The following is a 50,149-nucleotide window of genomic DNA, read 5'->3' as shown; positions in this document are numbered from 1 at the left end:
AAGCATAGTGTGGTGGCGATAGCCTGAAGGATACACCTGTTCCCATGCCGAACACAGAAGTTAAGCTTCAGCACGCCAAAAGTAGTTGGGGGATCGCCCCCTGCGAGGATAGGACGTTGCCACGCAACCCAAAAAGAAAGAGACGCTCACCTGAATGGTGGACGTCTTTTTTTGTGAATATTTTTTTTATCAAGTTATTTGCTCCTTTCCTATTTTTTTAATCTTAGCATAATTATTTGAGAGGTTTTTAAAAGTTAGTAGATATGTTAAAATATGCTTGCCGCTTTAGCTCAATAGGTAGAGCACTTCCATGGTAAGGAAAAGATTCCGGGTTCAAATCCCAGAAGCGGCTTAAAATTACGAATTATGCTTTTTTATATCTTTCATATAAAATAATTTTTCGTATTTAGACATAATAAATAAAACCCCTTAAGTTTGACTATGAATCATAACTTAAGGGGTTTTATATTAATAGTATTTTATTTATTTAAATATTTTGAATCGTTTGTTATCTTCCATGTAATCTTTTTCTCCCGCAGGAGCTTCAATAGACCCAAAAGGAATTTCTGCTCTTAATATCCAATCGTCCGGGATATTAAATTCTTTTGCAACTTCTTCATCAATTAATGGATTGTAATGTTGATTAGAGGCACCAATACCCATTTCCGCTAAAGCCACCCAAATTGAGTAATCTGCGATACCAATTGCTTGTTCTGACCAATCATAAAAATTAGCAGCATAGCTTGGAAATTTATTCTCTAAGTTTTTAACTACTTTTTCATCTGTATATAGTAATACCGTACCAATTCCAGATTTGAAAGAGTTGTTTACTTTGTTAGCAGTTTTCTCAAAAGCATCTTCACTTTTAGAAACTTCATGAAGCTTATCTAACGTAATATTCCAAAGTTTTTTATTAGAATCGCCAAATAAGACAACTGCCCTTACGGATTGTGAATTGAAAGAAGTAGGTGATTCTCTAACAGATTTTTTGATAACATCATAGATTTCTTCATCTGTTTTTGTGATATTTTTTCCTAATGCGTAAATAGAACGGCGTTTCTTTTGTAAATTATAAAAATTAATTATAAATCTCCTTAAATATATTTGGTTACTTTAAGTAAGTATATCAATAAATTATTAAATGTCATAAGATTATGTATTATAATTAGAAAATTCTGATTATCTTTAACTAGGTAATGATTTTTGTATGTATATTATAAATTTAGTAATAATTTGAGGTAAATTTACTGAGAACTGATTGGTATTAATTTAGATAAAAAAGACTTTAAGTCAATGATTTATTCATTGATTTAAAGTCTTTGGTTACGTTAATTTATACATCACGTCTTACAATACAAGTTCCTTCTGGGACTTCAAAATCTTTTTGAATCATAGTTAACTTACCAGTTTCTGAATTACGTTCAAAAAGAGTAGCATTATCACTATTTTGATTACATGCTATTAATAATGATTCGTCTGAACTAAATTCAAAGTCACGAGGAAATTCGCCTTCAGTTGATATGATTTGGATTCGTTCTAGGGTACCATTTGCTAAAATTTTAAAAACAGCAATGGAATCATTTCCACGATTAGATACATAAATAAAGCGGTTGTCACGTGAAATCTTAATTGCAGCTGCACCGTTGTGTTCTGTCCAGTCATCGGGTATTGTTGAAATTTCCTGTTCTAAAGTAAGGGAACCAGTTTTTTGATCATAATCTAAAACGGAAACTTCACTACTAAGTTCACCAACGAGATAACCTTTATTACTATTGCCAGCAAAACTAATATTTCTAGGTCCATATCCTGGTGCGGGTTCGTATTCGCTAACTAATGATAATTTTCCTTCATCTGAAACATCATAAACAGAAACTTTGTCAATTCCCAAATCACAAACGATTAAGCGATTATCAGGAGTTAAGTTAGCATAATGTGGGTGAGCTCCATCAGCTTGTTCAGGTTTAGGTCCAACTTCACCTTTTGCAAAAGCACGATCGGTAAGTTCAAGAGTTCCATCTGGATTAATTGAATAAACAGATACATGTCCCATATGATAATTAGCTGTGAAAACTAATTGTTTTTCTTCATCAATTGCTACGAATGCATCTGAAGTTCCAGTTTCAATATTTTCTTGTAGCATTAGTGAAGGAATCTTTTTTCCATCAAACACAGCTACTCCGCCTCGTAATTCAGGTTGTTCCATATTACGATCAACTGCATATATTTTTTTGGCTTTTGATTCAGCAAGGTAAGTCGGACTACCGATTTTAGCTACTAATAACGTGTTTTGTAGTTGCTTCTTTTCAGTGTCCAATTCAATTTGGTAAATTCCTTCACTATCATTAATTGTATAAGTTCCAATCAAAAATTTTTCATTCATCGTAAGATCCTCCTAGATAATGTGAATGCGCTTACAATAGTATTCTAATCAATTATACATTTATTTTTCAAATTATGAAATAAATTGCTATGGATTAATAAAATTGGTAGTCACTAAGGTTTATTTTTGATATCATTGGTTACGCACAATTTATATAAGAAAAAATATAATATCTTTTTTCATGAAAGGAAGATTGAAAATGTGGAAAGAATTTAAAGAATTTATTTCTCGTGGTAATGTTGTTGATATGGCGGTTGGTGTTATTGTTGGAGCTGCATTCACTTCTATTGTTAGTTCGCTGGTTAAAAATCTAATTAATCCATTAGTAGGAATGTTTATTGGAAATATTGATTTATCTAATTTGATGATAAAAGTCGGCTCTGCTACGTTTAAGTATGGAGTTTTTTTGAATTCAGTAATTAATTTTTTGATTATTGCATTCGTAGTTTTCTTATTAGTAAAAGTACTTAACAAGGTTAAGGTAACTACTAATAAGAAAAAGGAAAAAACTCCTAGTAAAACTGATCAATATTTGCAAGAAATTGTAACTTTATTAAAAAATGATGAAACAAACAATTCAGCAACAAAGAAATCAGAAAATAATTGACTCTATGTCCTAAATAAAAAGAAACCATAATTGTATGGTTTCTTTTTATTTAACTTCAACTAGTTTATTATTAAATGCACTTTTAGGAATCAGTGGAGTCACAGGACCATTGCTTAATAATGATAAATTATGCATTGCTCGTGTCATAATAGTATAAAGCACTCCTAACGAATGCTGATCTGGATAGTTTTGTTTTGAAATATCCCACCCGATTACCGAATCAAATTCTAGTCCTTTAGCTAAGTACACAGGAAGCACAACGACTTTTTGGTTAATAGAACGAGCACTATCAGTTACCAATAATGTTTCAAAATCACTGCGGATAGTACGATAAACAGTTTTAGCTTCAGCTTGATTTTTGGTGATAATGGCAACTGTTTGGTGGTCTTTTAATTCTTGTTTGATTAGATCCTTTAGTTGTTGTTTCATCTGCATTTCACTATTCGCTTGATATAAAATAGGCTTATTTCCAGCACGGTTAAAGGCTTCGATATTTATCCCGTCTGGAAGAATTGAACTAGCAAACGTTGTGATTGGATAAGTAGAACGATAAGAACGATTTAGATAGATTAATCGCGGATGTCTGACCGAAATAGCATTATTTAATTTGTTTAACAGTGTTGGCGCTGATTCGACATCCTTAAAAATAGCTTGCTCGCTATCTCCAATTAAGTTAAATTTTGCGTTTCTAAAAATTAATTTTAAATACATAATTTCAGCAATCGAATAATCTTGGACTTCATCAATAAATAGATATTTAATTGCGTTATTTTTATTTTCACCAGTAAATTTATCTCGTAAGTATAAGATTGGGGCGGCATCATCTAAACGAATTTGATGATATTCAAGCTTATCTTGAAATTGTTTAACATCGGCTTTCCATTCAGACTGTGCAATGTCTGCCGACAAACTTACTTTTTCTAAAAATTTTTGATACTGTGTATACACATCCCAAAAACTATCATTATAGATAGCATCATAGACAATTTTTAAATTCTGTTTGACTAATTGAGTTGCAATATAATCATGTTCAGCATCAAAATCCGTAAAATCATCAATATCTTGATCACCTAGCAAAGCATGATATTGTTCATCAGACAATGAATCTAAACGATCAGCTACCCACTTAGAATTAATTTCAGCTTTAATTCGCTGTTTAAGTTGTTTGATTAAGGTATTTTTGGTTTTTAGAAGCTTATCAGCCAATGGTAGGTTTTGATTTAGACCACCATAGATTTTTTGAATTTCATCTTTTGAAAAATAAGTTTCCCCTTGAAAATGAATATCGGTAAAAATAATATCTTGTGGTTTTAAATTTTGTAAATAGTCATCAATATTATTAATAAATTTTTGACTACCTTTAAATTCATGAATACCAGTATTTAATTCCTGATTTTCAAAACGATTAAATAAAGTTTGAACTTGCATTCCTTCCATGCGTTGTGAGAAAAATTTAGCAAGGGTTACTTGACGCATATTATGCTCGCCTAGACTAGGAAGAACTTCTTTAATATAGTTTGAAAATAAAAGATTGGGGGAAAAAAGCAAAATTTGTTCAGCATTCAGATCATTACGGCTATGGTATAACAAAAAAGCAATTCGTTGTAAGAGCGCCGAAGTTTTTCCAGAACCAGCAACCCCTTGTACCACTAGCAAATCACTTTTGGTATCACGGATGATATCATTTTGTTCGCGCTGGATGGTTGCTACAATGTTTTTCATTGCTTCTGGACTTTTAGAACTCAATTCTTTTTGCAAAAGTTCATCGCCAACTGTTTCATTTGTATCGAACAAATTAATGATTTTTCCATCTTTGATTTGAAATTGACGTTTTTTTAATAATTTCGTATTTTGTTGACCATTAGGCGTTTGGTAACTAACTTTTCCTAATGTTCCATTATAGTAAACACTGGAAATAGGAGCACGCCAATCATGAATAAGGAATTCTCCGTCTTGATCAATTAAAGAAGCAGTACCAATGTACAATTTATCTGTATCAGAGAAACCTTCATCTTGAATATCTATGCGTCCAAAATATGGAGAATGATGCAATTCTTGATAAGTATCAAGCTGGCGTTTCATAATGTTTTCATCCTCGACAACTTTGTTAACCAAACTTCGCTGTTGTTGCAATTCGGCTTTGGTTTCAATCCGATCATCTGCTTCTAAATAGTTAACCGAGGTGTTTGTTTCATAATTTTTTTGTACTTGTTGAGTTTCGGCTTTTGCGTTTTCAACTTCTTGTTTTGTTTTCTTGATTTTATTTGCCAGTAGTTGTGAAACAAAAGTTACGCGTTCCTGTTCCTGCTGCTCTTCGTGTTTATTCATCATTCAGCTCCTTGTTCCTAAGTCGGTCATCATTCTAGTTGGAAATCACACAACTGTCAATCTTATTGTACTTTGACAATTATGGCGAAAACCCCTAAAATAGTAGGAAAGTTTAGTTAGTAGTGGAGTCATTTTTACAGAGAGATCATGGTAGCTGAGATTGGTCGGACGAAGCGAATTGGAAAAAGGGTAATTACCTTATAATTTTAGTGGCACTTTATAGTGCAAATTAGGTGGTACCACGCACATGCGTCCTATTGATTTTTAATCAATGGACGCTTTTTTAATATCAAAGGAGAAATTATGATGGATAAAAAACCAATTATTTTAACCGGGGACCGTCCTACTGGGAAATTACACATTGGACATTTTGTAGGGTCTTTAGAAAATCGAGTTAAATTACAAAATACTGGGAAATACAATCCCTTTATTATGATTGCTGATATGCAGGCATTGACTGATAATGCACGTGATCCGGAAAAAATCAGAAACAGTTTATTTCAAGTTGCATTAGATTATTTAGCAGTTGGAATTGATCCCAACAAATCAACCATTTTTGTGCAATCACAAATTCCAGCTTTAAATGAATTAACCATGATTTATCTAAATTTAGTAACTGTTGCTCGATTAGAACGAAATCCAACGGTCAAACATGAAATTCAACAAAAGAAATTCAACGAAAGTGTTCCAGCTGGTTTTTTAACTTATCCAGTTAGTCAGGCAGCTGATATTACAGCTTTCAAAGCGACTGTAGTGCCAGTTGGTGATGATCAGGAACCGATGATTGAGCAGACCCGAGAAATTGTCCGAAGTTTTAATAATGCTTATCACAAAGATGTGTTGGTTGAACCAAAGGGATATTTTCCACCAAAGGGTGAAGGACGAATTCCTGGTTTGGATGGTAATGCTAAAATGAGCAAATCCCTAAATAATGCGATTTATATTTCAGATGATGCGGACACGATTAAGAAGAAAGTTATGTCGATGTATACTGATCCTAATCATATTCATGTAGAAGATCCTGGAAAAGTAGAAGGAAATACGGTTTTTACTTATTTGGATATTTTTGCAGAAGATCATGATAAAGTTCAAGAATTGAAGGATCAATATACCCGTGGCGGTCTAGGCGATGTTAAAATTAAATTATATTTAAATGATGTTTTACAAAATATTTTAGATCCAATTCGCACACGTCGGGAACGATTTGAAAATGATCCAGACCAGGTTTATCAAATTTTAAAGGATGGTAGTCAAAAAGCTAATCAAGTAGCCGAACAGACTCTACAAGAAGTTCGGAACGCAATGGGAATTAATTATTTTAACTAGATTAAAAGCTAATGGAGGCGAGTTACATGGTGAATTTTGTCATTATCGATATGGGCTTAAATTCTGTTCGCATGGCTATTTATCAAATTGATGCAGCTGGTCATTATCGTGAAATCAAACGAATGAAAAATGATACCAGACTTTCTGAAGGAATGGGTTCAAAAAATATTCTTCAATTTTCAGCAATGAAGCGTACTATTGCTGCATTAAAACGATTTAAAGCCGAATACAATAAACTACCAAATGTAACGGTCCAAGCCATTGCTACTGCTGCTGTACGTCAAGCACAAAATCAACAAGATTTTTTAAATAATATTAAAACTGAAATTGGAATTAACGTTCGAGTTTTGACTGGTAAGGAAGAAGCCTATTTTGATTATGAAGGAGTTGTAAATCGTTTAAAGATCCGTGATTATGTCTTAATGGATATTGGCGGAGCAAGCGTTGAAATTATTCATGTTAGAAATAAAAAGGCGATTAATTTAGTTAGTCTTCCTACTGGTGCAGTTAAAATGACTGAGCGATTTCATTTGGAAAACAAAATCACAGCGGTTGATTTCTTTTCAGCTCAGCAGTATATGATTGAAACTTATAGTAAAATTAGTTGGCTTAGGCATCCAGTTCATTATCCTATCGTTTTAATTGGTGGGGCAGCCCGGACATTAGCTCGTATTAATCGACGTCAGCAACATTTTAAGCAGATTGATCAGATTCAGGATTATCAACTAACTAGAAAACAAATTAATGCCACGATGCGCATTTTTTTGAGTGATGATTTGGCTCAGCGACAGTCAATTAATGGATTAGACAGCGATCGTGCTGACGTAATTGTTGGCGGTCTAATCAATTTAACCTCTGTGATGGATTTTATTGACTCCAAACGGGTAATATTTTCAGATGGAGGAGTTCGTGAAGGGATTATCAATGAATTTGTGCAAAGATACTTATAGATTGTAGAAAGGAAGTTAGGATATGAAAAATTTTAGTGGTTTTTTTCGAAAATCGTATCAGGATCGCTTAGCGTTAGTAGCAGATTTTGCCAAATTAGATGAACAAAATCTGGCAACAATTAAATATAATTTTCAGGCAGTGAGTGATGAACTGATTGAAAACTATTTGACTGATTACGGCTTGCCAGAGGGAATTGCAACTAACCTTCTGATTAACAATAAAGAGTATCTGGTGCCGATGGTAGTTGAAGAACCTTCCGTAATTGCAGCTGCTAGCAATGGAGCTAAAATGTTAGCAGATGGCGGTGGAATTCATGCTGAAGCAGAGGGACGCGTCCTAACTGGTGAAATCATCATTAAAACTGATAATGTATTATTAATTGAAGACTGGTTTACAGAAAATAAACAGCTACTTATTCAGTGCGCTTTAGATGCCCATCCTAGTATTATTAATCACGGCGGAGTTCGTGATATTAAATATAATATGATTGATGAGGAACATATTTCGTTAGAATTATTTGTCGATGTTGGGGATGCAATGGGCGCCAACACAATGAATTCAATGTTAGAAGCCGTTGCTAAACTTATTGAAACTGATTTGGGAGAAGAAGTCTTAATGAGCATTCTTTCAAATTATGGAGATCATAATTTAGTGGTAGCCACTGGCATTGTTCCATTTGCTTCATTACAGCGGGGCAATATTTCTGGCAAAGAAGTAGCGCAACGAATTGCTGAAGCAGCTCATGTAGCTAACATCTATTCCAAACGAGCTGCTACGCATAATAAAGGTATTATGAACGGCATTGATGCAGTAGTAGTAGCCACAGGAAATGATTGGCGTGCCGTTGAAAGTGCTGCCCATTCTTATGCTGCTCGTAAAGGTAATTACAAAGGATTAACGAAATGGCGAGTTACTGAAGCTGGATTAGAAGGACGTATCAAACTCCCCATTCCGACAGGTACAGTAGGAGGAGCGACTCATTTGCTTCCTATGAGTAAGATTAATTACCAGATTCTACAGCTTGATTCAGCGTTGGAAATGATGAATTTGTTAGCTGGAGTTGGGTTAGCACAAAATTTAGCTGCTTTAAAAGCACTAGTCACAGATGGGATTCAGCGTGGCCATATGAAACTGCAGCTGAAATCATTAGCAATGACTGCAGGAGCTACCTCGAATCAAATTAAAGAAGTGGTTATTAAACTAGCACAATTGCCGCTTCAGGAGCAAAATTTAGAAAAAGCTCAACAGATTGTGAAAGAAATTAAGCAGGAAAGCGAGAATCATCATGAATAATACCCCAAAATTAAGTGGTAAGACCCACGATTTAATAAACGAAGTAGCTCATTATTTTCCTGGCGATGTACAAGTTCAGTTTATCGGAAACGTAGTAGCGGGATATGTTCGTCATGACCAAGCTCAAGTGGTTCAAGATGGTGATAATTTATTGATTCAGATTAATGATAATACTGAACCGGATTTTACTGCTAGTCATGAGTTGTTACATTTATTAATGACATTACGTGGATTTCCTCAGATCTACTTTCCTTTAACAACTGGTGATCAGGCACTTGATGAACAAATTCAATATGTTGGAACCGAATTATTCGATGCAGTCGCTCATTTTGTGGTATACAACGAACAGCGCAAACATGGTTTGGTAACTGAATCAGTTGAAGCAGAATTTATTAAAGGAGTTCAACATACCATTACTCCTGAATCGGATCGAATTGATAGTGAAATGTTATTAAGACTGATAGTTGTATTAGATGCTATGGTTTTCTTTGGTCCTGATTTTGCTAAGCACAAGGCTGTTTTTGAACAAAACTTTCCACTTGCAACTGATGCAGCTGCAAAGTTATATCAGCTTATTTCAGCAAAACCTACTAAATCGCCGTTTTCCATGCGCCGTAACGTAGTAAAGTTATTTCGTGCTTTTGATGCGCAAATGAAGGTATGGGATATCCCACAATTATATCTAAATGACTTTGCAATGATAACTTCGGTATTTTCTAAGCGACAGTTAGGTTTGCAAGTTAACCAAGTATTTAAACTTTATTATTCAGAATTAAAGGCCAAAAATACGCAAAAACGTGCTTATGTTGGGTTCACTTTGACTGATCAACAAAATTCATTTGTTATAGAAGGACCAGCTGGAGAAAAACGCAGTAAAGAATTCTTTGCAAAAGTATATGAAAAAACAGTGAAGGAATTGTTTGATGAATTGAAGATTCCTTATTTGATTAGATAATCGAGGGCTAAAAATGGAATTTAATGAATTACAACAGTTGTTTGATGATGCTAAGCAGATTACGTTTTTAACAGGAGCTGGAGTTTCAACTCCGTCCGGAATTCCTGATTATCGTTCTAAAGGTGGTTTATATACCACTGATAAAACTGACAAACCAGCTGAATATTACCTAAGTCATGATTGTTTGGTAAACGAACCAGAGGTTTTTTATCAGTATGTAATGAATAACATGTACTATCCTAATGCACAGCCAAATGTTATTCAAAAAAAGCAGTCAATTTTAACTCGGCAAAACCGGGCTAGCATTGTGACGCAAAATGTCGATAATTTATATGAAAAAGCGGATGCTCGGCATTTAAATGAATTTCACGGTAATTTATATGATATTTATTGCCAGAAGTGTGGTAAACATGTTGATTATCAAACATATGCGCAAAGTATGTATCATCAAAATTGTGGTGGGATTTTGCGTCCCAATATTGTGTTATATGGTGAAGGTATTAACCAAGAAACAGTTATTAAGAGTGTACAGGCAGTCCAAAATGCCGATTTATTAGTAGTGGTTGGTTCTTCAATGCGAGTTTATCCATTTGCTGGATTATTAGATTATCGCAATCCAGAGGCAAAAATACTTGTAATTAACCAAGAAAAGCTAGCTTTGCCTGGAGATTTTATCATGCAACAAATGGATGCAGTTGACTTTTTTGATAAACTGAAAGTATAGGTGATATCGTGATTAAGATTGGACTAGCAACGTGGACAGATCATCCGGCTTTGGCTAATGGCAAAAAGAAATTAACTTTACCTGAATATGCAACTCACTTTCCAATTGTTGAGGTTGATAGTTCTTTTTATAGTGTCCCCAAAGCCGCTTGGATTGAAAAATGGATTAATGAAGTTCCAGAAAAATTTCAATTTATTGTCAAAGCTAACTATGCCATGACAAAAACACCAATGACTAGATTTGGAAAGATGACTGATGAAATTAGAAGTCAGCGATTTAGTGATTTTATTAAAGTGATTCAACCAATGGCAGCTGCTGGTAAATTAGCTTCGATTTTGTTTCAGTTTCCACCATCATTTAAGTGTAATAACGATAGTATTCAATATATTCGTCAGGTTAGACAAGTAATGGAAGACTTGCCAATCTCAGTTGAATTCCGCAATGATAGCTGGTTTGCAGGAGAAGAGGTCACAAAGGATACGTCTGCTTTTTTGCGAAGTTTAAAAATGACGCAAGTCGTTGTCGATGAACCACATGCTGCCAGCAATGGAGTTCCATTAGTTCCGGTAGTTACAACTCCAGAGTTTGCATTTATTCGATTACATGGTCGTAACGAAGCTGCTTGGGCTAAGGGAACGATGGGACGTTATCGTTATGATTATAATCAAACTGAATTAGAAGAAATTGCCAAGGTTGCAACTGATTTAGCTAAAGATGCTAAGGAAGTGGCAGTGATTTTCAATAATAATGCAGGACACAATGCCGCACCAAATGCGCTCACTTTGAAACAAATTTTAAATCAAAATGATGCTGATTTGGCATCCATGCAATTAGATTTATTTTAAAACAGCGAAACCGTTGCATGCTGCCACTCAGTTAATGAGTGTAGTATAATAACAACATTGGTAAAACGAAAAGGAGAAGTGACATGTCAGATACAAAGTCAACATTTTATATTACGACACCAATTTATTATCCATCTGGTAGATTGCACATTGGAAACTCCTATACGACTGTAGCTGCCGATGCATTGGCACGTTATCACCGCGAGTTAGGTGATGATGTTTATTATTTAACGGGAACCGATGAACACGGTCTAAAAATTGAACAAAAGGCTGAAAAATTAGGGATTAAACCACAAGCTTATGTTGATAAAATGGCACAAAGTATCAAAGACTTATGGATGAATCTAGACGTTTCAAATGATGATTTTATCCGAACAACTGACCATCGTCATGTTCAAGCTGTTCAAAAGATTTTTCAACAATTGTTGGATCAAGGAGATATTTATTTAGGTAAATACACAGGTTGGTATTCAGTTTCTGATGAAGAATACTTCACTGAATCACAACTAGAAGAAGTTTATAAAGATGACCAGGGTAATATAACTGGGGGGAAAGCTCCGACTGGAAACGAAGTTCAGTTGGTAAATGAAGAATGCTATTTCTTTAAAATGAGTAAATATGCTGATTGGTTAATGAATTATTACAAAGAACATCCTGATTTTATTCAACCTACTTCTCGGATGCATGAAATGATTAATAACTTCTTAAAACCAGGATTGGAAGATTTGGCAGTTTCACGAACGACTTTTAACTGGGGGATTCCAGTTAAATCTAATCCCAAGCACGTTGTCTACGTTTGGATTGATGCCTTGACCAACTATATTACTGATCTAGGCTACGATAGTGATAACGATAAACTATTTAAGAAATTTTGGCCTGCTAATCTCCAGATGATTGGAAAAGAAATTGTGAGATTCCATTGTATTTATTGGCCTATTATTTTACATGCCCTTGGATTACCCTTACCTAAAGAAATTTATGCCCACGGTTGGATTACTATGAAAGATGGTAAGATGTCTAAATCTAAAGGAAATGCAGTTTACCCCGAAGACTTAGTTGATCGTTATGGTTTAGATGCAACTCGTTATTACCTACTAAAGGCAGTTCCATTTTCAGGTGACGGAGTGTTTACTCCAGAAGACTTTGTAGATCGGATTAATTATGATTTAGCCAATGACCTTGGAAACCTGTTAAATCGTACCATTGCCATGATTAATAAGTATGAAAATGGGATTTCCCCAGATTATACTGCTACAGATGACGAACCTAGTCGCGAGTTACAAGAAATGGCAGTTAGTGTGACTAAAGAATATAAAGAATTAATGGACACAGTACATTTGTCAGATGCATTGTCATCTGTTTGGAAATTAATTGGCCAAACGAATAAGTATATTGATCAAACCGAACCTTGGAAATTAGCTAAAACTCAAGCTGAAAATCCTGAAGATGCTAAGGCATTGGCAAATGTGATGGCACATTTAGCTGCTAGTTTGCGGTTGATTGCTATTTTAGTTAGTCCAGCTATCCCTAATGCGGCTTTTAGAATTTATAATCAATTAGGATTAAATGATGGTAACGAGTTTGACATCAAAAATGCTAGTTTAGATGGATTTAAAGGTGGTCGTAAGGTTGTTGTAAATGGTGAACCAATTTTCCCACGCGTTGACTGGAATGAAGAAGTTGACTACATCAAGAGTAAAATGACAGCTCCTGAAAAAACTAAAGGCCGAGCAGCTATGAAGCGTGCTGAAACTAAAAAAGAAACTAAGCATGTTGGGGTAACTACACTTAAGAATCTTAAAAATGAAGTCGATTTTGCTGATTTTGAAAAAGTTGAATTAAAAGTAGCTGAAATTAAATCAGTGGTTAAAGTTGCCAAAGCCGATAAACTTTTGAAATTTGAATTGGATGCTGGGGACGATGGACAACGTCAAATTGTTTCCGGAATCGCTAAGTGGTATCCTGATTTTGAAAAACTGGTCGGTAAAAAAGTAATCATTGTTGCTAATTTAAAACCAATCAAATTACGCGGGGAAGTCAGTCAGGGAATGATTTTGTCAGTTGAAAAACAAAATGGAGACATTCAAGTTGTGACTGTTGATCCAACACTTGAAAATGGTAGTACATTAGCATAATCAATCTAGTTTCACTAATCTATGATTGGTGGAACTTTTTTAGTTAATAGGAGCTGAAAATGAAAATTTTTGATTCACATACTCATTTAAATGATAAAACTTTTGGTAATGAGGTTTCAGATTATGTAGAACATGCTAAAAGACTTGGGGTAGTAAGAATGGCAAATGTTGGCTCTAATACCCAATTAAATGAACGAGCTATCAAATTAGCACATGAGTATCCCGAAATGTCTGCGATTGTTGGCTGGCATCCAGAAGATGCTAACCATTATGACAAAGCAGCAGAAGAACTTTTGCAAAAACAGCTTGATGATTCACAAGTTGTGGCGTTAGGTGAAATTGGAATGGATTTGCATCAGCAAAATACTTCTAAGCAAACTCAGGAGCACGTTTTTAGGCGCCAAATTCAAATTGCTAAAAACATGCATCTTCCAATCTCAGTTCATAATCGGGACGCTTTTGAAGATACTTATCGAATTTTGAAAGATGAACATATTGAGGATGTCGGAGGAATTATTCATAGTTTCAATGGTGATGTGGAATGGATGAAGAAGTTTTTAGACTTAGGGATGGATTTATCATATAGCGGTGTTGTTAGTTTTAAAAAAACGAAGGAAGTTCATGAAGCTGCTCGACAAACTCCAATGGATCGAATTTTGGTTGAAACAGATGCACCTTATTTAGCTCCGGAACCATTAAGAGGGCATCAAAACGAGCCTGCTTATACGCTATACACATTAGAAGCTGTGGCTCGTTTTAAGGATGTAAATCCAGATGAAATTGCTCAGGCGACTTATACAAATACAAATCGAATTTTTGGATTGGATGAATAAATGAAAAGAATTAAAGAAGTATTGGTAGTTGAAGGGAAATCTGATACAGAAAGAATTCAACGAGCCGTGGATGCTGATACGATTGAAACTCGCGGATCTGCTATTTCTGACGAGACACTCGCATTGATTGACCAGTTAGCTCAAACTCGCGGAGTAATTGTATTTACGGATCCTGATTTTTCCGGAGAAAAAATCAGACGGATTATTGCAGACGAAATTCCAGAAGCAAAACATGCTTTTTTAAATAAGCACGATACTGTTCCTGATACTCCTCGAGGATCTTTGGGCGTTGAACATGCTTCCCCGCAAGCAATCAGGGAGGCTTTAAAAGAAGTTTACACAGAAAGCGATACTAATCCTGAGATAATTACCAAACAAGAACTAATTGATGCAAACTTAGTTGGTAGTCATGATGCTAAAGAACGGCGCTTAAAACTAGGTGAATTGTTACATTTAGGTTATGTGAATGCTAAACAGTTACAACGACGATTACGGATGTTTGGAATTACAAAAGCTGAATTCAATGATGCATTAAGTAAAATTGATGAGGAGAGATAAGATGAATGAAACTCCAGAAATAGGAAGTAAAACTAGAACAATGGCGATTTTAAATCGTTATCGTTTGAGTGCTAAAAAAAGTTTGGGACAAAACTTTTTAGATGATTTATCTGTTTTACATGGGATTGTAGCAGCAGCTGATATTACCGAAGCTGACGATGTGATTGAAATTGGACCAGGAATTGGGGCGTTAACTGAACAAATTGCTAAAAGTGCTCATCAAGTGTTAGCATTTGAAATTGATTCAAATCTGCTTCCGATTTTAGCTGAAACACTTGAGCAATATCACAACGTTAAAGTGGTTAACCAAGACTTTTTGCAGGCTAATTTACCAGAATTAATCGCAGAAAATTTTGATGGAAAACATCATTTGAAAATAGTTGCTAATTTACCTTATTACATTACCAAACCCATTTTGATGAGCATTCTAAAGGGAAATGTTGAATATGAAGCAGTGGTTTTGATGATGCAACAAGAAGTGGCTCAGCGAATTTGTGCTAAACCAGATTCACATGATTATGGTGCTCTAAGTGTAATTACTCAATATTTAGATGATGCTGAAATTGCACTTGAAGTATCACATAAGTCGTTTATTCCAGCACCAAAAGTTGATTCTGCAGTAGTCAAATTGACTCCGAGAAAAGCTAAAAAGCAAGTTGCTTATAATGAACAAGTCTTTTTTGGATTTGTGCACGGATGTTTTATGCATCGTAGAAAAACCTTATGGAATAATTTGCAGGGAATCTTTGGCAAAAAGCCTGAAATAAAAGAAAAAATCATTGTAGTTTTAACTGAATTAAAAATCAAACCAACGGTTCGTCCACAAGGTTTAACGGTTGACCAGTTTGTTGAAATGACTAATGCCTTTCACAAGGCAGGCCTATTAGGATAGTACGTTTACAAGTCGCTTTACATTCCAGGTGTTTCGTGGTATAATGATTGTATGCGAGGTGATTTGCAATGCAAATGAATTTGCCAGATATTAAGAGCTGGATTAAAGAGAACCTGGGCAGTGACATTAAGGTCATTGAACAAGCCGGTCGAAAAAGAACTAATGAATATGGTGGAGTACTTTCAGAAGCATTTCCAGCTGTATTTATTATTGATCTAGATTCAAGCGAACAACCTGCACATGCTTCTTTTACGTATACTAAGATTTTAACTGAAGATATTCAGGTAACATTTATTTAAACATAAAATTTAAAGGACCGTGAAGTCTTTTTTTTATTTTAAATTAGACAGCTAAAGGAGTATTTAATGAGTGATTTAATTTTAGAAACTCATGATTTATGGGAAGAATTTTCTGAAAAAAAGATTTTAAATAATCTTAGTTTTAAATTAAAACGAGGAAGTTTTTTGAGTGTCGTTGGGGAAAATGGAGTTGGGAAAACGACTTTAGTTCGAATTATCTTAGGTCAATTAAAACCAACTCATGGAACAATTAAATTTTTTCCGAACCGTAAGTCGATTCGGATTGGTTATGTTCCTCAATTTCGCAACATTGATGATGAATATCCGTTGTCAGTGAAAAATTTTGTGGCATTAAGCTTTAGTGGTTATAAATTACCCTGGCTGAGTCGTCAGGAACGCCAACAATTAAAACTGGTTTTACAAGAAACAGATTTAGAAAAAATCGCTAATGAGCCCTTAGGTCGTGCATCTGGAGGGGAAAAGCAGCGTGCTTATTTAGCACAAGCATTGGCAGTTCGTCCTGATTTACTGATTTTAGATGAATCAACTGCTAGCTTAGATCCAATATCAAAGGAAAATTTATTACGGTTAGTAAAAAAATTGAATGTTGATACGGGAGTAACCGTGTTATTTGTTACTCATGATATTCCCTTAGCTAAGCAATTTTCTGATGAATATTTATTATTGCAACCAAATGGGTACGAGGTTGGTCCGATTGATCAGTTACAAGTTGCTGATTATGAAGGAGGACAACATGTTTAGTTTTGAATTTATGCGCAATGCTTACGTTGCTAGTACAATTATTGCAATTGTTTGTGGATTTGTTGGAGTATTTGTAGTTTCTCGAAATATGCCCTTTTTAACGCATACTTTATCGGAAATTGGTTTTGCGGGTGCGTCATTTGGGATGTTTATTGGGATTACGCCGTTAAACGGGATGCTTATTTTTACTGTTATTAGTTCAATATTAGTTGGTAAAATGGGAACGAAGTCTTCAAGACGAGAAAATTCAATTAGTGCAATTTCTGGATTATTTATTGGTTTAGGGGTCTTGTTTTTAGCTTTATCAAATAAAAGTGCCAGTTATGCTACTAATATTTTATTTGGAAGTGTTGTAGGGATTAGTCAGAGTGATGTTAATCAGATGGTAATATTATCTGTGATTGTTTTATTAGTTCTTTTGGTAATTTACCGAAATTTGAAATTTGATTCGTTTGATCCAGTTGGGGCAAAAGCTCAACATGTAAATAGTGGATTGATTTCAATTATCTTCTTGGTGTTGCTGGCTTTGAGTGTTTCGGTAGCAGCTCAGATTGTAGGAGCATTATTGATTTTTATTTTATTAACACTGCCAGCAGCCAGTGCAAAATATTTTTCCCATTCCGTTAGTAAAATGATTGCTTTAGCAGTCGTCTTTGGACTGATTGGAGTTTGGCTTGGACTATATTTAGGTTATATTACTAATTGGCCAGTCAGTTTTTTCATTGCTACGATTGAATGTAGTATTTATTTTGCTGCCTTAGGTTTTAATCGGATTATGCAAAATTAAGCAGACAAAAAAATTAATCTGAAACAGTAGGAGAGATAAGTGAAAATTTATCTCTCCTTTTTTGTTAATTTTGCGTTAATTTGACGTAAAATCCGAACATTTATGCTAAAATTTTAGTTGAGTGCAAATAAATTACGAGGTGAAAGTATGAAAATCAAACGAAGTGAACGATTAGTTGATATGACAGATTATTTATTGAATCGTCCACATACCTTAATTCCATTGACTTTTTTTGCAAAACGTTATGATTCTGCTAAATCTTCAATTAGCGAGGATTTAACGATTGTAAAGAAAACATTTCAAGAACGTGGAATCGGGTTAGTTGAAACAGTTCCAGGTGCTTCTGGAGGTGCAAAATATATTCCCTATATTTTAAAAGAAGCTGCAGATGAGTTCATGTCTGAGGTAATTGAAATCTTGAATAATAGTCAGAGACTCCTCCCCGGTGGCTATGTTTATATGTCTGATATTTTGGGTGACCCGGAAAAATTACGCTTCTTAGGTAGAATCATCGTAACTCAATATTTAAACCAAAGAGTAGATGCTGTTTTGACTGTGGCTACCCGAGGAATTCCGATTGCGCAGGCTGCTTCTTCATACTTAAATGTTCCGTTAGTAATTGCCCGCCATGATTCTAATATCACTGAAGGATCAACGGTGAGTGTAAACTATGTTTCTGGATCAAGTAAAAAAATCAAACGCATGACGATTTCTAAAAGAAGTCTTGCTGAAAATTCAAATGTTTTAATTGTTGATGATTTCATTCATGGTGGTGGAACGATTAACGGTTTAACATCCTTGATTGAAGAATTTAATTGTAATTTAGTTGGTAGTACGTTCTTTGCTGAAGGAGCATACAGTAATAGTCAAGAATTTGGTAATTATACTTCATTAGTTAAAATGGAAAATGAACCAGATGGCGACATGAGAATTACTAAGGGTAATTATGACGAAAAAATCTTTGGAAGTGCAAAATAGGAGATTGGAATGGGTGAAAAAAATACAATCATTTTAGCTGCCGGTAAAGGAAGCAGAATGAAATCAAAATTATACAAGGTATTACATCAAATTTGTGGTAAATCAATGGTTAGTCATGTTTTAAGTCAAGTTACTAAGTTAAATATGACCCAAATTGTAACGGTAGTTGGTTTTGGAGCCGCTGATGTTGAAGCTGAACTTGGTAATCAAACTGAATATGTAGTTCAAGACCAACAATTAGGGACAGGTGATGCAGTTTTACGGGCAGAAGATTTATTAAAAGATTCTGATGGAACTACATTAGTAATTAGTGGTGATACACCGTTATTTACTGCAGAAACTTTAAAAAAACTTTTTGCTTATCACGAAGATAAAAAAGCAACGGCAACAATTTTAACTTCTCAAGCACCTAATCCAACTGGTTATGGCCGCATTGTCAGAAATGATCTGGGTATTGTGGAAAAAATTGTAGAACAAAAAGATGCTAATAGTGAAGAAAAAGCAATTCACGAGATTAATACGGGAGTTTATGTTTTTGACAATCAGCAGTTGTTTAAAGCCTTACATCAAATAAATAATCAAAATGCTCAGGGGGAGTATTATTTAACTGATGCAATTGAAGTATTGAAACAACAAGGCGGAACAATTGCAGCTTATAAAATGGACGATTTTGATGAGTCAATGGGAGTTAATACTCGGGTTGCACAAGCTGCGGCTACTAAAGTAATGCAGCGTCGAATTAATGAATATCACATGAATAATGGAGTTACCATTATTAACCCAGATGCAACTTACATTGACGATGGAATTGAGATTGGAAAAGATACAATTATTGAAACAGGAGTCCAATTACAAAACGGAACCAAGATTGGTAACGACTGTGTAATTGGAGCTAATTCAAAGGTTTCAGGGAGTATTATTCATGATGGAGTAACTGTGACTTCATCTAATATTGAAAATTCAGAGATGATGGAAAATTCCAATATTGGACCTAATAGTCATTTGCGTCCGGGATCTAAAATTGGGAAAAATGTTCATATTGGTAACTTTTGTGAAGTGAAACAAGCTGAGATTGGTAAAGGAACAAAGATGGGGCATTTAACCTACGTTGGGAATGCCAAATTAGGTAAGAATATTAATATCGGCTGCGGGGTGATCTTTGCTAATTATGATGGTAAACATAAACACGAAACCATTGTTGGAGACGATACCTTTATTGGAAGCAATGCAAATCTAATTGCGCCAGTAAAAATTGCCGATCATTCCTTTATTGCAGCAGGTTCAACCATTACCGATGATGTCCAGCAATACGACATGGCAATTGCCCGAACTCGTCAAACTAATAAAACGGATTATTATCAAAAACTTCCGTTTAATGGTGCTGAATAATTCGATTTGCTGAAATAGCAAAGGCATAATATAATTAAATTCAGATAGGACAAATAACCAACGGGGGATATTATGGCTACAAAAACTCAAGATTCAAAAATGAAAATTTTTTCATTAGATTCTAATCGTCCACTTGCTGAAAAAGTTGCTAAACATGTTGGCATTCCGCTAGGAAAAGCTTCAGTCGATCATTTTAGCGATGGTGAAATCAAGATTAATATTGATGAAAGTGTGCGTGGAGATAATGTTTATATTATCCAATCAACTTCGGCACCTGTTAATGATAATTTGATGGAATTATTGATTATGGTAGATGCCTTGCGACGGGCAAGTGCTGCTACCATTAACGTTGTAATCCCTTATTATGGTTATGCACGTCAGGATCGTAAAGCACGATCACGTGAGCCAATTACGGCTAAGTTAGTAGCAGATATGTTACAAACAGATGGAATCACTCGAGTGGTGGCACTTGATTTACATGCTGCTCAAATTCAAGGATTCTTTGACGTTCCAGTTGACCATTTGATGGGAGCTCCACTATTAGCCGATTATTTCATACAAAATGGCTTAGCAAAGGATGCAGTGGTAGTATCACCTGATCATGGTGGAGTTTCTAGGGCTAGAGCAATGGCAGAATTTTTAGGCGATCCGATTGCTATTATTGACAAACGACGTCCTAAGGCCAATGTGGCTAAAATTATGAACATTATTGGTGATGTAAAGGGGAAACGGGCAATCATGATTGATGATATGATTGATACTGCCGGAACCATTACTCAAGGAGCTCAAGCTTTGATTGATGCTGGTGCCACAGAAGTCTATGTATGTTGTACCCATCCTGTTCTTTCCGGACCAGCAACGGAACGTTTGGAAAAGTCTCCAATCAAACAAGTAGTTGTTACTGATTCAATCCAATTACCAGAAGATAAAAAAATTGCTAAAATCAAGCAAATTTCAGTAGCACCATTAATCGGTGATGCAATTTTAAGAATTGATCAAAATCGTCCGGTTAGTCCATTATTTAATTCACGTTTCAACTATGGAACTGATAAAATGAAGACTGATAAAGATAAAAATTAAAAAACGACTCTGGCTGCATTTAAACAGCTAGAGTCGTTTTATTTTTGCTTATTTTAATTAATCCGCATCATTTACGAACTTATTAATTGCATATGCAACACCATTTTCAGCATTGTCTTTTGTAACGAATTGAGCTGCTTCTTTTACATCATCAATTCCATTTCCCATACCAACACCTAAGCCTGCATATTTTAACATGCTGAGATCATTTTCTTGATCTCCAATTGCCATGACATTTTTAGTAGTATATCCAAGTTTTTCTGTTAGATTTTTCAAAGCATTTCCTTTTCCAGCTTTTTTATTCATAAATTCTAGAAAAACAGGGGTGCTTTGGACAACGTTTAATCGTTCTTTAATTGATTTTGGTAAATCATGATTGGCTGCAACAATCTTATCGTTATCATCAACGTACATTAATTTGGCAATATCGAATTCACGAGTGATTTCTTCTGGAGTTCGATAATTAATTGGTAATCTGACAAGCTGACTTTCAAATACACTGTAAGGACTAATGTTTCGATTAGTTACGTAAATGCCGTCAGTCGTTTCGATTTGGAAATGAATGCCGATTTCTCGAGACATCATTTCAACTTCTAAAAAGTCTTCGTAACTGACATCCATTTTAGCAATTATTTTACCAGAAACAGTTTCAACGACAGCCCCATTAAATGCAATTACATATTCATCATCCCCAGAAATTCCTAGTGGTTTTAAATAAGGTCGAATACCAGTGAGTGGTCGACCGGAACAGATGACAATTTTTATGCCTTTATCACGTGCCTTTTTAATTGCATCAATGGTGGGTTGTGCTAGTTCATTCTTTTCATTTAATAAAGTTCCATCTACATCAATTGCGATGATTTTAATATCCATTTTTAGTTCTCCTCTGGGTTAATTAAACTGTCATTTTTAATATATCTTTGAAAATTATCGTATATTTGTTGAAACAATTCAACGTTATTTTCTGGTTGCAGCATTTCTTTTGGAAAGAAGAAGCGACTATCCCCAACGTCTTTTCCAGTAATAGTTCTGACTAACAAACTAGCTTTTGATAATTCAATTAAACTACCGTCTTTTTCCATAAGTTCGATCTGAGCATTTTGATGACCACTGGCAGGATTATAAACATCATAAGGCTGATTGTAACTATTATCGGTAGCAGTATAATATTCAGGATTAAATCCGGCTGCTTCAATTAAACTTTGTAGTTTAGGAATTAAATCCTCAGTTTGATTATTAAACTTAGCTGACTTAAATGGCTTTCGATCAATAAAGCGATGAGATAAATCAGATAAAATTGAATCAGGATAATCTTTCCAAGCGGAAAAGTAAGTATTTAAAACACCATCATCTAACTTTAGGTAAGCTTGTAAGTCGGTCTCAGGGTTAAAAGTACCATTTAAAAATGGCATTAACAAGGTAGGGTTAAAATTTTGATTTAATTTAAAGTCATCGGCAAGTTCTTTTGAACGTAATAATAAATGAGCCAAAATAACTTCCATGGAACGAGAAATGGGATGAAAATAGACTTGTAGATACATTTGAAAACGAGAAACAATATAATACTCAATGGCATGCAGGCCACTCATTTTAAAGCAAATCCCATCTGCATAAGGCCGCATAACCTGTAAGATGCGATCAAGATCAAAATTTCCGTATTGAGCTCCTGTAAAGTAAGAATCTCGTAGTAAATAATCCATCCGATCGGCATCGCATTGACTGGAAATCATTTGGACAACTTGTTGGTTGTCATAAGTTTTATTGATGACACTAGCTACCCGATTAGGAAAATCGGGACCCATTTTACTTAATACCTGATTTACTTCAGTATCTGGTGAGGTAATAATCGCTTGAGTAATTTGTTCATGGTTGGTTCTGAAAATATGTTCAAAAGTATGAGAGTAAGGACCATGGCCAATGTCGTGCAGTAGTCCAGCACATTCAGCTACAATTCGTTCAGAGTCATCCCATAAACCATCACCTAATTCTTTGGAAGGATAATTACGCTGAAAATGATCACAAATTCGTCTTACAATTTCGTAAACCCCAAGTGAATGAGTGAAACGAGTATGCTCGGCTCCAGGAAAAGTTTGGGAAGTTGTGCCTAATTGATGAATCCGACGCAGTCGCTGAAATTCAGTGGTATTAATGAGATCCATGATAATCTGGTCTTGAATATAGATATGACTATGAACTGGATCACGAATCACTTTTTCTTGTTTCAATGGTTTAGAATAATATCCCATTGCTCGTTCCTCCAACTAGTTGATACCTACTATTATAGCTGAATTTTTTATATTCGTCAGATTTAACCATTTTTAGTGCATTTAAACCCCTTTGGCGTTAAAATTAAATCATAAAATAACGGGATTAAGGCGGCAGGAAATGGATAAAAAAAAGCGTGGACAAAAAATTTCGGTGGTAATTGATACCCAAATAACTCAAGAGCAACAAAGTGAAAAACATCATTTTGCTGAAACCGGTCAACTGATTAATATCAAAGAAAATTGGTATATTAGATTTGTCGAACATAGTGAGACTGGTGAGGTTCCAGTAACCTTTCGTGTTGATGATTCTCATGAAGTACGTTTAACTCGGAAGGCTGAAAGCCAGTTGAATTTGCTGTTTAAACAAGACGAAAAGACTGATAATTATTATGTTACTCCATATGGAACGATGAACATTACAGTGTTTGCTAGTAAGGTTGATGCCATGATCGACGTCAAAAATACTTCTGGACAAATTGAAGTGTCATATCAAATAATTACAGATGGAGAAACGGTAGGAAACTATCAGATTAAATTGCATTTTAACGCATAAATTAGTATCATTAAGTATAATGGTAAACTAGAAAGGCGTGTTTGATTTGGAACTTGAAAAATTAGATAAAGAAGAAAAAAGCGAATTATCAATGATTGAAGTAGCACATGCGATTCTTGCAGATAAGGGTCAAACAATGCAATTTCCAGACCTGGTTAATGCAATTCAAAAATATACTGAATTTAGTGACGATGAAATTAAAAGCAAATTAAATCAGTTTTATGCAGATTTAAATGTTGATGGTAGTTTCATTTCATTAGGTAATAATGTTTGGGGGCTTCGGACCTGGTATCCTTTTGACTCGGTTGATGAAGTAACCGCTAGCGAAGGAGAAGATCAGCCCAAAACCAAGAAACGTCATAAAATTAATGCTTTCTTAGCAGATGCATCGGATGAAGATGACGTAATTGATTACAACAACGATGATCCAGAAGATGATGACGATGTGATTGATTATGATAATGATGATCCAGAAGATGATGATTTTCATGACGATTTAGACGATGTTGATATTGCAGATGATGATGAAAAACATCCTGAAGAAGATTAAGCTTGACTAATAAGCTTTTTTTTACTAATATTCTACTTGGGCACTCTGCATAGTTGTAGGGTTATTCGAATAAAAAAGCTCCCCATTCATTGAACGGGGAGCTTTTTTAGTTTTATTGTTAAAAATTGTGAATAGATGAGAGGGGTACTAAAATGACCAAATATATTTTTGTTACTGGTGGAGTTGTTTCATCACTTGGAAAAGGGATTGTATCTGCTTCATTAGGTCGTTTATTAAAAAATCGCGGTTTAAGCGTTACTATTCAAAAATTTGATCCGTATATTAATGTGGATCCAGGAACGATGAATCCTTACCAACATGGAGAAGTTTTTGTAACGAATGACGGAACGGAGACCGATCTTGATTTGGGTCATTATGAAAGATTTATTGACAATGATTTAAATAAGTATTCCAATGTCACAACGGGGAAAATTTATAAAGAAGTATTAGAACGGGAACGTCATGGTGATTATTTAGGTGCAACCGTTCAAGTTATTCCACATATTACCGGGATGATTAAAGAAAAAATCATGCGCGCTGCTAAAACAAGCAATGCTGATATTGTAATCACTGAAATTGGTGGAACCGTTGGTGACATTGAGTCTTTGCCATTCTTAGAAGCAATTCGTGAAATGAGAAAAGATGAAGGTTTTGATAGTACTTACTACATCCATACAACCTTGGTTCCATATTTAAAAGCAGCTGGAGAAATGAAAACAAAGCCAACCCAACACAGTGTAAAAGAATTACGTAGTGTTGGTATTCAGCCAGATATGCTTGTACTTCGTTCTGAAAAACCAGTGACAGAACCAATGAAGAAAAAAATTGCGATGTTTTGTGATGTAGATGAAAAAAGTATTATTGAATCAACTGATGCCCCTAATCTTTATCAATTACCACTTAGTTTTCAGAAACAAGACATGGATGACCAGATTTTAGACCATTTTAATATTCAGGCACCCAAAGCTGATATGAAAAATTGGAAAAAAATGGAGCATCACATTTGTAATCTAAAAGGTCAAGTTAATATTGCTTTGGTTGGTAAATATACCAAGCTAAAAGATGCTTATATTTCAGTTGACGAAGCTTTACGTCATGCTGGATATGCTGCTGATGACAATGTCAACGTTACAAATATTGATGCTGAAGATATTAATGACGAAAATGTTGCTAAAAAATTAAAAAACTTTGATGGTGTGATTGTTCCAGGAGGATTTGGAAATCGAGGAATCGAAGGAATGATTACTGCAATTCGTTATGCTCGTGAAAAGGATATTCCATTCTTCGGAATTTGTTTAGGAATGCAGGTTGCCACAATTGAATATGCACGTGATGTGTTAGGTTATCAAGATGCTAATTCAACTGAATTTGATCATGATACTAAACATAACGTGATTGATTTAATGGCAGATCAAAATGATGTTAATGGAATGGGCGGAACACAACGTTTAGGTGCATATCCAGCCAAAATAAAACCTAAGACTCAAACAGCTGCCGCTTATGATAATCAAAAAGAAATTTCAGAACGTCATCGTCATCGTTATGAATTTAACAATAAGTTTAGAAAAGAATTAGAAGATGCTGGATTAGTAATTTCAGGGACATCTCCAGATGATCATTTAGTAGAAGTTGTTGAAGTACCCAACAAACGTTTCTTTGTAGCTGCTCAATATCATCCAGAATTTTTATCACGTCCTAATCGTCCTGAAGGATTGTTTAAAGCATTTATTGCTGCTGCTGATAAATATCATAAGAAAGCTGCAAAATAGTATTTTCTTAATTTTTACTTATTCATTCTTTAAATGTTGCTAATCCTATTGTAATGTGAGCTGTTTTTACTTATGATTGAGTACGTGACATAAAGTAGAAATAGTGAGGATTGTTAAATATGAGTACGATGAAAATTCAGGGAGGTCATCGGCTTTATGGTGACGTAACCATCGGTGGAGCAAAAAATAATATTGTTGCTTTAATACCAGCTTCAATTCTATCCGATACGCCAGTAAAGTTTGAAATGGTTCCCGATATTTTAGATGTTCATAATTTAATGCTGATTCTCCAGTCAATGAATGTTTCATCAGAATTTTCTGATGGGAAATTAACTGTTAATCCAACTAATATAAAAGAAAGTCGCCTTCCTAGTAAGGCAATTAAAAGTTTACGTGCTTCCTATTATTTTATGGGAGCTTTGTTAGGGAAATTTCATCGCGCTGTCGTTAGTTTTCCAGGTGGTGATAATATTGGTCCGCGACCAATCGACCAGCATATTCGTGCTTTTGAGGCACTAGGCGCCCAGGTTACTGAAAAAAATGGAACTGTTTATATTGATGCAACTAGTAACGGTTTAAAGGGTGGCTCGATTTTTTTTGATATGGTTTCGGTAGGAGCAACAATTAATGCCATTTTGGCGGCTACAAAAGCTGATGGAGTAACGACTATCCATAATGTAGCTAAAGAGCCTGAAATAGTAGATATTGTTTCCTTTTTAAATGATATGGGTGCTAATATTAGTGGAGCAGGAACTGATGTGATTCGAATTGAAGGAGTTTCACGACTCGCAGCAAATCACATTCATACTGTAATTCCTGATCGAATTGAAGCTGGAACATATCTTTCATTGGCTGTAGCAGTTGGCGACGGCATCTTAATAAAAAATGTTATTCCAGATCATTTACAAGCATTTACAAATAAACTATCCGAGATGGGTGTTCAGTTAGAGATTAATGAAAATAGTATCTATGTTCCCAAAAGCCAAAAATTGCATGGGGTCAAGATTACTACTGCACCATTTCCGGGATTTGCTACTGATTGGCAGCAGCCGATTACCCCAGTGCTTTTAGGAGCAGATAGTGAGAGTATTATTAAAGATACGATCTATCCAAAACGTAAAATGCATGTTGGGCAACTAAGTGAAATGGGTGCGAAAATCAGAGTAACAGATGATAATTTAATTGTAATTGATCCTAGTGACCAATTGCGAGGAACCACTGTTTCAGCTGGTGAGATTCGCGCCGGGGCTTCTTTAGTGATTGCTGGTTTAACCGCTAAAGGAGAAACGATTGTAACTAATACGGATAATATTTTGCGTGGCTATGATAATATTGTGAAAAAATTAACGGGATTACATGCAGAAGTTGAGTTGATTAAGTAATATAACTGGATTATTAGGGGGGTTGTTGCATACAATCTTTATTAGTGGTAAACTACAAAAGTTGAGTTATTGATAAATCAATCTCTGGATTTTATAAATTCAGGGCAAAAGGAGCGATATTATGAAAAAAGGAATTCATCCAGATTTTCATCAAGTAGTATTTCAAGATTCAAGTACTGGATTTAAGTTCATTACTGGATCAACTGTTACTTCAGAAGATACGATTAAAATGGAAGATGGTAACACTTATCCATTAATTCGTGTTGAAATTTCTTCAGATTCACATCCATTTTACACTGGGAAGCAAAAGACTGCTCAAGCAGATGGTGCTGTTGATCGTTTCAACAAGAAGTACGGTTTACAAAATTAAATTTTTTTACATATTCAAACTATCTGTTAGTCAGTTGAATTGTTAGCATTTTTAATTTTGGTTTTTGGTAAATCTAAGTCACCGCCATCTGTATCAATATTACTTTGGTTAACTTTAGCATTTTTAAGTAGGACATCTCCGCTGTCACTATTGATTGTAACTTTGTCATAATTAATGGTTTTTTGATTAGAAATGTTAACATCTCCAGATTCACTATTAAAGTTAAATACTGATGCAAATAAATCATGGGCCTTAATATTGCCACTTTCAGAGTCGGCTGTCATGTTTTTGAAATGAGAATTATTTAGATTAATATCACCTGATTCACTAAATAATTGACTGTCATTTTGAACTTTAATTTGATTTAAGTTAATGTCGCCACTTTCTGATTTAACTGTTAATTTTTGTGGATTCGTTTTGGTTAAGTGTACGTCACCACTATGACTAGCAATGGTTAAGTTTTCGATAGATGAATCAAGTTGAACATCAGCAGCTTTAGAATTAATTTTTAAGTTTGTAAGGTTCATATTTTTTGGCACGGTAACATTTACCACTGATTTAGGCTGTTTAAAATCAATTTTTATGCCCCAAAGATGATTTTTTTTCTGAGGATGACTGATTTTAATTTGGTCATCTTTATTTATAACAGTCGTCTTTTGCTTATCTGGAAACTTAGATTGGACTTTAAATTCAGATCCAGTTTTCACAATTACTTTGGAAGGAACATCAATTGTAAGTTTATGTATCTGATCGGTATTTTTGACAGTTTGGCTGGTTGTATCTGCATTTGCATGAGCAGCTAGCCCCCCGATTGTTAGTGTACAAGTTGCCACGCAAATCCCTAACATTAAAAGTAAAGCTTTTTTAGACATTAAATCAATCCTTTCTTTTTTAGTATTAATGATAATTTATCATTATTTGTTAAGTACTACAACATAAAAAATAAAAAGTCGTTATCAGCAAGTACTACTGATAACGACTATTAACAAATTTTTTATGCTTTAATTTTATTAATATTTTTGGTTTCACGAAGGACTAACACCAAGTTGATGAAAACTAAGATTGAAGTTGAAATGAAAACACCAGAATAACCAAACATTGATGAAATAACGGAACCAATCATTGGTCCACTAAAATTACCAATGGCCTGGAAACTCTGATTCCAACTAAATATTCTTCCAGTAACTTTGGCAGGAGTGTTTTTAGCAATAATTGCTTGAACTGCGGGTAACATACAAGCATTTGAAATTCCTAGTAAAAATCTTAGTCCCATTAGTTCCCAGACATTTGTCACAAAAGCCATGGGGATATAAAGAACAATTGCTAAAATAAAGCCGAAGGTCATAATTTTTTCAGTTCCGATTTTATCACCTAGGGCACCAAAACGAGGTGCAGCAATCAGAGTGGAAATTCCAGGAACAGCAGCTACAATTCCACTGAAAAATGTTACTGATGGACTATTGTTCATGATTTGCCGCACATAAAGGGACAGGATTGGTGAGATGGAGTAGTTGGAAGCTTGAATAATCATGGTTGTAATAAACATTCCAAAGATTAATTTAGGTCGTTTTAGGACTTTAATCACTTGCTTAGTGTGTAAATTTTTTTCTTTGGTAACTGGGGTGAATTTTTCTTTGACGAAAAAAATTGTGATTAAGAAAACCAAAAACATCAAGGTTCCGGTGATGAAAAAAGTAACTCGATAACTAAAGATTGAAGCTAAAATCCCACCAGCAAATGGACCGAGTAAAGATCCTGAAACTCCACCAGTTGATAGTATCCCTAATGCTTTACCACTTTCTTTTTTAGGAACTTGAATTGCTAAAAGGGCATTTGAGTTTGGAAAGTATCCAGAGAAAATTCCTTGGATAAATCGCAATGAGATTAACTGCCAAACGTTGGTAGCAAATCCCATTAAAAGAACAACGATTGCCATGATAAAGGATGCCCGTAGTAACATAATGCGACGTCCATAACGATCAGCTAAGCTTCCCCAAATTGGTGAAACTACCGCAGCAGCCATGAAAGAGGCAGAAAAGGCTAATCCACTATATAAATTAAGTTGACTTTGGGTATATTTTCCTAGAGTATCGATGTAAAGAGATAAAAACGGCATCATTCCGCTAAATCCCATTGAAGTTAGAAATAAACCAAACCAGAGAGCAATTAAATTTCGGTGCCAAATACTACGTGGTACGACTTCTCCTTCATTGACATCAGTATCACTAGCCGTCAATTACCGCACCTCCTGATTATGCTGCTGCATCTGATCAAGCCAAAGTGGCAAAGATTCATGCAGCATTTGATAAGTATCTTCAAAACGATGGGTATACCAAGGATCTACGATACTTTTTCCAGCTTGTCCAGGGACAATATCCATACATAAATGTAATTTATTTTGTTCTTTCACTGGAATTATTTGTTTTAAATCTGCCAGATTGGATTTATCCATGGTAATAATATAGTCTGCAGTTTCAATGTCTTTTTTGGTAATTAAATGCGAACGATGTCCTTGATAATTTAACTGATGTTTATCCATAATTTTTCTAGCCCCAGGATGAGGCTGATTTCCTGATTCTTCACTGCTAGTAGCAGCAGATGTAATATTGTAATTGTTTGCAATTCCGCGTTCTTGGACTAATTTTTTAAACATCGCTTCGGCCATTGGGGAGCGACAAATATTTCCAAGACAGACAAACAAAACGTTGTTTTTTTGCAATCTGATACACTCCATTCTAAATTAAAGTTAGTATCCTTATAATAGCAGTTTTCTAGTATAATAATCACGTATTTAAAACTGCACTTGGTTTAGATAATTGATTGGCTAAATAATGTTTTTAATGTGACCTAAAGCTTCTTTCAGAGTATACTTGAGTGCAAATATAAACGAAAAAAGTGGTGAAATTATGTTATCCAATTTGATATATTTACAAATTAGTTCAACTGATGATTTTTGTATTACTTGGGGGATTTCAGCTGGGGATTTTGTAAATGGCATTAGTCAGATTCCACAAAACGTTATCTTATTAGACGGTCACATTGAACGAGCTAACAGTTACAATGCACACTCTAAATTTTCAACCATTACAGGAAGAAGTCAGGTAAAAGAATATATTATTGGAGAACATAAAAACTTTAATGATAAATGGATGGATTATCAAACTAAGGAAGGACTAGACTCGCTTAGTGATGGAGAAATTGCTGATTTGCTTTATTTTGTCCATATGGGGATGCCACGTTATCAACGAAATCCTTTTTCGGTAAAATTAGGCAATGAAATTGTATATTTAGGTGGAAATAACGGTTTTAAGCGCATTTATTTTAAAAATTTAGCCGAATTAGACCATATTGTAAAATTAAGTATTAAACGTCATTTGCGAAGTCAGCGAAACAGTAAACGGATTTTTCCGCGTCCCTTATTAATTAAAGATCTTGATAACGAGATTTTGTATGACTTGTTTCATTTAAGTAGTCGTGGGTTGATTATTCCATTTGAATTAGCACGTGAACAACATCGTCGTTTTGACATTCCGCTTTTAATTGTAAAAAAGTCTCAAGGTCAGGGAAAAGTTATCTGGGGGAATGAAACCCAGTTGCGATCCGCTACTGATCAAGTTGGAACATTAACTTATAATACTTTAAGTAACAAATGGTCGATCGAATTTAATGAACAACAAGATGAAAGAGATTTAAATGATCTAAGATAATTACGGGCGGATTAGGATAAGATACTAACCCGCTATTTTTATGGAATTTAATTTAATGATATAATTAAAATAAAAATTTTGTAAAATGATCGTATAGAAAGTAGGAGTCATATTTATGAGAATGAAACTTGATGAAATTGCTAAGGCAGTCGATGGAACTCTTAGTACTGAAAATGTTCCCGATGAATATGTGACAAGCGTAGCATTCGATAGCCGAAAGTTAGAACCAGGTTCATTGTTTGTACCCTTAGTAGGTGATAATGATGGTCATGATTATATTCAAAGTGCCATTGATAATGGAGCAGTGGGATCATTTTGGGCTAACGATCACAAAGACAAAGCTCCTACTGATTTTCCAGTTATTTTGGTTAATGATCCGTTACAGGCTTTACAGGATTTGGCCAAGTATTATTTAGCTAAAATCAATCCTAAAGTGGTAGCTGTTACTGGGAGCAACGGAAAAACAACTACTAAGGATTTGATTGCTTCGATTGTAGGAATGAAATTTAATGTAATTAAAACCCAAGGTAATTTTAATAATCAGATTGGTGTTCCAATTACAATTTTATCAATGAGTTCTAATACGGAAGTTTTAGTGGTAGAAATGGGCATGGATCATTCAGGTCAGTTAAAAACTTTGAGTAATTTAGTTAATCCTGATATTGCTGTAATTACGATGATTGGTGAAGCTCATATTGAATTTTTTGGGACTCGCGATCGAATTGCGGATGCTAAATTAGAAATCACCGATGGTTTACGTGAAGACGGATATTTTGTTTATAATGGCGATGAACCACTACTAAATGAAAGAGCTGAAAAGGTGAATGCTTTTCGAAAGACATTTGGACGTGAAGGAACTAATGACATCTATCCTACTGAAATTGAAGCAGGAGATGAAAATACAAAATTTGAAACTAATCTTTGGAATGATTATGAATTTATGATTCATTTGATTGGTGACTATAATGTCAACAACGCTTTGGCCGCTTTAGAAGTGGGGGATTTGTTAAAAATTAGTCCAAGTGATATGCGGAAAGGGTTGGAACATGCCAATCTTACTAAAAATCGAACTGAGTGGATTAAAGGTAATCAAGGGGAAATGATTTTAAGCGACGTCTATAATTCAAATCCTACAGCAGTCAAAGCTGTTTTGGCGGCCTTTGAATCAACTCATGTAGCTGGCAAACGGTTGCTCGTATTAGGTGACATGTTAGAACTAGGTGACGATTCGCAAGCTATGCATGCATCATTGGCCGATAGTATTGATCCAGATCAAATTTCTGATGTTTTTCTCATTGGAAATGATATGAAAGCTCTTTATGAGGCATTAGAAAATAAATATCAACCACAAAAAAATCTTCATTACTATCCAATTGAAAAATTACCTGAATTAGTTACGGATTTAAAGGCTGCTATTGAACCAAATGATGAAGTCCTGTTAAAGGGTAGTCATGGGATGCATTTAGAAAATGTTTTAGATGAATTAACCGGTCCTAATGACTAATTTTGTTGTTTGATTAATTTTGACTTTTGATGTAAAATAATATAGTCGTGTTAAATGAAAAAGATAAATAAATAAAGTGTAAATCAGATTTCACGCGCAATCTGGGAAACGGATTTTTTCCAAGCGGGGAATTGAATTTATTGTTATGTTTCAATAGGAGGAACACATTTGAATTTTCAAGATTTAGGACTATCAGATAGTCTATTAAAAGCCGTTGCTGATAACGGTTATACTGAACCAACTTCTATTCAGTCAGAAACCATTCCACTAACTCTTAAAGGAGAAGACGTGATTGGTCAAGCTCAGACTGGTACTGGAAAAACTGCTGCATTTGCATTGCCTATTTTACAAGGGATTGATGTAAATGATCCAAACGTACAGGCTTTGATTATTTCGCCTACTCGTGAATTAGCTATTCAAACTCAAAAAGAAATCCAAAAATTAGGTCGTGGTGAAGGAGCTCGTGCACAAGTTGTGTATGGTGGATCCGATATTCGCAAACAAATTTATGACTTAAAGAAAAAACCACAAATTATCGTTGGAACTCCTGGAAGATTGTTAGACCATATCAATCGTCATACTTTAAAACTTAATCATGTGAAGTTTTTAGTGCTTGATGAAGCTGATGAAATGCTAAATATGGGATTCTTAGAAGACATTGAGAGTATCATTAAAAATACTCCTGATGATCGGCAAACAATGTTATTTTCTGCTACGATGCCAGCTCCCATTAAACGAGTTGGGGTACAGTTTATGACAGATCCTAAACAAATTACGGTTAAGTCTAAAGAATTAACAACTGATTTAGTTGATCAATATTACGTTAAAGTTAAAGACAATGAAAAATTTGAAACTATGACACGTTTGTTTGATGTTGAACAACCTAAAGTTACAATTATTTTCTGTCGAACAAAGCGTCGGGTTGATGAAGTTTCCAAAGGGTTAATTACTCGTGGCTATAAGGCTGCTGGCCTTCACGGTGATTTGACGCAAAATCGTCGAACTCAGATTATGAATGAGTTTAAGCGAGATCAAATTAATTATCTAGTTGCAACCGACGTTGCTGCTCGTGGAATTGATGTATCTGGTGTTACTCATGTTTATAACTTTGATATTCCTCAAGATCCAGAGAGCTATGTTCACCGAATTGGACGTACTGGTCGTGCCGGACATCATGGTACTTCAGTAACTTTCGTTACTCCAAATGAGATGAGCTATCTTCGTGGAATCGAAAAATTAACTAAGGTACGCATGTTACCATTGAAGCCACCTACTGAAGATGAAGCTTTAGCTGGCCAAATGAAGTATGCTAAAGAAGATGTTGCTAAATTAGTTAAACGGACTAAAACGGAGAAATTTAGTGACGTAGCTAAAGACTTGTTAGAAAATTACGAAAGTCTTGATTTGGTTGCAGCATTATTGAATGAAATGTCTCGTGATCAAGTTAAAGTTCGTATTACTCCCGAACGTCCCCTTAAGAGTCATGGAAGTCGCGGCGGTGGTAAAGGTCGCGGAAAAGGAAGCTATCGTGGTAATCGCCGAAATAGTGGTGGATATCGCGGGAACCATGATCGCAATGGAAGTCGTGGCGGAGATAAATCACGTCGTAATAATAAATTTGTGATTAAAAACAAACATTAAATATGGAGACCTGAAAAGGTCTTTTTTGTTTCTAAACATTTTTTAATTAATGCTATAATTAAGGCATCAAAGATTAAACGAGGTAAAAAAATTATGGTAGTTGGAAGAAATCGGGATGCACAATTGATAATCGATGAGGATGCTATTTATGCTAATATTCATTCAGAAAAACAACGGTTAGCTGATGATTCTGAGATGTTTATGGTAGTAAAAGCCAATGCTTATGGACATGGAGCAGTTCAAGTTGCTCAAATTGCGAAGGAAGCGGGAGCTACCGGTTTTTGTGTTGCAATTTTGGATGAAGCTATTCAATTACGCGAAGCAGGATTTGTATCCGAACCGATTTTGGTTTTAGGGTTAACTGATCTTTCTGACTTACCATTAATTTATAAATATGATGTTTCTGTCACAGTTAGTTCAGCAGACTGGATTAAACAAGCAGCTGAACTGGGCCGACAAATGCATTTTACCCATAAAATAAAAACTTTTTTAGCATTAGATACAGGGATGGGACGAATTGGACTTCAGACGCCAGCAGAAGTGACAGATTACTTGCAGTCGCTTCATGTCGTTAAGAATCAAATTGAGTTTCAGGGCGTTTATACTCATTTTGCAACTGCGGATGAAGTTGATGATAAATATTTTGATTTCCAATTACAGAATTTTAAAGATTTAATGGCTGCAATTCCTAATAAACCTCGGTACGTTTCTGTTGCAAACTCTGCGACGAGTTTGTGGCACCATGTTACAGGTGCGAATATGATTCGCTATGGAGTTGCAGGTTATGGACTTAATCCTTCAGGAACTGCGATTGAAGCGCCATTTACATTACAACCTGCTTTGAGTTTCACTTCCGAATTGATTTATGTAAAAAAGGTGGCATCTGGACGTTCAATTGGTTATGGGGCAACTTATAATGTTGATAAACCACAATGGGTTGGAACCATTCCAGTCGGTTATGCGGATGGTGTTTGCCGCAGAATGAAAGGCTTCAAAGTTTTAATTGATGGAAATTATTGTCCAATCATCGGACGAGTTTGTATGGATCAGGTAATGGTTCGTTTACCATATGAAATGAAACTAGGAACCAAGGTAACTTTTGTAGGAACGCAAGCTGGTAAAACAATTACGCTGCAAGATGTGGCTGAATATTGTGGTACTATTAATTACGAGATTGCTTGTGGATTTTCTGATCGGTTACCGCGAGTTTATTATTCAAAAAAGAACTAGTGATTTTTCTTTGGAGGCAACACTATGACGTGTCAATACGATCATGAATTATTATCAAATTTAGAGCAAAAACAGTTGCAACATCTTTCTATTAGTTTTGAAAATAAAGTTGTCATGATTGACTGTCAGCTTTTTAATACTAATCCGATAATTAATGAAATGGTTTATGGTTATAGCTGGATGGCTAATCTTAACCAACAAATTGTTGATGAGTATTCTGCTTGTCAATATGATACGATTGAAAAATTAATTCAAGATTTTGAAGACGGAAAATTAAATGATGAAGATATGAAAGGCTGGACCCTATGAGCGAAGCGCAAATTAAACGTGGGGCAATCTTTTACGCTGATTTATCTCCAGTGGTTGGATCTGAACAAGGTGGCTTACGACCAGTATTGATCGTTCAAAATAACATTGGTAATCGATATAGTCCAACTGTGATTGTAGCTGCAATCACGGCTAAAATTTCTAAACCGCGACTTCCAACGCATGTTGCAATTTCTGCTGCCGAATCCGGGATTGAAAAAGATTCAGTGATTTTGTTAGAACAGATTCGAACAATTGATAAACAACGGCTCAAAGATCATGTAACCCATTTAAAAGATAAAATAATGTATAAAGTAGATAAAGGTTTGGCACTTAATCTGGCCCTTAATGAAAGTGTTAAGTAGTTTCTTACATAAATTAACTGAAGGGAATGAGGAGAATATCTCATTCCTTTTTTATTTACTTATCTCTGCTAACAGGTGATATACGTGTGTTACAATCAAAATGATGTTTTAAGCTGAATAAGGAGAATTTTAAAATGAAAATGATTGTTGGTTTAGGAAATATTGGAAGTAAATATGCTGGTACTAGACATAATACTGGATTTATGGCTGTTGAAGCATTCTGTGAAAAAAACGGCATTAAACTTAGTCAACAAAAAATGGATGCAATTTATGGAACTGGGATAGTTGATGGTGAAAAAGTGATGGTAGTTGAACCAACAACTTTTATGAATGAATCCGGTCGAGCAGTTGGACCATTGATGAAATTTTATAAGTTAAATTTAGATGATTTAGTAGTTGTTTATGATGATATGGATTTACATGTTGGACGTATCAGACTTAGAAATCATGGTTCTGCTGGCGGTCATAATGGAATTAAGAGTTTGATTGCTCATTTAGGCACAGATAAATTTAATCGAATTAAAATTGGAACCGATCATCCTAAACATGATAGTGTTGTTAATTATGTTTTGAGTAAATTTAGTTTAGAACAACAAGGTCCTTTAGCTGAAGCGTTGGATAAAACTGTAAATGCCTTAGATGAATGGGTGGCAGGAACTGATTCTCAAAAATTAGAAAATGAATATAATTAAGCTGAAGTTTGCAGTAGGGAAGGTATATTGTGAAACTAAATGAAACATTAAAGGAACTACCTCAGTATGAAACAATTACTGATAATTTACAGCCAGGCGTTAAACAATTAATAACCGGTACTAGTGGTTCGGCACAAAAACTACTTTTAAAGGAATTAATTAATGATCAACAGAAATCCATGATATTTGTTACCGATACGATGGATCATGCCGATCAGGCAACCAAAGCGTTTAATTCTGTGATGGATAGCAGTCAGGTTTTTGAATTCCCAGCCGAAGAATTAATTGCAGCTGAAGTAGCGACTAGTTCACCAACTTATCGATCAGCCCGAGTAAAAGCTATGAATGCCTTACAATCAAATCAGCCAGTGGTAGTGATAGTTTCTACTTCTGGATTAAAACGCTATTTACCGGAAACACATGACTTTAATGCGGCTAAATTGTCAATTGCTCTTGGTAATGATCTTGACTTAGAAAAATTGCAAAAGCAGTTAAGTAGTATGGGCTATGTTCGTGATAGTATGGTAGCCGCACCTGGGGAATTTGCAGTTCGTGGTTCGATTGTTGATATTTATCCTTTAAACTCTGAATATCCAGTGCGAATCGATTTTTTTGATACAGAAGTTGATTCAATGCGCTCTTTTGACCCGGCAACACAGCGAAGTATTAAAAATATTGAAGCAGTTAGGGTTTTACCTGCAACTGATTTTTTGCCCACATTAAAAGATCGAGAACATGGGGTTAAACGTTTATCAGAAAAGCTAAAAAAAATTGATGATGAGGAATTAACTCAAAATATTCAACAAATTATTAGTGATTTAAAGGATAAAGTAACTGATCCTAAATGGAGCGAATATGCGGAATTCATTTTTCACAAGGAAACTTCAATTTTAGATTATTTACCATCTAATGGGATGGTGGTTTTTGATGATTATTTGCGAATAAAGGATGCAGACAAACAGTTAGAAACTGATGAAGACAATTGGCGTCAATCCGTAATGCCCAATCATGAAATTTTTCTAAATCAGCGATTTAGTCTTAACCTTAAAACAATTTTAGAAGAGGACCACCATTCACGACTCTTATTGTCACTTTTTCAAAGAGGACTGGGTCGTTTAAAATTAAACGATGTTGTGGATATTAAAGTTCGTCCTATGCAGCGCTTCTTTGGGCAAATGCCGGTTTTGAAAACAGAAATAGAACGATACCAACAAGAAAAGGCAACCGTTGTCATCATGGTGTCTGACCAGGATCGGCTAGCAAAAGTATCTCAAACTTTACATGATTTTGATATTGATGTTTTACAAACTAATGTAAATGAAATAGTTCCAGAACGAGCTCAAGTTGTAATTGGAGACTTGGATGATGGTTTTGAATTACCAGCTGCCAATTTAGCAGTTATTACTGAAAATGAACTTTTTAAACGGGTTAATGAACGGAAAAAGCCACGTCGTCAAATCCGTCACCAAACTTTTACCAATGCAGAACGAATCAAAAGCTATACTGATTTAAAGCCAGGGAACTATGTGGTTCATGTTAATCATGGGATTGGTCGTTATGATGGAATGAAAACCATGGAAGTAGACGGGAAACATCAGGATTATTTAACTATTACTTTTAAAAATGATGCGCATATTTTTATTCCAGTAACTCAATTGAATTTAATTCAAAAATATGTAGCTTCAGAAGACAAACATCCCCGTTTAAATAAACTTGGCGGAAACGAATGGGCTAAGACTAAGAGTAAAGTTTCAAAAAAAGTTGATGATATGGCCGATGAGTTAGTCGATCTCTATGCCCAACGAGAAAAAGAATCAGGATTTGCATTTCCAGAGGATGATGATTATCAAACAGAGTTTGAAAATGCTTTTCCTTACACGCCCACTCCCGATCAAGTTCGTAGTTCCGATGAAATTAAACATGATATGGAACAGCCCCATCCAATGGATCGTTTATTAGTAGGAGATGTCGGATATGGTAAAACAGAAGTAGCGATGCGAGCGGCTTTTAAAGCTGTTGAAGCTGGTAAACAAGTAGCTTTTTTGGTTCCCACTACTGTGTTAGCGCAACAACACTACGAAACTTTGCTGAAGCGATTTGAAAACTTTCCAGTTAAAATTGGAGTTTTATACCGATTTAACAGTGCTAAGCAGACGAAGCAAACGTTAGCTGATTTAAAAGATGGAACTATTGATATTATTGTTGGAACTCATCGCCTTTTGTCTAAAGACGTAAAGTACAAGGATTTAGGGCTTCTGATTGTGGATGAAGAACAACGATTTGGAGTTAAACATAAAGAAAGAATCAAAGAATTAAAGAAAGATGTCGATGTTTTAACTCTCACAGCAACCCCAATCCCAAGAACCTTGAACATGTCAATGATGGGTGTTAGGGATTTGTCAGTTATTGAAACCCCCCCAGCCAATCGTTACCCAGTACAAACTTATGTCATGGAACAAAATGACGCGGCAGTAGTTGATGGGATTCGAAGAGAAATGCAACGCGGCGGCCAAGTGTTTTATTTACACAATCGGGTTAAAGATATTGAACAAACTGTTGATAAGCTACAAAAGTTATTGCCAGATGCTCGGATTGGTTATATTCACGGACAAATGACTGAAAAGCAAATGGAACAAATTTTATATGACTTCATGAATGGTGATTATGATGTTTTGGTAACGACAACAATCATTGAAATTGGGGTTGATATGCCAAACGTTAATACCTTGTTTGTTGAAAATGCTGATCATATGGGGTTATCGCAACTTTATCAAATCAGGGGTCGAATTGGACGAAGTAATCGAGTTGGACAAGCATATTTCATGTATCAGCCTAATAAAGTTTTGACTGAAGCTGGTGAAAGTCGTTTGGAGGCCATCAAGGATTTTGCAGAATTAGGATCCGGATTTAAAGTTGCTATGCGAGATCTTTCTATTCGAGGGGCCGGGAATGTTTTAGGCCGACAGCAGCACGGTTTCATTGATTCAGTTGGATATGATATGTACACCAAAATGCTTTCGGATGCAGTTAGTCAAAAGCAAGGCAAGCAGCGTAAAGTTGAAAAAACTGATGCAACAGTGGAACTTGGAATTGAAGCATATTTACCTTCTGAATATATTGAAGATCAGCAACAAAAAATAGAATTATATAAACGAATTCGTCAAATGGACAGTGAAGAGCAGTTTACTAATTTACAAAGTGATTTGATTGATCGATTCGGAGAATACCCAGTCGCAGTTGCTAATTTATTAGATGTTGATTTAATTAAGATGTTGTCTGATTATGATCTAATTGAAAAGATTCGTAAGAATAAACAGGATATTACAGTTACTATGAGTGCGATGGGTACTAAACGATATTCTAGCAAGGATATTTTACAGGCAATTTCAGTCACTAGTTTTCGTTCTTCAGTTAAAGTAGTAGATGGACGTTATCAAATTAAACTGATTGTTCAACCAACCATGAAAGATTCGGAATGGTTGTCCGAATTGAAAAAATTTGTGCAGGAACTTGCCAAAATAAGAACTAATCAAGATATTAAAAATGAAAGTTAGTTAGGAGAAAATAGATGCGAATTGATAAATTTCTTAAAATTTCACGCATTATTAAACGGCGACCAGTTGCAAAGAAAATTTCTGATCAAGGACGAGTTTTTATAAATGGTAAAGAAGCTAAATCATCCAGTAAAGTTGGGGTAGGGGATGAAATTTTAATTAAGTTTGGGAATAAAGAACTAACAGTGCAAGTTCGAGAGTTATTACAAACTACTAAAAAGTCTGATTCAGATCAAATGTATGAAGTTTTAGCCGAGAAATACGAACGAGATTATCAAAAAGAAAATGAAGAGTTATTGTAAAGTACAATTGGTTGTTGTATCATGTCTTTAGTATGATTTTTTAATTTTGTTGGGAGAGTTGTGCATTGGAAAGAAGAAGCAATGTAGCCCAGTTACATTCCGCCATGGGATCAAAAGGGCCGCAAAAACCGCGCAAAAATAGATTGATTTCAAAACGGAGACAAAAACGAGCTTTATGGATTTGTTTGGTTTTTGCAATTATTTTGTTATTTTTAGGTTTTCAACTTTTCAGTGCCAAGTCGCAACTTCATCGTGTAAATGCTGATATTAGTGAAAAAAAGGTAGAAGTAAAAAAACAGAATCAGCAGCAAAAAAAATTAAAACAGAGACAACAACTGCTCAATAATGATGATTATGTAAAAGATTTAGCCCATTCCAAATATGGATACGTAAAAAAAGGTGAAACTACTTATCATTTTGTTAATAAATAAACCTTATTTTAATTCTTAAAGAAGTTCGTTTTTGAACTTCTTTTTTGTTATTTAGTATATGTGATATAATGGCAACAATATTATTTAGGAGGAACGATTTTTGGCGCTTGAAGTTGGAGAAATTGTTACAGGAAAAGTTTCTGGAATTACTGGATTTGGGGCTTTTGTGGATCTTGGTAATCATCAAACCGGTCTAGTACATATTAGTGAAGTTTCTGATGGTTTTGTAAAAGATGTTCATGATATTTTAACCGTGGGTGATGAAGTTAAAGTTAAAGTCACTAAAGTAGGTGATGATGGTAAAATTGGTTTATCCATCAGAAAAGCAACTGATAATCATGAAGCTAGTAAACCAAAGCAGGATCATCATACAGCTCGTGATAATCATTCGGATCATCCCAGTCGCCATTCACAAAAAAATTTTGGAAGTCATAATAATCATCGCGAAAATAAAGAAGAAAAATTCGATGATTTACTTTCTAACTTCCTTAAAGAAAGTGAAAGTCGGATGTCAGTGATAAAAAAGAACACCGAAGGCAAACGCGGCGGACGTGGCGGACGTCGGAGCTAATTAGATAAAAACTAAGCTTTATAGCTTGGTTTTTTATTATGGAGGCAACCAGGTGGATTTAGATTTTCGTTTTAATACATTGGTGGAACAACAAAAAAGTTGGGGAAAAGATGAACCAATCGTGGTGGCAGTTTCAACCGGAGTTGACTCTATGGTGTTGCTTCACTTATTACAAAATTTAAAAAAGCGTTATCCTCGGATTATTGTTGCACACGTAAATCATCAACTTCGCGCACAAAGCACCGCTGAAGAACTGTTTATTCGTAATTATTGTAAAAAACATCATCTTCAATTAGAAGTAGCACATTGGCATCATCAAAAGATTAGTAGCGGGATGGAAAATAAGGCACGCGTCTTGCGATATAATTTTTTCAAAATTGTGATGCAGCAATATCATGCTAAAATTTTATTGACCGCTCATCAGCAAAATGATCAGGCAGAAACCGTGCTAATGAAATTGATTCGTTCTGGCAATTTAAATGAAGTACAGGGAATTCAAGCAGTAAGACCATTTTATAATGGTATATTATTTCGACCTTTATTGAATTTTACTCGTACTGAAATTAAAACATATGCGCAGCAACATCAGCTTGACTGGTTTGAAGATTCTACTAATCAGCAAAATATTACGATGCGTAATCGCATTCGTAATCAAATCATGCCTGGTTTAATCAAGGAAAATAAAAATGCAGTTCAACACTTAGCGGATTTTGCATATCAATTACAACGGCAAACTGTTGATAATTTAGCAATGGCTAATGATTTGTTAGAAAATGACGAGTTACAAACTGGCAAAGATTTTGTTCAATATCGACTTTTAAAAAAGCAAGCTGGTGTTAAAGAAATATTACAAGTATTGCTTTCGAAATTAACGACTAAAATTCATTTGACTGAAAAACAATTATCTGAAGTTGAAAAATTAATTAATAATTCTCAAAAACCGCAAGGTAGAATTAACCTCGAATCAGGTTTTTTGTTTCAAAAAAATTATCAGTTAATTAAATTTTATAAAAATAATAATCATCAGGACAAAATTTCACATGATTTTCCTTCCTTTATGGTAATATTAAATCACTGGTATAGTTTGCCGAATGGAAAAAGCTTTGGTGTATTTACAACCTCAAGTCTTCCAGCGCAAACTTTTTTACGTAAAAGTATCTTTTTTTTAACTTCTAATCAATTTCCTTTACAAGTTAGAAAAAGCGATTTTCATGATAGAATCAAACTAAAAAATGGTGGAAATAAAAGTGTCCGCCGCTTGTTCATTGATAAAAAATTAACTAATGAACAACGAGAAAATGCGATGTCATTAGTAGCGGCGGATGGTAAAGTTTTAGCTGTTATTGGATTCCAGGAGAGTTCATCAAAGTTATCAGCAGATTCTGAAAAATATATTTTAGTAGTAAATGAAAGGGATTAATAATGAACGACGATATCCAAAAAGTTCTGTACAGTGAACAAAAAATTCAAGATACCTGTGCCGAGTTAGGGAAAACCTTAACAACAGATTATCAAGATAAACAGCCACTGGTAATTTGTGTCTTAAAAGGTGCAGTCCCATTTACGGCAGACCTCATTAAGAGAATGAATATTTATATGGATGTTGATTTTATTGATGTTTCCAGTTATAAAGGCGGGATTTCCTCAACTGGTGAAGTTGAATTAGTAAAAGATATCGATACTGATGTTAGTGGTAGAGATGTATTATTTATTGATGATATTATTGATACTGGTAATACTTTGGAATATTTAAAAGACCTTCTAAAAAATCGTGGAGCAAAGTCAATTAAAATATGTACTTTAATGGATAAGCCAGAAGCACGAAAAGTTGACGCTATTAAAGCAGATTATGTTGGCTTTGATGTTCCTAATGAATTTTTGGTAGGCTATGGGTTGGATTATCAGGGAAAATATCGGAATTTACCTTACGTTGGTATTTTAAAACCAGAAGTTTATCAAAGGTAATAATTCGTTTCACATTAACAAAAGTGATAACATTTGTATGTTAATTAAGAAAAAGATGGAGGGCACAAATGAAAAATAATAAAAATAGACTTTTTAAAAGTAGTCTGTTTTATATCATCGTTTTTGTGTTAGCAATGGGAGTCATCCTTTTTGCAACTGGTGGAGCTGGCGGAAATTCACAGAGTCAAAAGATTCAGTCTAGTCAGTTCACTAAAGACTTAAAGAGTAACAAAATCAAGAATTTTGGGATTCAGTCTTCTGATGGTGTATATAAAGTTACAGGAGAATACCGTACTCCTCAAACGGTAAAACAATCTAGCGATGGAATGTCTTTTAAAGTTGGTCCAAAGGGCATTTCTAAAGCAGGATCATCTACCACTAAGACAAAACAATTTACTACAAACGTCTTGAAAAGTGATTCTTCTGTAAAATCAATTAGTGATTTAGCTAAGAAAAATAACGTTTCAATGAACGCTAAACCTACTCAGTCAAATGGATTTTGGTTGAACTTAATTATTTCAGTTCTTCCCTTATTAATCTTTATCTATTTATTTTATATGATGATGAAGCAAGCTGGTGGCGGAGCTGGTGGACCTGGCGGAGTTATGAAAGTTGGTAAGAGTCAGGCTAAACCGGTTAAAAGTAAGGTACGTTTTAAAGACGTTGCTGGTGAAGATGAAGAAAAACAAGAGTTAGTTGAAGTCGTAGAATTTTTAAAAGATCCAAAGAAATTTACTAGTTTAGGTGCAGTTATTCCTAAAGGTGTTTTACTTGAGGGACCTCCTGGTACTGGTAAAACATTGTTAGCAAAAGCAGTTGCTGGTGAAGCAAATGTCCCATTTTACTCACTTTCTGGTTCTGATTTCGTAGAAATGTTTGTTGGAGTTGGAGCTAGTCGTGTGCGAGATCTTTTCGCTAATGCCAAGAAAAATGCTCCTGCCATTATTTTTATTGATGAAATTGATGCGGTAGGAAGACGTCGTGGTGCTGGAATGGGTGGCGGACACGATGAACGAGAACAAACTTTAAACCAGTTGTTAGTTGAAATGGATGGTTTTTCAGGAAATGAAGGAGTTATTGTCATTGCTGCTACCAACCGTGCCGATGTATTAGATCCAGCTTTAACACGTCCTGGTCGTTTTGACCGTAAGATTTTAGTTGGTCAGCCAGATGTTCGCGGTAGAGAAGCTATTTTAAAAGTTCATTCTAAAGACAAACCAATGGGACCAGATGTTGATTTGAAAGAAATTGCTAAACAAACGCCCGGTTTCGTTGGAGCTGACTTAGCTAATTTGTTAAACGAAGGAGCTTTATTAGCTGCTCGCAGAAATAGTAAGGTTATTACTGCTGCAGATATGGATGAAGCTGAAGACCGTGTCATTGCTGGTCCTGCCAAACGTAATCGAGTTATTAGTCAACATGAACGTGAAGTTGTTGCTAATCATGAAGCTGGGCATACAATTGTTGGTTTAGTCTTAAATGATGCTCGGGTTGTTCATAAAGTTACAATTGTTCCTCGTGGTCGTGCTGGTGGATACGCAATCATGTTACCTAAAGAAGATCAGCAGTTAATGTCTAAGAAAGATGCAATGGAACAAATTGCTGGAATGATGGGTGGACGTAGTGCGGAAGAAATCGTTTTCCATTCTGAATCATCGGGTGCTTCTAATGATTTCCAACAAGCAACCCAAATTGCCCGCGCAATGGTTACTCAATATGGAATGACTGATAAATTAGGTACGGTTACTTTAGAAGATCCTAATGCAGATCCATACGCTGCACCTAAGTATTCTCAAGATACTGCAGCTAAAATTGATGAAGAAGTTAAACGATTTACTAATGAAGGTCATCGTGAAGCTCGCGAGATTATTGAATCCCACCGTGAGCAGCATAAAGCAATTGCGGATGCATTGTTAAAATATGAAACTTTGGATGAAAAAGAAATCTTGAGTCTCTATAAAACCGGTAAAATGCCAGCTAAAACTGATGAATCACCAGTAAATGAACAGGAAACATTTTCTGAAGCTAAAAAAATAATTGATGCTAAAGAAAATGAACATGAGAAAAAATTAGAAAATGAAATCAAACATCATGATTATGAAGATTAAAAATAGTAAAAGAACGCGAGCATTTATGCTGGCGCTCTTTTCGAATTTAATGAAAAAATAATTTAAGGAGATACTAGTATGAGTGAAAATGATATGTTAGTAAAAGCTTTAACTAAAGATCAGAACTTTCGAGTTTTTGCTTTAAATGCTACTGAAACAATAAAACAATCCCAAAAAAATCATCAAATGACCAGTACAACAACCGCTGCACTTGGAAGAACTTTGATTGCCAGCTTGCTGTTAGCTAATTCTGCTTTAAAAGGGAAAGAAAGTATGACGGTTAGATTAAATGGACAAGGCCCAGTAGGTGGAATGATTGTAGATGCTGATGCCCATGGTCATGTTAAAGGATATGTTCAACATGCAAATGTTAGTTTGCCTAAAACTGTTGATGATAAAATTGATGTAGCTGGTGCCGTTGGAAAAGATGGATTTTTAGAAGTCTTGAAGAATCAAGGGGGAGCCCAACCATATACGAGTAATGTACCATTAGTAAATGGAAAAATTGGTGATGATTTTGCTTATTATTTGGCAAAATCAGAACAAATTCCATCAGCTATTGGAGTTGGAGTTGACTTTAACAAAGATAACCAAGTTAAGGTTGCTGGTGGTTACTTAATTCAAACAATGCCTGGTGCAGCTGATGATGCAATTGAAAAATTAGAAATTAAGTTAAAAAAATTGCCTAGTATTTCTACGATGTTAGGAGAAAATCCTAATCCAGAATACATTTTGGATGTTTTATTTGGCAAAGATAAATTAGACATTGTAGAACATTTGCCAGTTTCATTTGAATGTAATTGTTCTAAGGAAAAATTTGCCAAAAGTATCGCCTCAATTGGGGAAAAAGATTTACAACAAATTATTGATGAAGATCATGGTGCTGAAGTAGTTTGCAATTTTTGTGGCAAACAGTATAATTTTTCAGAAGATGATTTAGTAAAAATTATGGATGAAAAGGAAAAATAAATGAATAAAGATAGAAGTTGGAAAATTGGAAATGTAAAAATTGACAATCCATTGGTTGTAGCGCCGATGGCAGGAGTAACTAATTCTGCATTTCGGTTAATTTGTAAAAAATTTGGTGCAGGGTTAGTTGTCTGTGAAATGATTTCTGATCGAGGAATTATGTATAATAATAAAAAAACGCTTGATATGGTAAATGTAGAGGCAGCTGAACATCCTATGAGTATTCAAATTTTTGGTGGAAATAAGGATACTTTGGTAGAGGCAGCTAAGTTTATTGATCAAAAGACAGCAGCAGACGTAATTGACATCAATATGGGGTGTCCTGTAAACAAAGTCGTTAAAACTGATGCTGGTGCTCGATGGCTTCTTGATCCAAATAAAGTTTATGAAATGGTATCTTATGTTACTGATGCTGTTAGTAAACCAGTGACTGTTAAAATGAGAACAGGTTGGGATGATGATCATCTTTATGCAGTTCAAAATGCCCTTGCTGCTGAAAAAGCAGGTGCAGCGGCAGTTGCAATGCATGGTCGCACGAGAGAACAGATGTACATGGGACATGCTAATTGGGAAATTTTGAAAGAAGTTGCGGATGCTTTAACCATACCTTTCATGGGAAATGGTGATGTTACAACTCCGCAAATGGCCAAACAAATGTTAGATGAAGTAGGAGTTTCTGCTGTAATGATGGGACGTGCTGTCGAAGGAAATCCATGGATTTTAAAGCAAACCAATCATTATTTAGAAACTGGTGAATTATTAGAAAAACCAAGTGTTGCTGATCAAATTCAAACTGCTAAAGATCATTTACATGGATTAGTTGAATTAAAGGGAGATTATGTTGGATCTCATCAATTTAGAGGACAAGCAGCATACTATTTAAAAGGGATTCCTCACTCTGCAAGAACGAAAGTTGCTCTCACGAGTGCTGATTCTGAAGCTGAAATGAACCAGATTATGGATGATTTTGTAGCTAAAACAGAAGCTAGAATTAAAAAAAGTAAAGCATTTGCGCATGGTTAATGAGGACTATGGTAAAATTAAATTAGTTATTTAGTTTGGAGGAATTAGTGTGGGACAAGATCCTAAGCAAAAAAGAAAACAAGAAAGACAAATGAATGATCAAATGCGGGTTCGTCGTGAAAAAATGAATGAACTTCGTGAAGAAGGAATTGATCCTTTTGGTCATGAATTTAAGCCAACTGCATTGGCAAAAGAATTAACTGAAAAATATGATAAATTTACCAAAGAAGAATTAGAAGAAAAAGATGTTACAGTTACAATTGCTGGTCGAATGGTAGCTAAACGTGGCAGCGGAAAAGTTGGCTTTGCAGATATTCTTGATCGTTCTGGAAAAATTCAAGTTTATGTTCGCAAAGATGTAGTAGGCGATGAAAACTACCATATTTTTAAACGTGCGGATATTGGTGATTTTCTAGGATTTACTGGTGAAGTGATTAAAACTGATTTGGGTCAGTTAACTATTAAACCAACTCATGTTACTTTTTTATCAAAGTCATTACGTCCCTTACCAGATAAATATCATGGGTTACAAAATAAAGAACAAAAATATCGTCAGCGTTATTTAGATTTAATTTCTAATCGTGAAAGTTTTGATCGTTTCCAAAAACGAGCTAAAATTATTAAAGCCGTGAGAAATTATCTTGATAATACTCTGGACTTTACAGAGGTAGAAACCCCTGTATTGCATCCATCTGCTGGTGGTGCTTCTGCACGTCCATTTGTTACTCATCATAATGCTCTTGATATTCAACTATATCTTCGAATTGCACTTGAATTGCATTTGAAACGTTTAATTGTTGGTGGTATGGGCCGAGTTTATGAAATTGGCCGAGTATTTAGAAATGAAGGAATGGATAAGGAACACAATCCTGAATTTACTGAATTAGAAAGTTATGCTGCATACTATGACTATCGAGATGTGATGGATGAAACGGAAGGAATCTTCAGAGCTGCTGCTAAAGTAGTAAGTAATGATGGTCTAATTACTTATCAAGGTTCAGAAGTTGACCTAGATAAACCTTTTAAACGAGTTCATATGGTAGATGCCATTAAAGAAGCAACAGGTGTTGATTTTTGGTCTTCAATGTCTGATGAAGATGCTAAAAAGTTGGCTGATGAGCATGGTGTTAAATATGAAAGCTATTGGAAAGTAGGCCATATTATTAACGCTTTCTTTGAAAAGTTTGTGGAACCTACAATTACAAATCCAACTTTTGTGTATGGGCATCCAATTGAAATTTCTCCACTTGCAAAAAAGAATGCTAAAGATCCGCGCTTTACTGATCGTTTTGAACTTTATATTTTAGGAAATGAATATGCAAATGCATTTTCAGAATTAAATGATCCAATTGATCAAAAACAGCGATTTGAAGCACAAGTTAAAGAGCGTGAAGCAGGTAATGACGAAGCTCAAGGAATTGATGAAGATTATGTAAAAGCATTGGAATATGGTATGCCTCCTACTGGTGGATTAGGAATTGGAATCGATCGATTAGCAATGTTATTAACTGATGCTCCTTCAATTCGAGATGTACTTTTATTTCCAACTATGCGTCCTGAAGAAGATAATAATTAATTTTAATCAAGTACTTTCAATTTAGTTTTGAAAGTGCTTTTTTATTTGACTTTTTTTGACCAAACTGTTGACATGGGAATTAACCGGGTGTATATTATTAATTGTCGCTTAAGGAATGGCATGTTTTTATGATTAAAAATTGAAAATAAATTTTTTAAAATTAATTGTTTAAAAATGTTTGACATTCTTTGA

General features: G+C 34.9%; 47 protein-coding genes, 1 tRNA gene and 1 rRNA gene. 41 read left to right on the top strand and 8 right to left on the bottom strand.

The window, feature by feature from the left end:
• Positions 1-8 precede the first annotated feature (8 nt).
• Both rrf and BHU33_RS07075 read left to right on the top strand, forming a co-directional pair.
• Positions 9-125, top strand: a 5S ribosomal RNA gene (rrf, locus tag BHU33_RS07080).
• A 154-nt stretch (positions 126-279) separates the two neighbouring features.
• A tRNA-Thr gene (locus BHU33_RS07075) sits at positions 280-352 on the top strand.
• 131 nt (positions 353-483) lie between these two features.
• Here BHU33_RS07075 and BHU33_RS07070 read toward each other — a convergent pair.
• Positions 484-1,083 carry a nitroreductase family protein gene (locus tag BHU33_RS07070; protein ID WP_065866113.1) on the bottom strand — a complete coding sequence of 200 codons (600 nt, stop codon included), beginning with the start codon at positions 1,081-1,083 and terminating at the stop codon, positions 484-486.
• A gap of 250 nt (positions 1,084-1,333) precedes the next feature.
• On the bottom strand, positions 1,334-2,380 hold the full coding sequence (locus tag BHU33_RS07065; RefSeq protein ID WP_054646748.1) for a lactonase family protein: 1,047 nt from the start codon (positions 2,378-2,380) through the stop codon (positions 1,334-1,336).
• A gap of 199 nt (positions 2,381-2,579) precedes the next feature.
• Here BHU33_RS07065 and mscL point away from each other — a divergent pair, with 199 nt between their 5' ends.
• Positions 2,580-2,987, top strand: a complete 408-nt coding sequence (gene mscL / locus BHU33_RS07060; RefSeq protein ID WP_054646747.1) for a large-conductance mechanosensitive channel protein MscL — start codon at positions 2,580-2,582, stop codon at positions 2,985-2,987.
• A gap of 45 nt (positions 2,988-3,032) precedes the next feature.
• On the opposite strand, the gene helD is transcribed toward mscL, so the two are convergent.
• Positions 3,033-5,315, bottom strand: a complete 2,283-nt coding sequence (helD, locus tag BHU33_RS07055; protein ID WP_056997528.1) for an RNA polymerase recycling motor HelD — start codon at positions 5,313-5,315, stop codon at positions 3,033-3,035.
• Positions 5,316-5,621: 306 nt separating this feature from the next.
• Here helD and trpS point away from each other — a divergent pair, with 306 nt between their 5' ends.
• From trpS to BHU33_RS06975, 16 genes are all read left to right on the top strand, one after another.
• On the top strand, positions 5,622-6,641 hold the full coding sequence (trpS, locus tag BHU33_RS07050; protein ID WP_054646746.1) for a tryptophan--tRNA ligase: 1,020 nt from the start codon (positions 5,622-5,624) through the stop codon (positions 6,639-6,641).
• A 26-nt stretch (positions 6,642-6,667) separates the two neighbouring features.
• On the top strand, positions 6,668-7,591 hold the full coding sequence (locus BHU33_RS07045) for a Ppx/GppA phosphatase family protein (protein WP_054646745.1): 924 nt from the start codon (positions 6,668-6,670) through the stop codon (positions 7,589-7,591).
• Between the two features lie 22 nt (positions 7,592-7,613).
• Positions 7,614-8,885, top strand: coding sequence for a hydroxymethylglutaryl-CoA reductase, degradative (locus tag BHU33_RS07040; protein WP_054646744.1), 1,272 nt, complete (start codon positions 7,614-7,616; stop codon positions 8,883-8,885).
• Positions 8,878-9,840 (top strand): hypothetical protein, encoded by a 963-nt coding sequence (locus tag BHU33_RS07035; RefSeq protein ID WP_054646743.1) that lies wholly within the window; start codon positions 8,878-8,880, stop codon positions 9,838-9,840. The genes BHU33_RS07040 and BHU33_RS07035 overlap by 8 nt, the downstream gene beginning before the upstream one ends.
• 13 nt (positions 9,841-9,853) lie before the next feature.
• A complete protein-coding gene (locus BHU33_RS07030; RefSeq protein WP_054646742.1) occupies positions 9,854-10,564 on the top strand; it encodes an NAD-dependent protein deacylase in 711 nt (236 codons plus the stop codon).
• An 8-nt stretch (positions 10,565-10,572) separates the two neighbouring features.
• Positions 10,573-11,409, top strand: a complete 837-nt coding sequence (locus tag BHU33_RS07025) for a DUF72 domain-containing protein (protein WP_054646741.1) — start codon at positions 10,573-10,575, stop codon at positions 11,407-11,409.
• A gap of 83 nt (positions 11,410-11,492) precedes the next feature.
• Positions 11,493-13,544 carry a methionine--tRNA ligase gene (gene metG, locus BHU33_RS07020; protein WP_054646740.1) on the top strand — a complete coding sequence of 684 codons (2,052 nt, stop codon included), beginning with the start codon at positions 11,493-11,495 and terminating at the stop codon, positions 13,542-13,544.
• Between the two features lie 59 nt (positions 13,545-13,603).
• Positions 13,604-14,377 carry a TatD family hydrolase gene (locus BHU33_RS07015; RefSeq protein WP_054646739.1) on the top strand — a complete coding sequence of 258 codons (774 nt, stop codon included), beginning with the start codon at positions 13,604-13,606 and terminating at the stop codon, positions 14,375-14,377.
• Positions 14,378-14,935, top strand: a complete 558-nt coding sequence (rnmV, locus tag BHU33_RS07010) for a ribonuclease M5 (protein ID WP_054646738.1) — start codon at positions 14,378-14,380, stop codon at positions 14,933-14,935.
• 1 nt (position 14,936) lies between these two features.
• Entirely contained in the window at positions 14,937-15,827 is an 891-nt protein-coding gene (gene rsmA / locus BHU33_RS07005) for a 16S rRNA (adenine(1518)-N(6)/adenine(1519)-N(6))-dimethyltransferase RsmA (RefSeq protein WP_056997529.1), read from the top strand.
• A gap of 68 nt (positions 15,828-15,895) precedes the next feature.
• Positions 15,896-16,126, top strand: coding sequence for a Veg family protein (locus BHU33_RS07000; RefSeq protein WP_054646737.1), 231 nt, complete (start codon positions 15,896-15,898; stop codon positions 16,124-16,126).
• A 66-nt stretch (positions 16,127-16,192) separates the two neighbouring features.
• Positions 16,193-16,888 carry a metal ABC transporter ATP-binding protein gene (locus tag BHU33_RS06995; protein ID WP_056997530.1) on the top strand — a complete coding sequence of 232 codons (696 nt, stop codon included), beginning with the start codon at positions 16,193-16,195 and terminating at the stop codon, positions 16,886-16,888.
• Complete coding sequence (locus BHU33_RS06990; RefSeq protein WP_054646736.1) at positions 16,881-17,675, top strand: metal ABC transporter permease; 795 nt, start codon at positions 16,881-16,883, stop codon at positions 17,673-17,675. Before BHU33_RS06995 ends, BHU33_RS06990 begins: the two co-directional genes overlap by 8 nt.
• A gap of 147 nt (positions 17,676-17,822) precedes the next feature.
• Positions 17,823-18,653, top strand: coding sequence for a pur operon repressor (gene purR / locus BHU33_RS06985; RefSeq protein ID WP_054646735.1), 831 nt, complete (start codon positions 17,823-17,825; stop codon positions 18,651-18,653).
• A 9-nt stretch (positions 18,654-18,662) separates the two neighbouring features.
• Positions 18,663-20,042, top strand: coding sequence for a bifunctional UDP-N-acetylglucosamine diphosphorylase/glucosamine-1-phosphate N-acetyltransferase GlmU (gene glmU, locus BHU33_RS06980; RefSeq protein WP_054646734.1), 1,380 nt, complete (start codon positions 18,663-18,665; stop codon positions 20,040-20,042).
• A 72-nt stretch (positions 20,043-20,114) separates the two neighbouring features.
• Complete coding sequence (locus tag BHU33_RS06975; protein WP_054646733.1) at positions 20,115-21,122, top strand: ribose-phosphate diphosphokinase; 1,008 nt, start codon at positions 20,115-20,117, stop codon at positions 21,120-21,122.
• A 57-nt stretch (positions 21,123-21,179) separates the two neighbouring features.
• Here BHU33_RS06975 and yidA read toward each other — a convergent pair whose 3' ends face one another.
• Together yidA and BHU33_RS06965 are read right to left on the bottom strand one after the other, a co-directional pair.
• On the bottom strand, positions 21,180-21,995 hold the full coding sequence (yidA, locus tag BHU33_RS06970; protein WP_054646732.1) for a sugar-phosphatase: 816 nt from the start codon (positions 21,993-21,995) through the stop codon (positions 21,180-21,182).
• 2 nt (positions 21,996-21,997) lie between these two features.
• Positions 21,998-23,368, bottom strand: coding sequence for an HD domain-containing protein (locus BHU33_RS06965; RefSeq protein ID WP_054646731.1), 1,371 nt, complete (start codon positions 23,366-23,368; stop codon positions 21,998-22,000).
• 139 nt (positions 23,369-23,507) lie between these two features.
• Here BHU33_RS06965 and BHU33_RS06960 point away from each other — a divergent pair, with 139 nt between their 5' ends.
• The 5 genes from BHU33_RS06960 to BHU33_RS06940 all read left to right on the top strand — a co-directional run bounded on the left by BHU33_RS06960 (position 23,508) and on the right by BHU33_RS06940 (position 28,013).
• Positions 23,508-23,942 (top strand): DUF1934 domain-containing protein, encoded by a 435-nt coding sequence (locus BHU33_RS06960; RefSeq protein ID WP_054646730.1) that lies wholly within the window; start codon positions 23,508-23,510, stop codon positions 23,940-23,942.
• 46 nt (positions 23,943-23,988) lie between these two features.
• Positions 23,989-24,492 (top strand): DNA-directed RNA polymerase subunit delta, encoded by a 504-nt coding sequence (gene rpoE, locus BHU33_RS06955; protein ID WP_054646729.1) that lies wholly within the window; start codon positions 23,989-23,991, stop codon positions 24,490-24,492.
• 152 nt (positions 24,493-24,644) lie between these two features.
• Positions 24,645-26,261: a CTP synthase gene (locus BHU33_RS06950; protein WP_054646728.1), complete on the top strand. Its 1,617-nt coding sequence runs from the start codon at positions 24,645-24,647 to the stop codon at positions 26,259-26,261.
• A gap of 119 nt (positions 26,262-26,380) precedes the next feature.
• A complete protein-coding gene (locus BHU33_RS06945) occupies positions 26,381-27,643 on the top strand; it encodes a UDP-N-acetylglucosamine 1-carboxyvinyltransferase (protein WP_056997531.1) in 1,263 nt (420 codons plus the stop codon).
• A gap of 121 nt (positions 27,644-27,764) precedes the next feature.
• Positions 27,765-28,013: a type B 50S ribosomal protein L31 gene (locus tag BHU33_RS06940; RefSeq protein ID WP_054646727.1), complete on the top strand. Its 249-nt coding sequence runs from the start codon at positions 27,765-27,767 to the stop codon at positions 28,011-28,013.
• 26 nt (positions 28,014-28,039) lie between these two features.
• Here the strand turns inward: BHU33_RS06940 and BHU33_RS06935 are convergent, their stop codons facing one another.
• From BHU33_RS06935 to BHU33_RS06925, 3 genes are all read right to left on the bottom strand, one after another.
• Positions 28,040-28,885, bottom strand: coding sequence for a DUF4097 family beta strand repeat-containing protein (locus BHU33_RS06935; RefSeq protein WP_054646726.1), 846 nt, complete (start codon positions 28,883-28,885; stop codon positions 28,040-28,042).
• Between the two features lie 122 nt (positions 28,886-29,007).
• Entirely contained in the window at positions 29,008-30,249 is a 1,242-nt protein-coding gene (locus BHU33_RS06930; protein WP_056997532.1) for a multidrug efflux MFS transporter, read from the bottom strand.
• The gene (locus BHU33_RS06925) at positions 30,250-30,732 is read right to left on the bottom strand and encodes a low molecular weight protein-tyrosine-phosphatase (protein WP_225354781.1); all 483 of its coding nucleotides are present in this window, start codon (positions 30,730-30,732) and stop codon (positions 30,250-30,252) included. It lies immediately after the preceding gene.
• A 187-nt stretch (positions 30,733-30,919) separates the two neighbouring features.
• On the opposite strand from BHU33_RS06925, the gene BHU33_RS06920 reads away from it, so the two are divergent.
• From BHU33_RS06920 to lysS, 17 genes are all read left to right on the top strand, one after another.
• The gene (locus BHU33_RS06920; RefSeq protein ID WP_054646724.1) at positions 30,920-31,720 is read left to right on the top strand and encodes a hypothetical protein; all 801 of its coding nucleotides are present in this window, start codon (positions 30,920-30,922) and stop codon (positions 31,718-31,720) included.
• Positions 31,721-31,835: 115 nt separating this feature from the next.
• Positions 31,836-33,224: a UDP-N-acetylmuramoyl-tripeptide--D-alanyl-D-alanine ligase gene (locus BHU33_RS06915; RefSeq protein WP_054646723.1), complete on the top strand. Its 1,389-nt coding sequence runs from the start codon at positions 31,836-31,838 to the stop codon at positions 33,222-33,224.
• A 168-nt stretch (positions 33,225-33,392) separates the two neighbouring features.
• Entirely contained in the window at positions 33,393-34,865 is a 1,473-nt protein-coding gene (locus BHU33_RS06910; protein ID WP_054646722.1) for a DEAD/DEAH box helicase, read from the top strand.
• A 93-nt stretch (positions 34,866-34,958) separates the two neighbouring features.
• The gene (gene alr / locus BHU33_RS06905; protein WP_054646721.1) at positions 34,959-36,095 is read left to right on the top strand and encodes an alanine racemase; all 1,137 of its coding nucleotides are present in this window, start codon (positions 34,959-34,961) and stop codon (positions 36,093-36,095) included.
• A 24-nt stretch (positions 36,096-36,119) separates the two neighbouring features.
• The gene (locus BHU33_RS06900; RefSeq protein WP_054646720.1) at positions 36,120-36,404 is read left to right on the top strand and encodes a hypothetical protein; all 285 of its coding nucleotides are present in this window, start codon (positions 36,120-36,122) and stop codon (positions 36,402-36,404) included.
• Positions 36,401-36,766, top strand: a complete 366-nt coding sequence (locus tag BHU33_RS06895; RefSeq protein ID WP_054646719.1) for a type II toxin-antitoxin system PemK/MazF family toxin — start codon at positions 36,401-36,403, stop codon at positions 36,764-36,766. The genes BHU33_RS06900 and BHU33_RS06895 overlap by 4 nt, the downstream gene beginning before the upstream one ends.
• 134 nt (positions 36,767-36,900) lie before the next feature.
• Positions 36,901-37,458 (top strand): aminoacyl-tRNA hydrolase, encoded by a 558-nt coding sequence (gene pth / locus BHU33_RS06890; protein ID WP_054646718.1) that lies wholly within the window; start codon positions 36,901-36,903, stop codon positions 37,456-37,458.
• 29 nt (positions 37,459-37,487) lie between these two features.
• Positions 37,488-41,012: a transcription-repair coupling factor gene (mfd, locus tag BHU33_RS06885; protein ID WP_054646717.1), complete on the top strand. Its 3,525-nt coding sequence runs from the start codon at positions 37,488-37,490 to the stop codon at positions 41,010-41,012.
• Positions 41,013-41,026: 14 nt separating this feature from the next.
• On the top strand, positions 41,027-41,314 hold the full coding sequence (locus BHU33_RS06880; RefSeq protein WP_054646716.1) for an RNA-binding S4 domain-containing protein: 288 nt from the start codon (positions 41,027-41,029) through the stop codon (positions 41,312-41,314).
• A gap of 65 nt (positions 41,315-41,379) precedes the next feature.
• Positions 41,380-41,745: an FtsB family cell division protein gene (locus BHU33_RS06875; RefSeq protein ID WP_054646715.1), complete on the top strand. Its 366-nt coding sequence runs from the start codon at positions 41,380-41,382 to the stop codon at positions 41,743-41,745.
• Between the two features lie 100 nt (positions 41,746-41,845).
• Positions 41,846-42,316 carry a S1 domain-containing RNA-binding protein gene (locus BHU33_RS06870; protein WP_054646714.1) on the top strand — a complete coding sequence of 157 codons (471 nt, stop codon included), beginning with the start codon at positions 41,846-41,848 and terminating at the stop codon, positions 42,314-42,316.
• A 52-nt stretch (positions 42,317-42,368) separates the two neighbouring features.
• The gene (gene tilS / locus BHU33_RS06865; protein ID WP_054646713.1) at positions 42,369-43,736 is read left to right on the top strand and encodes a tRNA lysidine(34) synthetase TilS; all 1,368 of its coding nucleotides are present in this window, start codon (positions 42,369-42,371) and stop codon (positions 43,734-43,736) included.
• Positions 43,737-43,738: 2 nt separating this feature from the next.
• Positions 43,739-44,281, top strand: coding sequence for a hypoxanthine phosphoribosyltransferase (gene hpt, locus BHU33_RS06860; RefSeq protein ID WP_054646712.1), 543 nt, complete (start codon positions 43,739-43,741; stop codon positions 44,279-44,281).
• 68 nt (positions 44,282-44,349) lie between these two features.
• Complete coding sequence (gene ftsH / locus BHU33_RS06855) at positions 44,350-46,389, top strand: ATP-dependent zinc metalloprotease FtsH (protein ID WP_054646711.1); 2,040 nt, start codon at positions 44,350-44,352, stop codon at positions 46,387-46,389.
• Between the two features lie 78 nt (positions 46,390-46,467).
• Positions 46,468-47,358: an Hsp33 family molecular chaperone HslO gene (gene hslO, locus BHU33_RS06850; protein ID WP_054646710.1), complete on the top strand. Its 891-nt coding sequence runs from the start codon at positions 46,468-46,470 to the stop codon at positions 47,356-47,358.
• Positions 47,359-48,381: a tRNA dihydrouridine synthase DusB gene (gene dusB, locus BHU33_RS06845; RefSeq protein WP_054646709.1), complete on the top strand. Its 1,023-nt coding sequence runs from the start codon at positions 47,359-47,361 to the stop codon at positions 48,379-48,381. It abuts the gene before it with no gap.
• 91 nt (positions 48,382-48,472) lie between these two features.
• A complete protein-coding gene (lysS, locus tag BHU33_RS06840) occupies positions 48,473-49,957 on the top strand; it encodes a lysine--tRNA ligase (RefSeq protein WP_054646750.1) in 1,485 nt (494 codons plus the stop codon).
• Positions 49,958-50,149 lie beyond the last annotated feature (192 nt).

It is taken from the genome of Fructilactobacillus lindneri DSM 20690 = JCM 11027, from assembly GCF_002907375.1.
GTDB lineage: Bacteria > Bacillota > Bacilli > Lactobacillales > Lactobacillaceae > Fructilactobacillus > Fructilactobacillus lindneri.
This window is presented reverse-complemented; position numbering and strand designations above follow the sequence as displayed.

What these genes read in the sequence shown, in the direction of transcription:
- hpt (WP_054646712.1), top strand. Translation starts at nt 43,739, where the DNA reads ATGAACGACGATATCCAAAAAGTTCTGTACAGTGAACAAAAAATTCAA.
- BHU33_RS07000 (WP_054646737.1), top strand. Translation starts at nt 15,896, where the DNA reads ATGCAAATGAATTTGCCAGATATTAAGAGCTGGATTAAAGAGAACCTG.
- BHU33_RS06900 (WP_054646720.1), top strand. Translation starts at nt 36,120, where the DNA reads ATGACGTGTCAATACGATCATGAATTATTATCAAATTTAGAGCAAAAA.
- BHU33_RS06945 (WP_056997531.1), top strand. Translation starts at nt 26,381, where the DNA reads ATGAGTACGATGAAAATTCAGGGAGGTCATCGGCTTTATGGTGACGTA.
- pth (WP_054646718.1), top strand. Translation starts at nt 36,901, where the DNA reads ATGAAAATGATTGTTGGTTTAGGAAATATTGGAAGTAAATATGCTGGT.
- BHU33_RS06920 (WP_054646724.1), top strand. Translation starts at nt 30,920, where the DNA reads ATGTTATCCAATTTGATATATTTACAAATTAGTTCAACTGATGATTTT.
- lysS (WP_054646750.1), top strand. Translation starts at nt 48,473, where the DNA reads ATGAATGATCAAATGCGGGTTCGTCGTGAAAAAATGAATGAACTTCGT.
- metG (WP_054646740.1), top strand. Translation starts at nt 11,493, where the DNA reads ATGTCAGATACAAAGTCAACATTTTATATTACGACACCAATTTATTAT.
- dusB (WP_054646709.1), top strand. Translation starts at nt 47,359, where the DNA reads ATGAATAAAGATAGAAGTTGGAAAATTGGAAATGTAAAAATTGACAAT.
- trpS (WP_054646746.1), top strand. Translation starts at nt 5,622, where the DNA reads ATGGATAAAAAACCAATTATTTTAACCGGGGACCGTCCTACTGGGAAA.
- BHU33_RS06935 (WP_054646726.1), bottom strand. Translation starts at nt 28,885, where the DNA reads ATGTCTAAAAAAGCTTTACTTTTAATGTTAGGGATTTGCGTGGCAACT.
- BHU33_RS07015 (WP_054646739.1), top strand. Translation starts at nt 13,604, where the DNA reads ATGAAAATTTTTGATTCACATACTCATTTAAATGATAAAACTTTTGGT.
- BHU33_RS07035 (WP_054646743.1), top strand. Translation starts at nt 8,878, where the DNA reads ATGAATAATACCCCAAAATTAAGTGGTAAGACCCACGATTTAATAAAC.
- yidA (WP_054646732.1), bottom strand. Translation starts at nt 21,995, where the DNA reads ATGGATATTAAAATCATCGCAATTGATGTAGATGGAACTTTATTAAAT.
- BHU33_RS06995 (WP_056997530.1), top strand. Translation starts at nt 16,193, where the DNA reads ATGAGTGATTTAATTTTAGAAACTCATGATTTATGGGAAGAATTTTCT.
- hslO (WP_054646710.1), top strand. Translation starts at nt 46,468, where the DNA reads ATGAGTGAAAATGATATGTTAGTAAAAGCTTTAACTAAAGATCAGAAC.
- glmU (WP_054646734.1), top strand. Translation starts at nt 18,663, where the DNA reads ATGGGTGAAAAAAATACAATCATTTTAGCTGCCGGTAAAGGAAGCAGA.
- helD (WP_056997528.1), bottom strand. Translation starts at nt 5,315, where the DNA reads ATGAATAAACACGAAGAGCAGCAGGAACAGGAACGCGTAACTTTTGTT.
- alr (WP_054646721.1), top strand. Translation starts at nt 34,959, where the DNA reads ATGGTAGTTGGAAGAAATCGGGATGCACAATTGATAATCGATGAGGAT.
- BHU33_RS07065 (WP_054646748.1), bottom strand. Translation starts at nt 2,380, where the DNA reads ATGAATGAAAAATTTTTGATTGGAACTTATACAATTAATGATAGTGAA.
- rsmA (WP_056997529.1), top strand. Translation starts at nt 14,937, where the DNA reads ATGAATGAAACTCCAGAAATAGGAAGTAAAACTAGAACAATGGCGATT.
- BHU33_RS06975 (WP_054646733.1), top strand. Translation starts at nt 20,115, where the DNA reads ATGGCTACAAAAACTCAAGATTCAAAAATGAAAATTTTTTCATTAGAT.
- BHU33_RS06950 (WP_054646728.1), top strand. Translation starts at nt 24,645, where the DNA reads ATGACCAAATATATTTTTGTTACTGGTGGAGTTGTTTCATCACTTGGA.
- BHU33_RS07030 (WP_054646742.1), top strand. Translation starts at nt 9,854, where the DNA reads ATGGAATTTAATGAATTACAACAGTTGTTTGATGATGCTAAGCAGATT.
- BHU33_RS07045 (WP_054646745.1), top strand. Translation starts at nt 6,668, where the DNA reads ATGGTGAATTTTGTCATTATCGATATGGGCTTAAATTCTGTTCGCATG.
- rnmV (WP_054646738.1), top strand. Translation starts at nt 14,378, where the DNA reads ATGAAAAGAATTAAAGAAGTATTGGTAGTTGAAGGGAAATCTGATACA.
- BHU33_RS06960 (WP_054646730.1), top strand. Translation starts at nt 23,508, where the DNA reads ATGGATAAAAAAAAGCGTGGACAAAAAATTTCGGTGGTAATTGATACC.
- ftsH (WP_054646711.1), top strand. Translation starts at nt 44,350, where the DNA reads ATGAAAAATAATAAAAATAGACTTTTTAAAAGTAGTCTGTTTTATATC.
- mscL (WP_054646747.1), top strand. Translation starts at nt 2,580, where the DNA reads ATGTGGAAAGAATTTAAAGAATTTATTTCTCGTGGTAATGTTGTTGAT.
- BHU33_RS06940 (WP_054646727.1), top strand. Translation starts at nt 27,765, where the DNA reads ATGAAAAAAGGAATTCATCCAGATTTTCATCAAGTAGTATTTCAAGAT.
- BHU33_RS07040 (WP_054646744.1), top strand. Translation starts at nt 7,614, where the DNA reads ATGAAAAATTTTAGTGGTTTTTTTCGAAAATCGTATCAGGATCGCTTA.
- BHU33_RS06965 (WP_054646731.1), bottom strand. Translation starts at nt 23,368, where the DNA reads ATGGGATATTATTCTAAACCATTGAAACAAGAAAAAGTGATTCGTGAT.
- BHU33_RS06915 (WP_054646723.1), top strand. Translation starts at nt 31,836, where the DNA reads ATGAGAATGAAACTTGATGAAATTGCTAAGGCAGTCGATGGAACTCTT.
- BHU33_RS06895 (WP_054646719.1), top strand. Translation starts at nt 36,401, where the DNA reads ATGAGCGAAGCGCAAATTAAACGTGGGGCAATCTTTTACGCTGATTTA.
- BHU33_RS06880 (WP_054646716.1), top strand. Translation starts at nt 41,027, where the DNA reads ATGCGAATTGATAAATTTCTTAAAATTTCACGCATTATTAAACGGCGA.
- purR (WP_054646735.1), top strand. Translation starts at nt 17,823, where the DNA reads ATGAAAATCAAACGAAGTGAACGATTAGTTGATATGACAGATTATTTA.
- BHU33_RS06990 (WP_054646736.1), top strand. Translation starts at nt 16,881, where the DNA reads ATGTTTAGTTTTGAATTTATGCGCAATGCTTACGTTGCTAGTACAATT.